This window comes from Herbaspirillum sp. C9C3, assembly GCF_013359625.1.
In the GTDB taxonomy this organism is placed as follows: domain Bacteria; phylum Pseudomonadota; class Gammaproteobacteria; order Burkholderiales; family Burkholderiaceae_D; genus Herbaspirillum.
Genome location: NZ_JABFMQ010000005.1, coordinates 1 through 55,307 on the forward strand (window position 1 = coordinate 1; position 55,307 = coordinate 55,307).

Genomic DNA, 55,307 nt, shown 5'->3' on the forward strand with positions numbered 1-55,307 from the left:
AAGTGAGCGGCTGCCGGGCCGCCCCCGGCGCGTCCTCCCGACCGGAGAAAGATAAGCATTAAGCTAGAGCGCAGGAAGAAATTCCGTGCAGACTACCCAAAACAGCAAAAACAAAAATACACCCAGCCAACACAACATCCACCAACACAAAACGGAAAAGATCACCCCCCGGAAGGATACTGCTCCCGCATCGCCCGCTTGTTGAGTTTCCCCACGCTGGTACGCGCCAGTTCAGACACGAAGCGCACCCGATCCGGCACGCCATAGCGAGAAATCGTCCCTGCTTCAGCGGCCGCCATCACATGCTGCCGGATATCCTCTTCGGAAACATTGGCCGCATCCTTCTTCAGCACGACCAGAGCAACGGGCCGCTCTCCCCACTTGCCATCCTGCACCCCGATGACTGCCGTTTCAGCTACGGCAGGATGTCGTGCGATGATGTCCTCGATCTGTAGAGAAGAGACCCATTCGCCTCCGGTCTTGATGACATCCTTGATCCTGTCGGTCACCTGGAGATAGCCCTCGGCATCCAGATGGCCGATATCTTGCGTATGCAGCCACCCACCGCGCCACAACTCTTCCGATGCGTCCGGTTGATGCAGATAGCCCTGAGTCAGCCAGGGGGCGCGCACCACGACTTCGCCGGTGCTCTTGCCATCCCGAGGACAGTCGTTCATCTCGGCGTCCACCGTGCGCAAGGCCACCAGCGGCAAGGGCCGCCCAGTCTTCACCCGCAGCGTGGCTTCGCGCTCACCGCCCAGCTCCGCAGTCGGCACCTGCGCCAGCGTCAACACCGGACAGGTCTCCGACATCCCGTAGCCGGTAAAGACATCAATCCCCCGATCCCGCGCCATCCGCGCCAGACTCCCGGTCATCGCCGAACCGCCAATGATCATCTTCCACCCCGACAGATCCACCTCGCGCGCCTGCTCGGAAGTCAGCACCATCTGCAGAATGGTCGGCACACAATGCGAGAACGTCACCTTCTCCTCACGGATCAGCTTGCAGATGGTATCGGGTACATAACGCCCCGGATATACCTGCTTGACCCCCGCCATCGTCGCCACATAAGGCAGCCCCCACGCATGTACATGGAACATCGGCGTCAAGGGCATATAGACATCGTCCCGATGCAAACGCCCCTGCTGCGGCGCCAATGCCAGCCCGGCCGTGGTGCCCAGCGTATGCAGTACCAGCTGCCGATGGCTGAAATACACCCCCTTGGGCAAGCCCGTCGTACCGGTGGTGTAGAAGGTGGTCGCGCGCGCGTTCTCGTCAAAGTCAGGGAAGTCATACCGGCTGCCAGCCTCGGCCAGCAAGGCTTCGTACTCCCCCGCAAAGCCCGGTCCCTGCGGACAGGGACTGCCATCGTCGGTGAGCAGAACACAGCGCGTCAGCGTGTTCAGCTCGCCCCGGATCTGCTTCAACACCGGCATGAAATCCGAATTGACCAGCAAGATATCCGCCTGGGCATGATTCAAGGTGTAGGCAATCTGCTCCGGCGACAGACGCACATTCACCGTCTGCAACACGCAACCCATCATCGGCACCGCGAAGAAACATTCCAGATAGCGATTGCTGTCCCAGTCCATCACGGCCACCGTATGGCCGGCCTGCACGCCCATTTCCTTGAGCACATTGGCCAGCCGCTGCACCCGCTCGTAAAAGCCGGTATAGCTCAGGCGACGCGCGCCGTAAATGATTTCCTGCTCGGGGGCGGTGGCCAGGGCGCTGTGCAGCAACTGCTTGATCAACAGCGGATAGCCATAGGCCGACGGGGTTTGCTCGATCGCTTGGGGCATGCCGGAGTCTCCTTTGTTGTGCGGCGGCAGGGCCGCCTCTTATGTCTTATGGACAGGATGGATGAAACGAACCCCGATGATACCGCCAAGTCCCCGACAGCATGGTCGTCGGGACGACGAAATTGCGCATCGTCCCGAGCTCGCCCTGGCAGGGTCAGCGCTTTTCTTCCAGCGAGGTCACGGTCAGGGCACCATCGACCCGGTCGGCAGTAAAGCGGATCTTTTCACCTTCGCGCGCCCGCGCCAGGATCTCGGGCGTGGCCTTGAACACCATCGTCATGCCACCCATCTGCAAATTGGGAATCTCGCCATGACGGATGGTCAGCTTGCCATTGCCGGTGTCGACCTTGCGGATTTCACCCTCCACCTGCGGCGCATCACCCTGTGCGTGAGCCGCCCATGCGTCAAGACAAAGGACTACGGTGATGAGGAGCTTGCGTAACATGATCTTTCCTTTCATGAAGTCATCAGCGAAGCGCATTCGCTGATTCAAAAAACAGTCATTCAACAATGAGATTGCCGGGGCCTTCAACGAGTCGAAAATTCAATGATGCCCCTGATGCCCGCCGGGCTTGATGACCTCCAGCGTGGCCGGTCCGGAGGAGCCCGGTCGGTCCGGTGTCGCCCGCCGTGCCTCGGGCATCTCGCCCTGCCATTCGCGCGCCACCGTGCCGGCAGGGGCGCGATACCAGCCCGGGTCCCGATAGTCATCCCGCGCCAGCGTGCGCCTAACCTTGACGGTGCTGAACATGCCACCCATCTCGATGGGTCCGTACGGTCCGCGTCCGGTCATCATGGGCAGAGTGTTGTCCGGCAGAGGCATCTCCATCTCGCCCATCGAGCCGCCCTTGTCGCCCATGACCATGTAGTCGGGAATGAGCCGGCTGATCTTGTTCACTACCTTGGACTGGTCAACCCCGATCATGGTCGGCACGTCATGGCCCATGGCGTTCATGGTGTGGTGCGCCTTGTGACAGTGCAGGGCCCAGTCGCCTTCTTCGGTGGCGTCAAACTCGATGGCGCGCATCTGGCCCACGGCAATGTCGGTGGTGACCTCAGGCCAGCGTGCCGATGGCGGCACCCAGCCGCCATCAGTGCCGGTGACGCTGAACTCGTGACCATGCAGATGCAGCGGATGATTGGTCATGGTGAGATTGCCCACGCGGATGCGCACCCGGTCGTTCTGTCGTACCACCAGCGGGTCGATGCCGGGGAAGGCACGACTGTTCCAGGTCCACAGGTTGAAGTCCAGCATGGTGCTGACCTTGGGGACGGCCGCCCCCGGCGCAATGTCGTAGGCATTCATCAGGAACACGAAATCGCGGTCCACCCGCATGAAGCCGGGGTCTCTGGGATGCGTCACCCAGAAGCCCATCATGCCCATGGCCATCTGCACCATCTCGTCGGCATGGGGGTGATACATGAAGGTGCCGGCCCGTTTGGCCGTGAATTCGTAGACGTAGGTCTTGCCCGGCGGGATGGCCGGCTGCGTCAGGCCCGATACGCCATCCATGCCGTTGGGCAGGCGCTGGCCGTGCCAGTGCACCGACGTTGCCTCAGGCAGCTTGTTGGTGACGAAGATGCGCACCCGGTCGCCTTCCACCACTTCGATGGTCGGGCCGGGGCTCTGGCCGTTGTAGCCCCACAGCCTGGCCTTCATGCCGGGGGCGATTTCACGTTCCACCGCTTCGGCCACCAGATGGAATTCCTTGACGCCGTTCTTCATGCGCCAGGGCAGGGACCAGCCGTTGAGCGTGACCACCGGCTGATAAGGGCGGCCATTGGCAGGTTGCAGTGGCGGCTGCGTCGCGGCGCTGGTTTGCAGTGCGGCTTCGGGCAGGCTGGCGGCGCCCGCGCGGCTGAGGGCGCCGGCGCTCACCGCCAGGGCCGCGCCTTGCAGGAAGTGGCGGCGTTGTTTGTCGGTCGGGTTCATGGTTGCTTTCCTGGTTGGGGATGGCCGCCCAGCGCCTGTTGCAGGCCGGCGTCGGCGATCCAGAAATCACGCTGGGCTTCGATGGCGGCGTTCACGGTGGCAGCCTGTTCGCGGGCGTCGGCCAGCAGGGCGAAGACGCTGATGAGCATGCCGTTGTAGCGCAGTACGTTTTCCTCGGCGATGCGCTGGCGTAGCGGCACCAGTTGATCCTGGAAACGTCGTGCCAGCGCATAGGCATCCTCCCGCTCGCGCCAGGCCAGGCGCGCCTGGGCGCGGGCATCGAGCACGCTGGCGGCCAGTTTTTGCGCGCCTTGCAGATAGATGGCCTCGGCCTTGGCCACGCGCGCCTGGCCCCAATCGAACAAGGGAATCTCCAGCGAGATTTCGTAACCGTTTTCGGGCGGCTTGCCGCTCTCGGTGGTCCGCACTGCGCCCAGGTCCAGCACGTTGATCAGGCGCGTGCTGCGGGTCAGGCCCAGCGAGGCTTGCAGGCCCTCCAGTTCGGTGCGCGCAGCCTGCACGTCCAGGCGCTGTTGCAGGGCTTGCTGTTCGATGTCGTCCACCGTATCAAGCTGCCGGGGCAGTGCCGGCAATTGCGCGGGCAGGGCGAAATCCGGCGCCAGGCCCAGCAGGCGGGCCAGCGCTTCCTTGTGTTGCGCCGCCTGCCGACGGGCCTGTTGCAGGCTGGCCTGGGCCTGTCCATAGAAGAACTGCTCGCGCGCCGCATCAAGCTGGCTGATATTGCCCAGCCGCGCCATCTGCGCGGCCAGTTCATGCGCGGCCTCGGCAGCGTCGGCTACTTGCTCCTGATACTGCAAGCCCTGCTGCGCGGCGACCGCCCGATAGTAGGCTTGTCGGGTCTGTGCTGCGACCGTCAACACGCGCCCGGCCAGCCACAGACGGACCTGCTCGAAGCGCCGTTGCTCGATGCGCGAGGCAGCCGGCAGGGTGAGCAGGCGCATGAGGCCCAACGACAGGCTGCGTTCGATCTTCAGATCGTCACCGGCATGGGTGCGCTTGAAAGAAAACCCCGGATTGGGCAGCCGCCCGGCTTGCACCAGGTCGGCTTCGGCCACGCCGAGTTGGGCGAACTCGGCCTGCAGGTCCGGATTGTGGATGAGCGCAATCTGTACCGCATCGTCGGCGTTGGCCAGGCGCGCTGCACCGTCGGCAGGATCGTGCAGCAACTGGCGCACGCGCTCCTTGCTGGCCTGGGTTTGTTGCGGGGTGCGGTTCCAGGCAGGGGCCTGGCCGAGACGCGCGCTGCTGCTCTGCGCGAGCTGGTCGAAACCGCCGTCGGGCGACAGCTGCGCGCAGCCGGCCAGCAAGGCGCAGGCGGCCACGGCGGCAGCCCGCCAGGGACGTGAAACGTGGGACATCATGGAATCCTCGTCTGATGATGATCGTCATGCCCCGCACGCGCCGGGTTCGGCACGTGCGGGCTCAGACACACGCGAAGGTGTGCAGGGCGATGTCAGGCGAGGGCAGGGGGACGGTCGGGATTTTCCGGCAGATAGCCGACGAAGCCGGAAGCCGGCAGCGCGATGAATTCGCGCGAGGGAAGATCGGGGGCAGGTGGTGCAGTCAAGGCCAGCGGCAGCAGGCCACCGACGGTGCAGGCGGCGCAGAAGCTGCAGGAGCCGTGAGCCTGTGGCTGTTGATGATGTTGGGTCTGTGTATCATCGGCAGCGGCCACTTGCGCTGCTGCCAGATGATCCGCGTGATGTCCTTGATGCGTCTGATGTGCCTGATGTGCCTGATGTGCATGCGGCATCGCCGACGCGTGATGCTGCAGCGACTGCCGTTGCCCGGGCGCGCAGGCTTGAAGCATCGCAGCCAATCCCTGGACGGGAATGGCCAGCATCAGCAACCAGAGCAGGAGGAGTTTTGCGCGCAGCATCATGGGCGGCAGTATAGACCGCCGCTGCGCCGGCGATCAAGCTGTCGCGCCGGACTCAGGTGCCGGCCTTGCGCTGGCGCAAGCCGCGTACCAGGCGCAGTCCGTTGAAGACCACGATCAGGCTGGCTCCCATGTCGGCAAACACCGCCATCCACAACGAACTCATGCCCAGCAGCGCCAGCGCCAGGAACACCGCCTTGATGCCCAGCGCAATGCTGATGTTCTGCACCAGTACCGTATGGGCCTTGCGGCTCAAGCGGATGAAGTCGGGGATTTTGCGCAGGTCGTCATCCATCAGCGCCACATCGGCCGTCTCCAGCGCCGTGTCGGTACCGGCTGCGCCCATGGCGAAACCGATGTCGGCGCGCGCCAGCGCCGGGGCATCATTGATGCCATCGCCCACCATGCCCACGCTGCGCACGCCGTGGCGCGCAGCGAGTTCCTCGATCACCTTGAGCTTGTCCTCCGGCAGTTGCTCGCCACGGGCATCAGCAATCCCGGTCTGCGCGGCGATGGCCTGGGCCGTATGGCCATTGTCGCCGGTCAGCATGATGACCTCCACGCCCAGCGCCCGCAGCCCGGCCACCGCTTCCTTGCTGCCGGGACGCACGGTGTCGGCCACGGCGATCAACAACTGCGGCTGATCTTCGCGGCATAGCAGGGTAGTGGTCTTGCCCTGTTTTTCGAAGGCTTGCAGACGGGCTTCCAGTTCCGGGCTGCATTGGCCCAGCTCATGCACCAGACGGTGATTGCCCAGGTGCAGCATTTGTCCGCCAATGCGTCCCTGTACGCCGCGTCCGGCCAGCGCGGCAAAGTCGCTGACCTCCAGGGTGACGATCCCTTCCTGATCGGCAATGGCGCGCGAGACTGGATGATCCGAGCGCGCCGCCAGTGACACCGCCAGTTGCAGCAGGGCCTGCTGGTCGGCATCGGCATGCAGCGAAACCACGTCGGTCACACGCGGCTTGCCGAAGGTGAGGGTGCCGGTCTTGTCCAGCGCCAGGGCGCGCAGTTGGCGGCCTTGCTCCAGGTAGACGCCGCCCTTGATCAGGATGCCATGGCGCGCCGCCGAGGCCAGGCCGCTGACGATGGTCACGGGGGTGGAGATGACCAGCGCGCAGGGGCAGGCGATCACCAGCAGCACCAGGGCCTTGTACAGCCAGGGCTGGAAGGGTGCGCCGGCCAGCAGCGGCGGCAGTAGCGCCACCAGCACGGCCATCACGACGACGGCCGGGATGTAGTAGCGCGCAAAATGGTCGACGAAGCGTTGCGTAGGCGCGCGCTGGCCCTGTGCCTGCTGCACGCTCTTGACGATGCGCGCCAGCGTCGAATCACCTTGCACGGCTGTCACGCGCATCTCGAAGGCGCCCTGTTCATTGATGGTGCCGGCGAAGACCGGGTCACCTTCCTGCTTCTGTACCGGTATGCTTTCGCCGGTGATGGCGGCCTGGTTGATGCTGGTGCTACCAGACAGTAGTACACCATCCAGCGGTACACGTTCCCCAGGGGCCACCCGTACAGTGTCGTCCACTGTCACGGTACGGGCCGGTACAGTTGACCAGACACCGTCCTCGCCGCGCCGGGTCGCCATGTCGGGCGTCATCGCCATCAGTCCGGCAATGGCATGGCGGGCGCGGTCCAGTGACAGGGCTTCGATCATCTCGGCCAGGGTGAACAGCACGATCACTACGGCAGCTTCCGGCCACTGGCCGATCGCGGCGGCGCCGATGACGGCCAGCGACATCAGGAAATTCATGTTCAGCGAGACATTGCGCAGCGCGATCCAGCCCTTCTTGAGCGTACCCAGTCCGCCCAGCAGGATGGCGGCGATGGCCAGGGCGATCACGGGCAGCGAGCGTTCATCCCCGCTGGTCCAGGCCAGTACTTCGGCGCCCAGAGCGGCCACGCCGGCCAGACCCAGCAGCGCCCAGCGGCGCGCCGGGATGCGATAGGCGGCGGTCTGGTCGGGGGCGTCACGTCCGGCTTCGGCGTCCAGCGAGTCGGACTTCACGGCAGGCAGCATGTCCAGTGCCTTCAAGGTGTCCACCAGCGGGGCGATGGAAGGCAACTGGTGTTGCACGGTCAGCTCGCGCTGGATCAGGTTGAAGGCCAGCGTACCCACGCCGGGCATCTGCGCGAGACGTTCGCGGATGAGCTTTTCTTCGGTCGGGCAATCCATCTTCTGGATGAAGAAGACCGCCTCTTCGGTCGCCCCCTCCAGCTGCGCCGCCACCACCGGGGCAGAGACCGCCTCGTTGCTGGCGCAGCCATGGCCGGCGCAGCAGCCGTGGGCCTGTGTCCGGGGAGCATGCGCGTGGTCGTGGTCATGCTGGTCATGCGAGTGATGGTGATCGTGCTTGTGCGAGTGGGCAGTCATTGAGCGCTCCTTGTGCAGCCAACAGGTTTCAGGGGTATATTAAAAACCCTGAAGTAACTACAAGGTCAAGCGAGGATCATCATGGATACGCTCAAGATCGGCGACCTGGCCACTCAGGCCGATTGCCCGGTGGAAACCATCCGTTATTACGAGAAGCAGGCGCTGTTACCCGCGCCCACGCGCTCGCAGTCCAACTACCGCCTCTATGGTGTGCGGCATGTGGAGCGCTTGCAGTTCATCCGTCATTGCCGCTCGCTGGACATGACGCTCGACGAGGTGCGCGAGCTGCTGCGCCTGCGCGATGCGCCCGAGCAGAATTGCGGGGAAGTCAACGCGCTGCTGGACAAGCACATCGGCCACGTGGCCCAGCGCATTGCGCAGTTGCAGGCGCTGCAGGCGCAGCTGCAGCAGTTGCGCGCCCAGTGCGAGGGGGAGCAGCCGGCGCGCGATTGCGGCATCCTGCAAGGGCTGGCCAGCCTGCCCGATGACCTCAAGCCGGCCAACCTGGGCAGCCATGGCGGCGGCTGCCATTGAGGCCCGTCTTCAGGCCGGGCGTGCCAGCCAGGCCAGCACTTCCTCGATCACTTCATCGGGCTTTTCACGCTGGGGAAAGTGACCTGCGCCGGCGATGAGCACGCGGCGATAGGCGTTGCCGAAATGCTGTTGCTTGTCTTCGGAGGTGGAGGGATCATTGGCGCCGTCGTCGGTCCCGTGCAACACCAGGGTCGGGACCATGATGCGCGGTGTTTCCTGCAACCGGGCTTCCAGCGCCGCATAGGCCGGATCGCCATCGGCGAAGCCCCAGCGGTGACGATAGGAATGCAGGCAGATATCGGCCCAGTCCGGATTGTCGAAGGAGGCGGCCGTATTGGCGAATTCGCTGTCGGCGAACTTCCATGAAGGCGACCAGGTATTCCACATGAAGCGCGTGAGCGCGCGGCGTTCATTGCGCAGCTCGGCCTCGCCGCGCGAGGTGGCCAAGAACCAGTGGTACCAGTAGTTGCGGGCTTGCGGCAGGGACAGTGTCTGGTCCGGGGTATTGGTTCCCCAGCCCACGGAGAGGGCGATGCAGTGGGTGATGCGTGCGGGCGTCTGCGAGGCCGCAATGTAGGCCGCCCGTGCGCCCCAGTCGTGGCCGATGACGCCATAGCGCTCCAGCCCCAGAGCATCGGCAAAGGCCATCAGGTCGCTGCCCAGTGCGGCCAGCTGGCCGCTGCGGGGCGTCGATCCGGACAGAAAGCAGGTCGGCCCGTAGCCGCGCAGGTAGGGCCGGATCACCCGGTAGCCGGCCGCCCGCAAGGGCCGCAGGAAGGAGTCCCAGGTGCGTACGTCATCCGGCCAGCCATGCAGCAGGATCACGGCAGGCGCCTCGGGCGGGCCGCTGGTCTCAAAGCCGATGCGCAGCCTGTCGGTTTCAACGAAACTCAAGTGATTGCTCTGTGGCATCTCGGACATCCCCCCTTTATCTTTATGCGGGTGATCTTGACCCTACCCGGATAACGTAATTTTGAGTGACATATGAAGGGTAATTATCATCGCAAGTCCGGTTGCGCGCTGCAAGCCTGGCATTTTTTGCTCTGGTGAAGGATTTCACCGTTTTGCCAGGATGGCTTGCCTCATCCACGCGGTGATCGTCGGCGGCCAGGGCGGCGTCGTCATGTGCGCGCCTGCGCATCGGTGCAGCACGGTGCTGCGGCCCCGAGCGCATCGAGGATGGGGCAGTCGGGGCGGTTGTCGCCATGGCAGTCCTGCACCAGCCGTTCCAGCGTGGTCTTCATGCCTTGCAGTTCGCGGATGCGTTGCTCCAGTTCGCCGATGTGGGTCTGCGCCAGTTGCTTGACCTTGCGGCTGGAGCGCGACTGGTCCAGCCACAGTCCGATCAGGTCGCTCACCTGGGCCATGGAAAACCCCAGTTGCCGGGCCTGGCGGATGAAGCGCAGCAGGTGCACCTCGCGCTCGCCGTAGACGCGGTAACCGGCATCGGTGCGCCCGGCCTTGGGGATGAGTCCCGTTTCTTCATAATGGCGGATCATCTTGGCCGAGACACCCGAGGCGCTGGCGGCTTGTCCGATATTCATGTTCACTTCTCCGTTGTAGCGGGCCCATGCGGGCGCCAGCGGCGCAGCAGCAGGGCATTGCTGACCACGCTGACGCTGGAAAAGGCCATCGCCGCGCCCGCCAGCATGGGATTGAGCAGACCGAAGGCGGCCAGCGGAATGCCGACCAGATTGTAGATGAAGGCCCAGAACAGGTTCTGGCGGATCTTGCCGTAGGTGCGGCGGGAGATGTCGATGGCATCGGCCGCCAGACCCGGGTCGCCATACATCAGCGTCACGCCGGCGGCCTGCATGGCCACGTCGGTGCCGCTGGACATGGCCATGCCCACATCGGCGGCGGCCAGCGCGGGCGCATCATTGACGCCATCTCCGACCATGGCCACCACGTGCTTGCCGCCTTCCCGCAAGGCCGCTACCGCCTCGGCCTTGTCGCCCGGCAGCACTTCGGCACGTACCTCCCGGATCCCCAGTGCCGCAGCGACCTGTTGCGCCGCGCCCCGGTTGTCGCCACTGAGCATGGCGGTGCGCATGCCCAGGGCGTGCAGGGTGGCGATGGCTTCCCGTGCGCCCGGCTTGATCTCGTCGCCGAAGGCCAGCAGGCCCAGGATACGGACTTCCCCGGCCTGGCGTTCGGCCAGCCAGGACAGGGTGCGGCCCTGTGCCTGCAGCGCGTCGGCCCGTGCTTGCAGGGCTGGCGCGCTGGCCTGCAACTGCTGCATCCAGCCACTGCTGCCCAGACAGAGCATCCGGCCTGCGACTTCGCCTTCGATACCCAGTCCGGCCACGCTGCGCACCTGGCCGGCCGGGGGCACGGACAAGGACTGGCGGGCCGCTGCCGCCTCCAGTACGGCGCGTGCCAGCGGATGTTCGCTGCGTGCCTGCAGGGCGGCGGCCAGGGCCAGCAAGTGGTCTTGCTGATCCTCTGCGGTGGCGGCTGCGGCGTACAGTTCGGTCAGGCGCGGACGGCCCACGGTGAGCGTACCGGTCTTGTCGAAGGCGATCACATCGACCCGATGCGCAATCTCCAGCGCCTGCGCATCCTTGATGAGGATGCCGTGACGCGCCGCCACGCCGGTCCCGGCCATGATGGCCGTGGGCGTGGCCAGGCCCAGCGCGCAAGGGCAGGCGATGACCATCACCGCCACCGCATTGAGCAGGGCCTGTTGCCAGTGGCCTGTGGCCAGGCCCCAGGCGCAGAAGGTGATGGCCGAGATCAGCAGCACGGCAGGGACGAAGACGGCACTGACCTGGTCCACCAGTCGCTGGATCGGCGCCTTGGCTGCCTGGGCCTGTTCCACCATGCGCACGATGCGCGCCAGCATGGTCTCGGCGCCGATGGCGGTGGCCTCGAAGACCAGCACACCGTCGGTATTGATGGCGCCGGCGGCGAGCTGGTCGCCGGCTTGCTTGGCCTGCGGACGACTCTCGCCGGTCAGCAAGGCTTCGTCCAAATGGCTGCGACCCTCTTTGACGATGCCGTCGACCGGGACCCGCTCGCCCGGGCGCAGCACCACCAGGTCCCCCACGCGCACCTGCGCCAGCGGCACGTCGATGTCCTGTCCGTCACGGCGTACCCGGGCACGGTCCGGCCGCAAGGCGTTGAGCGCCGCGATGGCATCGGCGGTCTGCCGCTTGGCGCGGCCTTCCAGCCATTTGCCCAGCAGCACCAGGGTGATGACCACGGCCGAGCTTTCGAAGTAGAGATGCGGCATGGTCATGGCGTGATCGGTCATGGCCGGCAGGCTCAGCCATTGCCACAGCGACAGTCCGTAGGCCGCACTGGTGCCCAGGGCCACCAGCAGGTCCATGTTGCCCGAGCGGGCGCGCAGCGCACCCCAGCCCGCATGATAGAAACGCCAGCCCAGCCAGAACTGTACCGGCGTGGCCAGCAGCCATTGCCACCGCGGGGGCAGGCTCCAGGTGATGCCCAGCGGGGCCAGCAGCATGGGCAAGACCAGCGGCAGCGACAGCGCGGCCGCGACCGCTACCGGCCACCAGCTGGGCAGGCCTCGTGCGGTGCCGGCCGGTGCGGCAGTCTCTTCGGGAATGTGTTGGCGGGCCTGATAACCGGCCTTTTCGATGGCGGCAATCAGGATGGCCGGGGCCACGGTATCGGCCGTGGCGATGCTGGCGCGTTCGGTGGCCAGGTTGACGCTGACGTCGGTTACGCCAGGGACTTTCTTGAGCGCCTTCTCCACGCGCATCACGCAGGAGGCACAGCTCATGCCTTCGATGTCGAGGCTGATCTCGGCGGCAGCTGGGGTGGAAGTGGACATGGCGACAACTCCGGAAGGATGGATCGAAGCCTGTATCATCATCCTTCCCATGATGGTAAGGTCAAGCCCGATTCTCGCATGGATGCCTGTTCTTGCGCTTGACCTTGCCATGGCAGGAAGGTTTAAGCTTCCGTCACTGACTTCATTTCATGAAAGGAAACGCCATGAGCACCACCTTCACCGTCAACGACATGACCTGCAACCACTGTGCAGGCGTCATCACCAAGGCTGTCAAGGATGTGGATGCCAATGCCAGGGTCGACATTGCAGTGGCCGACAAGCGCGTGGTCATCGACAGCAGCCTGCCGGCGCAGCAGTTTGCCGAGGCCATCGAGGAAGCAGGCTATACCCCGGTCGCGGCCTGAGGACTTACTTGCTGAGCAATCGCATCGCTCCCTCCAGCCCATCCATGGTCAGCGGGAACATGCGGTTGTTCATGAGCTGGCGGATCAGCGCGATCGATTGTCGGTATTGCCACAGGCCTTCCGGCTCGGGATTGAGCCAGACGAAGTGCGGGAAGGTGCTGGTGAAGCGCTGCAGCCATTCGGCGCCCGCTTCCGCATTGTTGTATTCCACCGAGCCGCCCGGCTGCACGATTTCGTAAGGGCTCATGGTGGCATCGCCCACGAAGATGAGCTTGGTATCCGGCGTGTACTTGCGCAGCACATCCCAGGTCGGGAAGCGCTCGGCGTGACGGCGGCGGTTGTTCTTCCACAGATAGTCATACACGCAGTTGTGGAAGTAGAAGAACTCCATGTTCTTGAACTCGGTCCGGGCCGCCGAGAACAGTTCTTCGGTGCGGGCGATGTGGTCATCCATCGATCCGCCCACATCGAAGAGCATCAACACCTTGATCTTGTTCTTGCGCTCGGGCTGCATGCGGATGTCGAGGTAGCCGGCATTGCTGGCAGTGGCGCGGATGGTGTCGTCCAGCGCCAGTTCTTCCTCCAGTCCTTCCCGGGCAAAGCGGCGCAGGCGGCGCAGCGCTACCTTGATGTTGCGCGTGCCCAGTTGGCGTTCGCCATCGTAGTCCTTGTATTCGCGTTCTTCCCATACCTTCACCGCGCTGCGCTGGCCGCCCTTGCCGCCGATGCGGATGCCTTCCGGGTTGAAACCGCCATGGCCGAAGGGCGATACCCCGCCGGTGCCGATCCATTTGCTGCCGCCTTCGTGGCGCTCCTTCTGTTCTTCCAATAATTGCTTCAAGCGATCCATCAGCTTGTCGTAGCCGAACTTCTCGAGGGCGGCCTTCTGCTCGGGCGTGAGATCGCGCTGCAATTGCTTGACCAGCCATTCCAGCGGAATCTCCGGCCGCTTCTCGAAGATCGTTTCTATCCCCTTGAAGTAGGCTCCGAAGGCGCGGTCGAACTTGTCGAAGTGGGCCTCGTCCTTGACCAGCGTCAGGCGCGAGAGAAAATAGAACTCATCCAGCGAAGGTGAAATGACCTGCTTGTCCATCGCCTCCAGCAAGGTGAGGAATTCCTTGATCGAGGCCGGTACGCCAGCCTGTTTCACGGTGTAGAAGAAGTCGATCAGCATGGCACCCGTCTGGCCGCCGTCTCAGCGGCCCAGCTTGAATTGAAGATGACGACGCACCGTCGGCCACTCCGATTCGATGATGGAAAACACTACCGTGTCGCGGTAGGAACCGTCCGGCATGCGCTGGTGATTGCGCAGGATGCCATCCTGCTTTGCCCCCAGTCGCGCGATGGCCGCACGTGATTGCTGGTTCATCCAGTGGGTGCGGAATTCGACGGCGATGCAGTGCATGTCCTCGAAGGCGTGCGTCAACAGCATCAGCTTGCACTCGGTATTGATGCCGGTGCGCTGGGCGCTGGCGGCATACCAGGTGGAGCCGATCTCCACGCGCCGGTTGGCCACGTCGGCGTTCATGTAGGTGGTCATGCCGCACAGCGCGCCGGTGTCATTGCGGCGGATCACGAAGGGCAGCATGCTGCCCTGCTGCTGCAGGTGCAGGCGGCGTTCGATCTCGGCGCGCATGGTTTCCGGCTTGGGGATGGCGGTGTACCAGAGCTTCCACAGCTTGCCGTCCGAGACGGCGGCGATGAGCGCATCGTGATGCTCGGCATGCAGCGGCTCGACAGTGGCAAACTGGCCCTTCAGGGTGATCGGCGAAAGGAATTGCATGACGGCTCCCGAAAATGGAGACAGCTTCAGCGATTGTTGCGCGACATGAAGACCAGCCGCTCGAACAGATGCACGTCCTGCTCGTTCTTGAGCAGGGCCCCATGCAGGGGCGGCACCACGGCCTTGTTGTCGGGATTGTGCAGGGTCTCGGGCGCGATATCCTCGGCCATGAGCAGCTTGAGCCAGTCGATCAGTTCCGAGGTCGAGGGCTTCTTCTTGATGCCCGGTACCTCGCGCACCTGATAGAACGCCTCCAGCGCGCGCGCCAGCAGATCGCGCTTGATGTGCGGGAAGTGCACATCGACAATCTGCTGCATGGTCTGTTTGTCGGGGAACTTGATGTAGTGGAAGAAGCAGCGGCGCAGGAAGGCGTCCGGCAATTCCTTCTCGTTGTTGGAGGTGATGACCACCAGCGGGCGGTGCTTCGCGCGCACCAGTTCACGCGTCTCGTAGACGTAGAACTCCATGCGGTCGATTTCACGCAACAGGTCGTTGGGGAACTCGATATCGGCCTTGTCGATCTCGTCGATCAGCAGCACCACCGGTTCCTCGGCGGTGAAGGCCTGCCACAGCACGCCCTTGACGATGTAATTGTGGATGTCCTTGACGCGCTCGTCGCCCAGTTGCGAATCGCGCAGGCGCGACACGGCATCGTATTCGTAGAGGCCCTGCTGGGCCTTGGTGGTGGACTTGATGTGCCACTGCAGCAGCGGGCGGCCCAGGGCGGCCGCCACTTCCTCGGCCAGCATGGTCTTGCCGGTGCCGGGTTCGCCCTTGATGAGCAGCGGACGTTGCAGGGTGAGGGCAGCATTGACGGCCAGCTTGAGGTCATCAGTGGCGACATAATGCTCGCTGCCGGTGAATTTACCCGGCTTGGCGGAAGCGGTGGAATGATCTGGCATGGATGCTGTCCTTGTCAGGTTGCAGTGGTCGGCGTGCCGACAGGATGCGGCATTGCAGCAGCCGTGCCGGACGTTTCCATGAGTATAAGGGAAAAGCTGCGCACCTCCGCGACCGCTTGAAATTGGTGAAAACGTTCCTATATCAAGGGCTACGCATGCAACAAACTGACAGCGCCCCAGGCGCTCACTGCCCATGAAATTTCTTTTCTTCAAGATGCTGGTGGTGTGGAGACGAATGCGTCACGGCATGCAGGCGCGTTACATGGATCGCCACGATGTCGGCCGGCAACTGGAGGTCTTGATGCGCCGCATCGATCCCGCCGCCAGCTGGCATGAGCGGGCCAACTGGATGATCGACGTGGCCGAATGGCTGCGCCATCGTCCGGCCGTCTCGCTGCTGGATCGCCAGGCCTGGCACCAGGTGCGGCGCCAACGTCTGGCCATCATGCTGGACTGGCTGGACCAGCACCGCGACGTGCGGCGCGCGGTCCAGAACGCGTTGCAAAAGACCCTGCGCGAAGCCACCGGCCCCGAACTGTTTTCCACCACCGGCCTGCCGCACGAGCCCGGCTTCTTCGGCGAACTGAGCGAACGCCTGGCCCGGCTGGTCCTGCCGCGCCACCTCTCGCCGACCGATCTGTCCTCGCTCTTCACGGCCATGTTCCCCGATCCGGACGACGCCGCCTGGTTGCTGGAGCTGGACAATGACCTGCTGCAACGGCTGTGGAAACTGATGGCCGATGATGGCATTTCCCACATGTACTGGCAGCAGATCGAGGAAGCCATCACCTACCTGACCACGACCGTGGTGGCCGACGGTATCAGCCCGGCCTTCCGCCAGCGCCTGGAACCCAAGATGCCGATGCGCGCCACGCCCTTCCTGGCGCTGCGGCGCGAGATGGAAACCTGGTTGCGCGCCCAGCCGGGCGATCTGGGTGCCTTGCGCAGTGTGCGCATGCTGGTGGCGGTATGTCATGCCCAGACCGATCGTATCTATGCGCACCTGGATGAGTACGGGGTCTCGGTCAGCCTGGTGTATCGGGTCGAGCGCATGCGCGCGCACCTGCAGCGCATCGGGCGGCTCATCGACGTGCGTTCCGGCGTGCCCGGCCCGGTCATCAGCCCGGCCATCCCCGGCATGGTGGCCAGGCCGACTGCATTGGCCGGGGCAGGGCGCATGCAGTTGCTGCTGTGCGACCTGATCTCCGCCCATCACCATCGCGATTCGGTACGCGGCCTGATGCGACGCAGCTTTGCCCTGCTGGCGCGCAAGATGGTGGAGCGCAATGCCGATCATCGCGAGCAGGCCATTGCCCGTGACGGTGCCGGTTACCGCCGCGTGATGCGCGCGGGCCTGCTGGGCGGGGCGGTCATCGCCGCCACCGCGCTGCTCAAGCAGAGCCTGTCCACGCTGGGCGTGGTGCACTTCGTCGATGGCGCTCTGGCTTCACTCAACTACGCCGCCAGCTTCCTGCTCATTGCCGCGCTGGGCGGTGTGCTGGCCACCCGCCAGCCGGCCGTGACGGCCCCCGCGCTGGCCTCCCGGATGGGGGACCTCGATAGCGAGGGCATGCGCGATCTCATCGCCGAATCCGGCCAGCTGCTGCGCTCGCAGTCGGCGGGCATCTTCGGCAACCTGCTGGCCGTGATTCCGGTGACGGCCGCCTTGTGCGCGCTGGGCTGGTTTGCGCTGGGCGCCAGGCCCATGCCGCTTGACCAGGCGCGCCAGGCCATCAGCGCGCTTTCGCTGGTGGGGCCTACCCCGTTGTATGCCGCATTGACCGGTGTGTTGCTCTGGCTGGCCAGCCTGGCGGCGGGGTTTGCCGACAACTGGTTCGCCCTGCGCCGGGTACGCGAGGTGGTGTCCAACCATCGCCGCCTGGTGCACGCACTGGGTGCCTTGCGTGCCCAGCGCTGCGCCGCCTGGCTGGAGCGCAATGTCGCCACCATCGCCGGTAGCCTGGCGTTGGCCCTGCTGCTGGGGATGGCGCCGGTCGTGGCCGCTTTCTTCAGTCTGCCGCTGGATATCCGCCATGTGACGCTGGCCGCCGGTACGCTGACGGCGGCGGTCTTCAGCCTGGGCTGGGATGCGCTGATGACGCCGGCCTTCTGGTTGGCGGCCGGTGGCGTGGTTGTCACGGCCTTGTTGTCGGTGGCGGTCGCCTTCGCCTGTGCCCTGGCGCTGGCGCTGCGCTCGCGCGATCTGCCGCGTCGGGCCCGCAACATCGCCATGCGGGCGGTGTTGCGCCGATTCGTCGCGCGGCCCTTGTTCTTCATCCTTCCGCAAAAGACCGATGCGGCAGTGCAGGATGACTCCGCAGACGACGAGGAAGGCGACGATGACGGCGAGGGCGGGTCCGCCGAGGATGAGCCGCAGCCGCGCCTGGCTTCACTTGAGCACAAGCAAGATATGCAGGTTCAGACCACACAACATGTCGCCTAGGCTTGGCATCAGCCAGATGCCATAGCGTTAATATTGCAGCGCATATAATCCGTGAATCGCCCGCCCGGCCTTGCCTGGCGGGCGATTGCGTCTGATGGTGCGGGTTTGCAGGCAGGGATGACGCTGCCGGTTTTATTGGTTAGAATCGGAAGCGTTTTTTGCGCAAGGCAGGGGGAGTGGAGAGACAAGCTTGATCCGAAACATCGGTTCAGCCATAGCAGAACAGCCAAACCTGCAGTACCAGGGCAATCGAACAAGCACGATAAAGTTTGCCGCTGGCAGCAAAAAAGATGCGTTTCGTCGGGTGTCCGTCGCGCCGTCGTTGAGGCGGGGCGGATGGCAAGTTCACTCACTTACCCTGCTCACATGAAAAAACACCTCGTGTTTCTTGCCCTGGCCGGCATGCTTGGCAGTGCGTCTGCGGCCGACATTGTCGGCAATGCCAAGGCTGCTGAAAACAAAGTCTCCATGTGCATCGGTTGCCATGGCATCCCCGGCTACAAAGCCAGCTATCCCGAGGTCTACCAGGTGCCGATGCTGGGCGGGCAGTCTGCCAAGTACCTCGAGAATGCGCTGCGCGCCTACCAGAAGGGGGAGCGCAAGCATCCGACCATGATGGGCGTGGCCGCCAGCCTGTCGGACCAGGACATTGCCGACCTGGCCGCCTACTATTCGCAGCAGAAGTGAGGGGGAGCCACGAGATGAAGAACAATCTGATTGCCCTGATGCTGCTGGCCGCCACGGCCCTGCTGTCGCAAGCGGCCAGCGCTGCCGACGTGGCCCATGGCCGCGCGCTGGTGGAGAAGTACAATTGCGCCTCCTGCCACGGCAAGGACTACAACTCGCCCATCGACCCGGGCTATCCCAAGCTGGCCGGCCAGCATGCGGACTACCTCAAGCATGCGCTGACGGCCTACCGCCGTGGCGACACCGCCATGAACGGTCGCACCAACGCCATCATGTCGGCCCAGGCCAAGCCGCTGACCGACCGAGACATCAACGACATCGCCGCGTATCTGCACAGCCTGCCTGGGAGCCTGGTGCTGCGCAAATAAGAAGGGCCCGTTCTGCAGGGAAAAAAACCACGCCGGCAGGGTGTTGCAGCGTGGTTTTTTGTTGTCTTGCGCGCTTCTATCCCTGTGCTCGCCGTTTGATATTGTCGATATAAGCCGCCCCGTCCGGCGGCAAGCCGCTGCGCTGGGCGTTCCAGATCATCTCGCCCAGGGCTTCCATGATCTCGTGATGGGCCTCATGCTCCGAGCCGCGGCGCTGCGCCAGCAACTGAAAGGCGCCGCGGATGCCGGGGGGCTGGTCGATGGAAATCTGCTCGGTGATCGACAGGTGCATTGACAGATGCAGGAAGGGATTGCTGTGGCCGCGCTCGATGGAATAGTCGGCCGCCAGTGCTTCGTCCACGTCGCGCAGGGCTTCATGGTATTCCGGATGCTGGACGATCCAGTCGCGGGCGATGGCTTCCAGGGGCGTGAGCACCTGATTGCCCTGGTGCTTGCGGTAGGCTTCGCAGAAGAAGCGGCGGACATCGTGCTGGGACGGCGTGAACATGGCGGTGCATCAATCGGAGATAAAGCGCTATTCTACGCCGGTCTGTCCGCCGCATCAGGAGCCGCCTCCGGAGCGGCGACATGGCAGGCGGATATGAAGTAATATTCTTTCCCTAAGACAAGCATCAAAATAATCCATCCAAGGCAGTACCCGGCCGCATCGCCGTGACGCGATGGGGGGAAACGCAAGGCCGGGCAGCGAGAAGGGATAAGGCATGCGTTTTGGTGAAGGCCGGATTCGGCCTGTGCGCCGTTCAATGTCGTGGTCATGGACAAGACCGTTGTTGTGCGTGGCGCTGGTTGCCGCGGGCTGGTTGGCGCAGGGTGCGCTGGCGGCGCCTTCGGCCGCCGGCAAGGCGGCCATGACCAGCGACGAGCCGTCGGGCGATGAAGCAACGCTGGCCATCGGCTTTGCCGGCCCCCTGAGCGGGCCGTCGCTGGGCGTTGGTCGCAGCATGCGCAATGGCGTGCAACTGGCGCTGGACGAGGCCAACCGGCGCGGTGTGGTCATCGGTGGCACGCGCTACCGTCTCAAGCTGATCGCGCAGGACGATCGCGCCGACCCCGGTACGGCGCAATATGTGGCGCGCTATCTGGTGAGCCAGCACGTCATCGGTGTGGTCGGCCACTGGACCAGCGGCACCAGCCTGGCCGCTGCTCCGGTCTACCATGCGGCAGGCGTGATCCAGGTCACGCCCTCGGCGATGAGCCGCACGCTCACGGCGCTGTCCTATCCGCGCATCTTCCGTACCATTCCCAACAACGAGAGCATCGGCCGCTGGTCGGCCCGCTACGCGGTCGAGAAGCTCGGTGTGCGCACCGTGGTCACCCTGGACGACCGCACGCCCTTCGGCCAGGGCCTGGCCGAACAGTTCGCCCGCGAAGTACAGGCGCAGGGCGGCAAGGTGCTGGCCCGGTACGACGTCAGTGACAAGACCTCCGACTTCAACGCCCCGCTGCTGCAGGCCCGCAGCCTGAAGCCGGACCTGATTTTCTTCGGCGGACTGGACTGGCAGGCAGGCGTGCTGGCCAAATCCATCCGTCGATTGAAACTGGAGGCGCGCCTGATGACCTCGCCCGGTACGCTGGGCTTGCCCTTCCTCATGCGCGCCGGACCCGATGCCAACGGGGCGCTGGTGCTGGAACCCGGTCCGCCGCAGGACAAGATGCCGGGCTGGCGGCATTTCCGCCAGCGCTACATCGATGCCTTCGATTCGGAAATCGACCTCTATGCGGTCTTTGCCTATGAGGCGGCGCAATCCATCATCCTCGGTCTGCGCCATGCCGGCAGCACCGATCCGGAGGTGATTGCCCGCGCCATGCACCGCCTGCGCTTTGAGGGCGTGAGCGGACCGGTCGCCTTCAACGAGGAAGGCGACCTGCTCAACCCGACTTTTACCCTCTATGAAGTTCAGGACCAGCGCTGGGTGCCCATCGCCCGTCTGAACGGGCTTCCTCGCTAGGGCCCGTTCACACGCCCTTGGCTGGAAGTGGCGTTTTCTGCTTGAATTCGCACAGGTCGGCGATCAGACAATTCCAGCACTGGGGCTTGCGCGCGATGCAGGTGTAGCGGCCATGCAGGATCAACCAGTGGTGCGCATCCTGGCGGAATTCGGGCGCGACGAACTTGATGAGCTTGCGTTCGACTTCGTCCACGTCCTTGCCTGGTGCAATGCCGGTACGGTTGGAGACCCGGAAGATGTGCGTGTCCACCGCGATGGTGGGATGGCCGAAGGCCGTGTTCAGGACCACGTTGGCGGTCTTGCGGCCCACGCCGGGCAAGGCTTCCAGTGCCTCGCGCGACTCCGGTACCGCGCCGCCGTGCTGCTCGATCAGGATGCGGCAGGTCTCGATGACGTTCTTGGCCTTGGTGCGGTACAGCCCGATGGTCTGGATGTAGGGCATGAGCTGCTCCACCCCCAGGCGGTAGATCGCCTCGGGCGTGTTGGCCACCGGATAGAGCTTGCGCGTGGCCTTGTTGACCGAGACGTCGGTGGCCTGGGCCGAGAGCAGCACGGCGATCAGCAGTTCGAACGGGGTGGTGTATTCCAGTTCGGTGGTGGGGGTGGGATTGGCCTGGCGCAGGCGCTCGAAGATCTCGCGGCGTTTGGTCGGGTTCATGGCTGTTCGCGTCCGGTCGGGGGGCTGGCTTGTTCGGCTTGCAGTTTCTTCAGGCGCGCGCGCTCCATGGCGGCCTGAATGATGGCTTTCTTGCGGGCCAGTTCGGCTTGTTCCTCGGGCGTGCCGGCCGCGGCCGCTTCCACTTCCTTCAACTTGGCGGCGGCCTTGGCAGCCAGGCGGGCGTCGTTTTCTTCCTTCTCGCGCTTCAGGCGCAAGGTGCGCCAGTCGTGGCGCGCACGGGCGGCGTCGGCTTGCTCCTGGCTCCATGCCTGCCAGCCGGTGCGACCGGGCGTGGCCTCGACCATGTTGATGCAGTCGACCGGGCAGGGCGCCACGCACAGATCACAGCCGGTGCACAGCGATTCGATGACGGTGTGCATCTGCTTGGCCGCACCGGCAATCGCATCGACCGGGCAGGCCTGGATGCAGAGCGTGCAGCCGATGCAGATGGCTTCATCGATCACCGCGACACGGCGTGGCTGCTCGCTGCCGTGGGCGGGATTCAAGGGGATCACCGGCTGGCCCAGCAATTGCGCCAGCCGCGCTACGCCTTCGGCACCGCCCGGCGGGCACTGGTTGTACGCAGCGCGGCCTTCGGCCATGGCTTCGGCATAGGGACGGCAAGCCGGATAACCGCACTTGGTGCATTGGGTTTGCGGCAGCAGGTCTTCGAGGCGGTCGGCCAGGGTGGCGGACGCGGTGGTGGCGGATGGCGGCACGGCGGTCAGGCAGTTCAACGGAATAAGGGCGCTATTATCCGGCCAAACCGCCGCCAAGTCATGCCGGCAGCTCAAAGCAAAACGGCGCCACCGTCGGGACGGGGCGCCGTTCTTGCCGTGATGGCGGTACTTACGCGTTGGCGCGGATGAATTCGCCGATCTTGGGGCAGACGATCTCGCGCCAGCGACGGCCCGAGAAGATCCCGTAGTGGCCGGCCTTGGGCACGGTGAAGTGCTGCTTGCGCGACTTCGGGATGCTGCTGCACAGTTCCTGGGCCGCCTGGGTCTGGCCGGAGCCGGAGATGTCGTCCAACTCGCCTTCGATGGTGAACAGGGCGACCGACTTGATGTCCTGCGGACGTACCAGCTGGCCTTCGATTTCCCAGGTGCCACGGGCCAGATTGAAGTCCTGGAACACTACCTTGATGGTTTCCAGGTAGAACTCGGCCGGCATGTCCAGCACGGCGTTGTACTCATCGTAGAACTTGCGGTGTTCCTCGGCCGAGGCATCGTCGCCATCGCGCAGGTGCATGTAGAAATCCCAGTGGCTCTGGGCGTGACGGCGCGGGTTCATGGCCACGAAGCCGGCATGTTGCAGGAAGCCGGGGTAGACCTTGCGGCCAAAGCCGGGGTAGTTGGCCGGTACGCTGTAGATCACCGTGTTTTCGAACCAGGAGAAGGGCTTTTCGGTGGCCAGGTCGTTGACCGCCGTGGGCGACTTGCGGGCATCGATGGGGCCGCCCATCATGGTCATGCTCTTGGGCAGCTTGGGATCGTTGGCGCTGGCCATGAGCGAAATGGCCGCCAGTACCGGTACGGTGGGCTGGCAGACCGAGATCACGTGCACGTCCGGACCGAGGGTGCGGATGAAGTCCTGCACGTAATAAACATAATCGTGCAGGTGGAAGTCACCCTGTTCGACCGGAACCATGCGCGCATCGGTCCAGTCGGTGATGAAGACGTCATGTTCCTGCAGCAGCGCCCTGACGGTCTCGCGCAGCAGGGTGGAATGGTGGCCGGACAGGGGCGCTACCACCAGCACGGTGGGCTGTTTCAACGCGGCGCTCTGGCGGGCCGACAGGTCCTTCTTGAAGTGGATCAGGCGGCAGAAGGGTTTGGTTTCGACCACTTCCTCGGTGATGCCGACCGGCTTGTCATCGACAGCGACTTCGCCGATGTTGAATTGCGGCTTTTCGTATTCCTTGGACAGGCGATACAACAGCTCATAGCCGGCGGCAATGCGTTGCGAGAAGGGGGTGTGAGCGAGCGGGGAAACCGGGTCCGAGAACAGTTTGGCCGAGGTTTCGGCCCATTGCATCATGGGGTTCAGGAACGCGCGATTGAGTTCATGCAGTTGATAAAGCATAGCTGACCTTTATACAAGCACCGGCTGGCTTTCCCGTCCGGGCGGATAACCCGGACCAGGTGCGCAGCAAGCATGTGCCACAAACGTTTGGCGACGATCATCGGCTGACAAAGTTCATATTGTGTTTAACTTGTCAACTTCTTCCTTGTTGCGACGCAGTAGCATAGCATGCTTTGCCTTACGCCCCGCTTGCTGGTCAGACCAGTGGTGCCAGTCCCACAGGTTTCTGCAAAAACCTTCATAAATGAAAAGCCCCCGTACCGGACGGGGGCTCTGCAAGCCGCTTGCAGCGGCGCTGATGATGTTACGACCAATAAATCAGTCGAACACCGGGCTTTCCACGCCCAGGATCTTGTGCAGCTTGGGCGAGGTGGTGGTGTACTGCATGTGGATCTTCTTTTCCGGGAAGATGTAGGGCGCAGCGCCGAAGGCAGCCAGCGCGGCTTCGTGGAAGCCCGACAGGATCAGCTTCTTCTTGCCCGGATAGGTGTTGATGTCGCCCACGGCGAAGATGCCCGGGACGTTGGTCTCGAACTTCTCGGTATCCATCACCTTGAGCTGCTTGCGCTCGATTTCCAGGCCCCACTCGGCGATCGGGCCCAGCTTGGGCGACAGGCCGAAGAAGACCAGCAGCATGTCCAGCGGCAGACGGCGGGTGACGCCGTCGGCGCCGGTGACCTTGACTTCGGCCAGCTTGCCATCCTTGATCTCGGTGCCGGTGACCTGGCCGATCAGGAGCTGCATTTCATACTGTTCGCACAGTTCCTTCATCTTGGCCACCGAAGCCGGGGCGGCGCGGAATTCTTCACGACGGTGCAGCAGGATCACCGATTCAGCCTTGCCCACGAAGTTCAGCGCCCAGTCCAGCGCGGAGTCGCCGCCGCCGCAGATGACGATGTTCTTGCCTTCGAACAGGGCCGGGTCCTTGACGCGGTAGAACACCTGCGAACCTTCGAACTGTTCGATGCCTTCGACCTTCAGGGTGCGCGGCTGGAACGAGCCCACGCCGGCGGCGATGAAGATGGTCTTGGTGATGAACTTGGTACCGGTGGAGGTTTCGACGTCGAAACGGCCATCTTCGCGCTTGTTCACCAGGGTCACTTCCTGGCCCAGGTGGAAGGTCGGCGAGAAGGGCTCGATCTGTTTCAACAGGTTGTCGGTCAGTTCCTGGCCGGTGCAGACGGGCACGGCCGGGATGTCATAGATGGGCTTGTCCGGATACAGCTCCACGCACTGGCCGCCGACCACGGGCAGCGAATCGATCACGTGCGCCTTGATTTCCAGCAGGCCGAGTTCGAATACCTGGAACAGGCCCACCGGGCCGGCGCCGATGATGACGGCATCGGCATCGATGACACCGTTGACTGCCGCAGTCTGGACATTGTTTTCCATGATTTCTTGATATTCCTGTTTCAGTAGATCAGATCAGTAGGGCGGCTTTTCCCCGAAGCGCTGCGCGCGGGCTGGCGGCGGAGCCGCTGGCAGGGGGAGAGGCCAGGTAAAGAGATGCTGCAAGCTGCCGCAAGGTGCTGAACCGAGCGCAACGGGTCGACCAAGCGTGGGGCAGGCCCGACCATGCGGCTCTCAGGGTTGTTGCCGGCGGCCAAATGCAAACGGCTGCGCATCTGGCGTGGGCGATGAAGCTGCCGGGCTGGATGCGCAACCGCCATTGTGGACCGGGTCAGGCCCGGTCCGCTTGATTCTCCGCAGGAATCAGCGCTGCAGGTATTGCAGCTTGTCGGTCTTGTCCTTCCACTCCTCGGCTTCCGGCAGCGGTGCCTTGGTCTTGGTGATGGAGGGCCAGTTGCGGGACAGATCGGCGTTCAGGGCGATGTACTGCTGCTGGTCAGCCGGCACGTCTTCTTCCGCGTAGATCGCATTGACCGGGCACTCGGCCACGCAGACGGCGCAGTCGATGCACTCATCGGGGTCAATCGCGAGGAAATTGGGGCCTTCGCGGAAACAATCCACCGGGCAAACATCCACACAATCCGTATAGCGGCAACGGACGCAGGAATCGGTGACAACGTGGGTCATAACTGTCCTATCTGTAAAATTTCTTCAAACCGATGGCTAACTGCGCCGCAATTGATGGCAATATGGCACGGTTAAAATCATGTTGCGGCTGGTCAACCTTTGTTGAGGTGCTTTTGCCGGTATCTGGCGTCTTGTGGACGCCTGGAGGAGGCCCTTGAAGGCTTTCGAGATGCCGCTGCGCAACCCGCCGCAAAGCCTTGTATTTTAAGGTAATTCGATTTTTCCCACAAATGAGGCTTATACAGATTACGTATAAGTAAATAAACAAGCGCGCGATAAGCCCAGCCGTCGCCAGGGTCCCGTGGCCTGCCGCTCCAGCCCATGGAGCAGGTCCGCCGACAGGACGCGGCTTACCGCACATCAATACAAGGAAGTTCCGGCGTGAACGCTGCAGGCCCCCAGTCCTCCCCCCGATTCCGTCTTTCCCTGCTGCCGGCCCTGCTGGGCAGGCTGGCGGTGACCGTTGCGCTGGCGCTGCCACTGGCCGCCGGTGCTGCCGAGCCTATCCTCATCGGCGAGATCAACAGCCAGGCACACGCCGCGGCTGCCGCACAAGCCTACCGCAACGGCCTGGCACTGGCGCTGGAGCAGATCAACGAGTCCGGCGGCATCCACGGTCATCCCTTGCAGATGATCAGCCGTGACGATGAGGGCGATGCCGACCAGGCTGCCCGCAATGCACGCGAACTGGTCAGCAAGGAGCATGTGCAAGTGCTGACCGGCACCATGCCCTCGGACGTGGCCCTGGCGGTGGCGCGCCAGGCCGCCCGCAGCAAGACCGTGCTGGTGGTGGGTGATGCACTCTCCGATGCCGTGACCCTGGACAAGGGCAATCGCTACACCTTCCGCGTACGTCCCTCCACCTACATGCTGGCCGCGATGCTGGCCGAACAAGCCGCGCGCATGCCGGGCCGACGCTGGGCCATGGTGGCGCCCAACTATGAATACGGCCAGAGCGCGGTGGCCAGTTTCAAGATGCTGTTGAAGCAGGCGCGTCCGGATGTGGAATTCGTCAGCGACCAGTGGCCGGCGCTGGGCAAGATCAAGGCCGATGACGTCGTACGGGCGATCCGTCAATCGCGTCCGGATGGCATCTTCAACGCCACCTTCGGCGAAGACCTGCAAAAATTCGTGCAGGCAGGTAATGACCAGCAGTTGTTCAAGGGCGTGCAGGTCGTGTCGATGACCTCGCCCGTTGGGCAAATCGTGGAGCCCGGGCAGAGTGAAGCGATCCACGACTGGGTCGCCGTCGGCTACCCCTGGGACCAGATCAATACGCCCGAGCACCAGCGCTTCCTGGATGCCTATCTGAAGAAATTCAGCGAGCCGCCGCAATTGTCGGCGCTCATTGGCTACAGCACCATGATGGCCATTGCAGGCGGTCTGAAGAAAAGCGAGGGCGCGCCAGGAGACGCGCTGCTGGACGCGTTGCGCGGCCTGCGCTGGTCTTCGCCGCTGGGTGAGCTGAGCTTGCGCGCACTGGACCAGCAAGCCTCGATGGGGGCCTTCATCGGTCTGGTCTCGCAGAAGGACGGTCGCAGCACGATGCGCCAATGGCGCTACCTGGACGGTACGCCCTACCTGCCGCCACCGACCTACGTACGCACACGGCGTCCGGCTTCGGCGGGCAGGTAAGTCGCGCTTTCGCACCGCATCCACACCGCAAAGCCCCCTCAGGGCAGGGGGCTTTGCCTTGGCGATCTCGGTTAAGATAGCGGTCGCGACGCTTCAGGGCGTGGCCAACGCATCGTGCGGACCGCTCCGGGGCGGCCCGCCATGCACGTGGACCATCAACATGGCAGCATGCGGCCTGTCCGCATCCGGACTTCATGATCATCACATCCCTACTCGACACCGACCTGTACAAATTCACGATGATGCAGGTGGTTCTGCATCACTTCCCCGGCGCCCAGGTCGAATACAAGTTCAAATGCCGCAACGAGCACATCGATCTGACCCCTTACGTCGACGAGATCCGTGCGGAGATCGCCGCACTCTGCCGGCTGCGCTTCAAGGAAGAGGAACTGAACTATCTGCGCGGCCTGCGCTTCATCAAGAGCGACTTCGTCGATTTCCTCGACCTGTTCCACCTGAACGAAAAGTACATCACCGTCCAGCCTGATCCGGCCGGCAATGGCGAGATCGACATCCAGGTCAAGGGGCCGTGGCTGCACACCATCATGTTCGAGGTGCCGGTGCTGGCCATCGTCAATGAAGTGTATTTCCGCGCCACCCAGCGTTCGCCGGACCTGGAAGAGGGCAGGGCGCGCCTGCGCAAGAAGATGTCGGTCATCACCGATGACCCCGAGCTGGCCGGCTGCAAGATTGCCGACTATGGCACCCGCCGCCGTTTCTCGCGCAGCTGGCATGCCGAAGTCATCGACGAGATGAAGCAGCACATGGGGAGCCACTTCGCTGGCACCTCCAACGTGATGTACGCCATGCAGCACGACCTGACCCCGCTGGGCACCATGGCCCACGAATACCTGCAGGCCTGCCAGGCGCTGGGGCCGCGCCTGCGCGATTCGCAGACCTTCGCCTTCGAGATGTGGGCGCGCGAGTATCGCGGCGACCTCGGCATTACGCTCTCGGACGTTTATGGCATGGATGCCTTCCTGCGCGACTACGACATGTACTTTTGCAAGCTCTTCGATGGTGCGCGCCATGATTCGGGCGATCCCTTCGAGTGGGGCGAGCGCCTGATCCAGCACTATCGCGACAATCGCGTCGACCCTTCCAGCAAGGTGCTGGTGTTCTCTGACAGCCTGGATTTCGACAAGGTGCGCGCGCTCTACCTGCGCTTCAAGGATCGCGCCAAGGTGGCCTTCGGCGTGGGGACCAATCTGACCAATGACCTCGGTTATACGCCCTTGCAGGTCGTCATGAAGATGGTTCGCTGCAACGGTCAGCCGGTGGCCAAGTTGTCCGATACGCCGTCCAAGAACATGTGTGACGACCCGGCCTATGTGAATTATCTGCGCCAGGTGTTCCAGATCAAGGCTTGACCGGATTTGAACGATACCTGAAAGTTTTTCCACTCGGGCGTTTTTGCGTGCGCGCGGCAGGTCGGCTGCTATAGTGTGACCCCTCGGGATGGCCTGCGCCGGCAGCTGTCCCGAAGAGTTTATTCATCTGCATCCCATCAGGACCACATTTGCTGACACGACCGACTGCCCCCGCCCTCTTTGCCATCGTGGCTGCGCTGCTTCCCCTGCCGGGATGGAGTGCCGAGCTGGATGGTGCCGTTCTCTCGCTGGCCTGGGCCTTGCCCTTTGCCGGTGTCCTGCTGTCCATTGCCGTGCTGCCGCTGCTGGCACCGCGTTTGTGGCATCACCATTTCGGCAAGGTCGCCGCAGCCTGGGCGCTGGCCTTCCTGCTGCCCTTTGCCGCCGCGCACGGTGCGCATGCGGCGCTGGCCATCAGCGTGCATGCACTGGTGGCGGAATATCTGCCCTTCATCATCCTGTTGACGGCGCTGTTCACCGTGGCCGGTGGCATCTGCGTGCGCGGCAACCTGCATGGCACGCCCGCCTTGAATACGGGATTGCTGGCGCTGGGCACGCTGCTGGCCAGCATCATGGGGACCACGGGCGCGGCCATGCTGCTCATCCGCCCGCTCATCCGCGCCAATGACGATCGCAAGCACACGGTCCACGTGGTGGTGTTCTTCATCTTCCTGGTCGCCAATGCCGGCGGCTCGCTCACGCCGCTGGGTGATCCGCCGTTGTTCCTGGGCTTCCTCAAGGGGGTCGATTTCTTCTGGACCGCGCGCCACCTGCTGGGGCCGATGGCCTTCCTGTGCGGCGCGCTGCTGCTGGTGTTCTACCTGCTGGACCGCCATTTCTACCTCAACCGCGAAGAGCGTCGCCCGTTCGATCCCACGCCCGACTCGGCGCTGCAGCTGGAGGGCAAGCTCAATTTCCTGCTGCTGGGGGCCGTGGTCGGCCTGGTGCTCATGAGCGGCCTGTGGAAACCGGGCGTGGCCACCGAATTGCTGGGCACGCCGCTGGAATGGCAGAACCTGCTGCGCGATGGCGCCTTGCTGGTGGTGATTCTGCTTTCGCTATGGCTGACGCCGAAGACGGCACGCAGCGGCAATGAATTCGGCTGGGGACCGATGCTGGAAGTGGGCAAGCTCTTTGCCGCCATCTTTCTGACCATCGCCCCGGTGATCGCCATGCTGCGCGCAGGCGAGCACGGCGCCTTTGCCGCCGTGGTACGCGCCGTCACGGGGCCTGATGGCAAGCCGGACGATGTGATGTACTTCTGGATGACAGGCTTGCTGTCGTCTTTCCTGGACAATGCGCCGACCTACCTGGTGTTCTTCAACACTGCCTCCGGCGATGCACGGGAACTGATGGGGCCGCTGGCCTCGACGCTGGCGGCCATCTCCGCCGGCGCGGTCTTCATGGGGGCCAACAGCTACATCGGCAATGCGCCCAACATGATGGTCAAGGCCATCGCCGAGGAGCGCGGCATCCGCATGCCCAGCTTCTTCGGCTACATGGCGTGGTCGGCGGGCATCCTGGTGCCGCTGTTCATCGTCATGAGCTTCCTGTTCTTCTGAGTGTTTCACCCCTTCCGATAACGAAAACCAGACCACGAGACCCCGCATGAAACCCAAGATCTTCGTCGCCCGCGCCGTCTTCCCTGAAGTCCTGGCCCGCCTGGAACAGCACTTCGAGGTCGAATCCAACCAGGATGACCGCATCTACACTGCCGATGAGCTGCTGGCCAAGGCCCGCGGCAAGGATGGCCTCTTCACCACTCCCAGCGAACCGGTGACGGCTGCGCTCTTCGCTGCCAATCCACAACTCAAGGCGGTCTGCAACATGGCCGTGGGTTACAACAATATCGATGTGGCTGCCGCCACCCAGGCCGGCGTCATGGCCACCAATACGCCCGATGTATTGAATGAAACCACTGCCGACTTCGGCTGGGCGCTGATGATGGCGGCGGCGCGCCGCATCACCGAATCCGAGCACTTCCTGCGCGCCGGCCAGTGGAAGAAGTGGAGCTATGACAGCTTCGTCGGCCCCGACATCCACGGCGCCACGCTGGGCATCATCGGCATGGGCCGTATCGGCCAGGCCATCGCCCGCCGTTCGCTGGGCTTCGACATGCAGGTGTTGTACCACAACCGTTCCCGCCTGACCCCCGAGCTGGAAGCGCGCGCCAACAACGCCCGCTACGTCAGCAAGGAAGAATTGCTGCAACAGGCGGACCACGTGGTGCTGGTGCTGCCCTACTCGAAGCAGACGCATCACACCATCGCCGCCCCCGAGCTGGCCTTGATGAAACCGACCGCCACGCTCACCAACATCGCGCGCGGCGGCATCGTCGATGACGCGGCACTGATCGCCGCCCTGCGCGAAGGCCGCATCGCGGCGGCCGGGGTGGATGTGTTCGAGAATGAACCGGCGTTCAAGCCCGAATTCCTCACCCTGAGCAACGTCGTGCTGACTCCCCACATTGCCAGCGCCTCCACGCCCACGCGCCTGGCCATGGCCAATTGTGCGGCCGATAACCTGATTGCGGCGCTGTCGGGCCAGCGTCCGCCCAATCTGCTCAATCCCGACGTGGCTGCGCGCTGATGCGGCCAGCAAGCCCGGCCCTGAAGCAAAACGGGCGCACCTGATCCCAGGTGCGCCCGTTTCTTCTTCGGCAGACGGAGCCTCTGGATGAGGCCGCCGTCGTGGCCGCATCAACCCTTCAGTTCATTGAAGATGTCGATGTATTCCTGCTGCGCCTGGGCCTGTGGCTTGCCCTTGAGCGCGGCCCAGGCGTCGAACTTGGCGCGGGCCACAAAGTCGGTCATGCCGGGGCGTTCGCCCTGGACGTCGCCATTGCTGCCCTGCTTGTAGAGACCGTACATCTTCAGCAGGGTCATGTTGTCGGGACGCTCGGGCAGGGTCTTGGATTCTGCGACGGCGGCTTCGAACTGTTCTTGCAGGGTGCTCATGTCTCTCCTCCCTCAGGCTCAGACGGCCAGCAGTTCGACTTCGAAGATCAGGGTAGCATTCGGGGGAATCACGCCACCTGCGCCACGGGCGCCATAGCCCAGGCCGGCCGGAATGATGAGCTTGCGGATACCGCCAACCTTCATGCCCTGAACGCCTTCATCCCAGCCCTTGATGACGTGGCCGGCACCCAGCGGGAACGCGAACGGGTCATTGCGGTCCTTGCTGGAGTCAAACTTGCTGCCGGCACTGCCGTCTGCATTTTGCAGCCAGCCGGTGTAGTGCACGCTGACGTGGCTGCCGGCCTTGGCTTCATCGCCAGCGCCAACGTTGATTTCTTCATATTGCAGCCCGGAAGCTGTCGTGATCGTGGACATCGGTTTCCTTTCGGTGAGGGGATGGGTTGGCAGCCGGATCGTCCGTATCCTGACCGAAGCTGAGGACGCAGGATGTCCACCGGAAACATCTTGCGCACCAGCTCGTGCATCAGGTGCCGCAGGCGTGCTGCGACTGGCTTTCAGGCCGCCCCGGCGCGTCATGCGACCGGATCGGCAGGCAGTGTAAACCAAAAATCTAGAAATTTTTCATATTGCCTCAGTGGGCTGTCAGCGGGAACGTGTCAGCCAGCGTTAAGAGCCGAGGACGTGCCCTGTGGCCTGTTCACACTTGATCTGCGAGATGTGCAGATCAAGTGTGAACAGGCCCTATCACGATAGATCAGGCATTTTTGAGTAAAGTTCGTCATGTTGCGTCGATTCAGCCAACTTTTATCCCTTTCCTTCCGCGCAGCATGCGTCTCGGCGATCTTGGCCGTGTCGGCCCATGCCAACGTGGTGGTGGTGCTCAATTCCGGTGACGCATCGGTGTCGCTGCTGGACGAAACCGGCGAGAAGGAGTTGTCGACCTTCTCTGTGGGCAAGGAACCGCACCACTTGATGGCCACCCCGGACAACAAGTCGCTGATCGTGGCCAGCGCCACCGGCAACCAGCTCTTGTTCCTCGATCCCAGGACCGGTGCCGTGCAGCGCAAGCTGCGCGACATCATCGATCCCTACCAGATCGGCTTCAGCCCCGACCAGAAGTGGTTCGTCGCCACCGGCCTGCGCCTGGACCGTGTCGATGTCTACAGCTATGACGGCCACGACCTGAAGCTGTCCAGGCGCATCCCGCTGGCCCGGACCCCCAGCCACATCGCCTTTGACAATGCCAGCACTACCGCCTTCGTGACCCAGCAGGGCAGCGACCAGATCAGCGCCATCGACCTGGCCACCCAGCAGGTCAAGTGGACCATGCCGGTAGGCAAGCTACCGGCCGGCATCATCATGACCCCCGACAACAAGTACCTGATGGTGGGCATCATGGGCAGCGACTATGTCGAGGTGATCGACTGGCGCACCCAGAAGATGGTCAAGAAGATCAAGACCGGCGTCGGCGCCCACAACTTCCGTGGCCAGGGTGACAAGCGCTACGTCTATGTTTCCAACCGCGTGGCCAATACCATCAGCGTGGTCGACATGACGACGCTGGAAAACGTCGGCACCATCAAGGTCCCCGGGGGGCCGGACTGCATGGAAGTGACCGCCGATGGCAAGACCATGTGGACCACCCTGCGCTGGAGCAAGAAGGTCGCCGTGATCGACCTGGCCAGCCGCTCGGTGACCAAGGTGATTCCGGTGGGCCGCTCGCCGCATGGCATCTACCTCTACAACCGCGCCCCGGACCTGTAATGCCTTGCTCAGCCAGGAGGACCGACCGATGACGCTGCGTCCTGTCAATCCCTCCCTGCGCGGCCTGTTCCTCTTCGCCATCCTGGCGGCAGGGCAGGCCGTTGCGCAACCGGCAAGCCCGCAAGTGCCCGCCTGCAAGGGCAGGATCTATCTCACCTTCGATACCGGCAGCCAGTCCCAGGCCGAGCTGATCGAGCAGACCCTGCTGCGCCACCATATCAAGGCCACCTTCTTCCTCGCCAACGAGAAGACCATCCACGGCGACTATTCCCTCGACCCTGCCTGGGCGCCCTTGTGGAAGCGGTTGGTGGCCGAGGGAAACGCTTTCGGTACACATACCTTCGACCATGTCTACGTGCTGCGCGACCTGCCCGAAGGCCGCATCGAGGTGCGGCCGCAATTCGGTGCCCAGGCCGGCAAGAAGCTACAGTGGACGCCGGCCCAGTATTGCGAGGAAATGAAGCGCGTCGACCAGCGTTTCCAGCAACTGACCGGCCACAAGCTCGATCCGCTCTGGCGGGCGCCCGGGGGACGGCTGACGCCCAACCTGCTCAAGGCCGGACAGGCCTGCGGCTATGCCCACGTGGCCTGGGCCCCGGCCGGTTTTTCGGGCGATGAACTGCCCAGCGACAGGTTTCCCAACGAGATGCTGTTGAAGAAAGCGCTCGCCGGACTCAAGGATGGTGATATCTTCCTGGCCCATATGGGCATCTGGTCGCGCCAGGATCCGTGGGCGCCAGCCGTGCTGGAGCCGCTCATCAGCGGGCTGGAGCAGAAGGGGTTCTGCTTTGCCACCCTGCGCGATCATCCGTCCTACCGACACCTGTTTGCCGCCGCCAAGGAACACTGAGCCCGCACGTCAGTCCAAGCCGGCGCCGGCCCAGGGGAGGGGAGCTGCTGCCGGCACCGTCTTACCGAATCCATGCTATCCATGATCCAGACCATTTCCGACCTCTTTGCCACCGTCCAGGGCTGGCTCTTCGAGACCCTGGTACAACCGCTGGTGTTCTTCACCGGCATGGGCGAATTCGTCGAGGAAGCCTTCACCGGCACCGAATTCGTCCTGGTGGGCCTCTGTGAACTGGTGATCCTGTTCCTGATTCTGCGCCCGCTGGAGTCCATGATCCCGGTCCATCCCATCACCGACCCGCGCGCGCGCTGGAACGATTTCATCTACACCGTGCTGCAGCGCCTGGGCATCATTCCCATCCTCGCCTTCCTGCTGCTGGATCCGACGCTGTCCTATCTTCAGGACGCCCTGCACCTGGAAGGCTGGGGCACTTTCAATCTCGACCAGATCTGGCCTGGCGTAACCGATCGCGCCCTGGTCAGCTTCCTGCTCTACATGGTGGTGCTGGACCTGTTTGAATACCTCTACCACCGGGCCCAGCACAATGTGCGCTGGATGTGGGCGCTGCATAGCCTGCACCACAGCCAGCAGAACATGAACCTGTGGAGCGACGACCGCAACCATATGCTGGACAACCTGGTGCACGACATCATCTTCGGTCTCATCGCCCTGGTGATTGGTGTGGAACCCTCGCAGTACATCCTGCTCATCTCGCTCTCGCGCATGCTGCAAAGCCTGCAGCATGCCAACGTGCGCATCCACTTCGGCCGCCTGGGCGAATACCTGCTGGTGTCGCCGCGCTTCCATCGCACCCATCACGCCATCGGTGTGGGGCATGAAAGCCGGGGCCGCAACTCCTTGGGCGGACACAACTTCGGGGTGCTGCTATCGATCTGGGACCTGCTCTTCCGTACCGCCCATTTCAGCCAGAGCTTCGCCATGACCGGCGTGCGCGACCAGCTGCCGCCACCGGCCGGCAAGGGCCGCGACTACGGACGCGGCTTCTGGGCACAGCAGTGGCTGGGCTTGAAACGCCTGGTCGAACTGACCCGCAGGAAGCCCCGCTGATGCGTCTTTTCATCGCCTCCTTCGGGCGCGCCCTGCTGGCGCAGCTGCATATCCGCATGCTCTGGCTGACGGCGCTCCCCTTCGTGGTTTCGCTGGGTCTGTGGGCGGTGTGCCTGTGGCTGGGGCTGCAACCCATCATCGACTGGCTGCAGGGCTACTTCGTCTCGCATGGCATGTTCGGCGAGATCGGCGGCATGCTGGCCTGGTTCGGCATGGGGGCGCTCAAGACGGTGCTGGTGCCATTGCTTGCCATGTGGACGCTGCTGCCCCTGATGATCCTTACCGCCCTGGTATTCGTGGGCCTGTTCACCATCCCGGCCATCGCCCGCCATATCGGTACCCGCCACTATCCCATGCTGGACAAGCGCCATGGCGGCAGCGTAGCCGGCAGTCTCTGGACTTCGCTGTGGTGCTTCGCCGTCTTCACGGTGCTGTGGCTGGCCACGATCTGGGTATTCCTGATCCCGCCGCTGGCCTTCGTGATCCATTCCCTGCTGTGGGGCTGGCTGACCTATCGGGTGATGGCCTATGACACCCTGGCCGACTACGCCAGCACCGAAGAACGGCGTGCCGTGCTGCACCTGCATCGCTGGCCGCTGCTGGCCGTGGGCACCATCGCCGGTGCGCTCGGCGCGGCGCCCACGCTACTGTGGCTGGGCGGGGTGCTGTCGGTGATTTTGCTGCCCGCGCTGGCGGCGGTGGCGATCTGGCTGTATGTGGTGGTGTTCGTCTTCACCGGCTTGTGGTTCCAGTTCTACTGCCTGGAAGCGCTGCTGCGCTACCGCAGCGGCCAGGCGCCCGATGCTCCAGCGCAGGTGGACGTCATCGATGTGACGCCACGTTGACGCCACCTTGACCCTGGTTTGATGGCGTCTGCCTGAGACGAAGGCGGGGCAGGGCGATCCGTCCGCGGCCTGAATCGGGCATAATCGCCGCAGTGTTTCATCAACCTTTCGGGCAGACAGACTCATGGCATTCGGACTCATCATCATCGGCGACGAGATCCTCTCGGGCCGCCGTATTGACAAGCATTTTCCCAAGGTCCTGGAGTTGCTCGGCCAGCGCGGACTGCAACTGTCCTGGGCCGAGTACCTCGGCGACGACCCCGAGCGCATCACCGCCACCTTGAAGCGCACCCTGGCCAGTGGCGATGTGGTGTTCTGCACCGGCGGCATCGGTGCCACGCCCGACGACCATACCCGCCAGTGTGCCGCGGCGGCGCTGGGCGTACCGGTGGTCCTGCACCCCGAGGCCAGGGAGAAGATCCAGGAGCGCATCGCCGACATGGGCCGCGAAGCCGGCACCACGCCCGACTTCAATGCCCCCGACAACCTGCATCGTCTCAAGATGGGTGAATTCCCGCAGGGCGCCTCCATCATTCCCAACCCCTACAACAAGATCCCCGGTTTCTGGCTCAACAACACCAGCGGCACCGGCGCGCACTATTTTGCACCGGGCTTCCCGGTGATGGCCTGGCCGATGTTCGAATGGGTACTGGAAACCTATTACGCCGACCAGTTCCACCGCCAGGCCTGGGCCGAGCGCTCCATGCTGGTGTTCGAGGCGATGGAGTCGACCCTGACGCCACTGATGGAAGCCATCGAGGCGCAATTCCCGCTGGTGAAGGTGTTCAGCCTGCCGCACGTGGGCGACAACCAGACCCGCCGCCACATCGACCTGGGCGTCAAGGGGGACCCGTCCCAGGTGGAGCCGGCTTTCGAGACGATGCAGGAAGGCTTGCGCGCGCTGCGTGCCGAATTCCAGATCAGCAACTGAGGCGACGGCAAGCGCGGGTGAAGACGCAGGTCAAAAAAATGCCCCGGCCAGACCGGGGCATTGCTTTCTGCGGGCGAACCCGAAGATTACTTCTTGGCAGCGCGGGTCACCTTGGCACCGGCCTGGGACATCTGTTCCACGGCATTGGTGACGTTGGCTTCCATCACTTCGGCTGCCTGCTTGGCGTTCTTGGTGAACTGTTCGTAGCCGGCGCTCATGTTGCCGATGGCCGACTTGAACATGGAGATGGCCTGCTCGGAACCAGCCGGGGCGTTCTTGGCCACTTCGTCGATCATCGCCACGACCTTGCGGTTGACTTCGGCGATCTGGGCTTCGGCAGCCTTGGTCAGTTCAGCCTGGGTGCTGGAGAAGATACCGCTGAGGTGACGGCCATAGGCGACCGACTTTTCCAGCGTCGGCTGGGCGTGCGAGCTGGTCAGAGTGAAAAATTCCTGCGGATCCTTGGCCGAAAACAGCTTCTGGGCTGCGGCCTGGCTTTCTTCGAGCGAGGACTTGGCCGCCTTCAGGTTCAGGTCCACCAGTTTTTCCATGCCTTCAAAGGTCTTGCTTGCCAGCTGGCTGAACAAAGCGATTTGAGCTTCAGCGTTGGCTTTGGCAGCAGCGGAAAATTGCTCGGTGTAGGTCGTCATGTTGAAACATCCTTCTCGTTGATGGGTTGATGACAAGGCAGCGGCAGTGATTGCTTACGGACCGATCAGTGTTGAAAGGTGGATCTCCGATGTAATTTCTTGTTTGAATATGATGCGATGCACAAACGGATTCTAGTTCAATCGTGCATAAAGTCAAACGTTTCATCGCGCGGGAATCACGAAAAGCGCTTCAAAATTGATCCAAGTCTAATCAAGGACTTAGCGCATTTTTGAGGATTTTCTGAAAAGAGATGCCATTCCGGACTACCTTTTGCGTTGCAGCATCAAAAGCGGTTATCGTTCCGCGTCGCGCAATCGTTTGCGCTGCGCAGCAAGCGTTCTTGTTGCGGTGCGGCAAGCATGAAAACAAGATGGGAAAAAATTGTGAAGGCTTACTACAGTGATCACTTCGTTTTGCCCTTGCCACCGGGGCACCGCTTCCCGATGGTGAAGTATCGGATGATCCGTGAGGGCGCGGCGGCAGCCGTACCGGATCTGGATTTTCACGAAGCCCAGCCTGCCAGTGATGGCGAACTGGCGTTGGCGCACCATCCTGACTATATCGCCCGTGCCAGTGCTGGCCAACTCACATCTGCCGAGCAGCGCGAGATTGGCTTCCCCTGGTCACCGCAGATGGTGGAACGCTCGCGCCGGTCTTCCGGCGCCACCATCGCCGCCTGCCGCGCCGCCTTCAGCGAGGGCCTGGCCGTCAACCTGGCTGGCGGCACCCATCATGCCTATGCCGATCATGGCGCCGGTTTCTGCGTCTTCAACGACGCTGCCATCGCGGCCCGACTGATGCAGGCTGAACGTCGTGCCGCGCGCGTAGCCATTGTCGATCTGGACGTGCACCAGGGTAATGGCACCGCCTCGATACTCGCGCGCGATGAATCCGTATTCACCTTGTCGCTGCACGGACAGAACAATTATCCATTCGAGAAAGAGCAGAGCGATCTCGACGTGGCCCTGCCCGATGGCGTGGGCGACGCCGATTACCTGCAAGCCCTGCGCCTGGCCCTGCATACGCTGCAACAGCGCTTCGCGCCGCAGTTGCTGATCTACCTGGCCGGCGCGGACCCGCACGAGGGGGATCGTCTGGGCAAGATGAAACTGAGCCTGGCGGGCCTGGCGGCGCGGGACGAAACTGTCTTCGGCTACGCCCACGAGCACAAAATCCCGGTTGCGGTTACGATGGCGGGCGGTTACGGAAGAGATATCGAACAGACCGTGGCTGTCCATATACAAACGATAAGACTCGCCAGCCTCCATGCCGCCCGCTGGAGCGAACGATGAGATGACCCGGGCGCACCGGCGTGCGCCCGCTGATGGAAAAGAAATGATGCAATCCGCCGCCGGTGCCCGCCGGCCTCGCCAGCTCCTGATGAGCCTGGTGCCCTTGTTGTTCGTGCTGATCTGGAGTACCGGCTTCATCGTGGCCAAGTTCGGCCTGCCGTATGCGCCACCGCTGACCTTCCTGCTGCTGCGCTTTACCGGTGTGCTGGTCGTGCTGTTGCCGCTGGTACTGCTGTTTCGCGCCCCCTGGCCGCATGGTCGTATCCGCCATGTCGCCGTGGCCGGCGTGCTGCTGCAGGCCGGTTACCTGGCCGGTGTCTGGTGTGCCATCAAGATCGGCATGCCGGCCGGCCTGTCGGCTCTGATCGTCGGCCTGCAACCCATCCTGACCGCGTTCGCCGCCCCCTTGCTGGGTGAATCGGTGCGCGGTCGGCAGTGGGTCGGCCTGGCCCTCGGGCTGTGCGGGGTGGGGCTGGTGGTGGCCAACAAGATTTCCCTGATCGGCCTGTCCACCGCCAGCATTGCGCTGTGCGTGTTCGCCTTGCTGTGCATCACCGCCGGTACGCTGTACCAGAAACGCTATTGCTCGCACTTCGATCTGCGCACCGGCACCGTGATCCAGTTCATGGCCTCCATCGTGGTGGTGCTGCCCTTTGCCGTGGCCATCGAAGGGTTGGACTGGCACCTCGGCAACGTCCACTGGACCCCGCAATTCATCGGCGCACTGCTGTGGTCGATCCTGGCGCTGTCCATTGGCGCCATCTTCCTGCTGTTCGCGTTGATCCGTCGCAGTGCCGCCACCAGCGTCACCAGCCTGCTGTACCTGACGCCGCCGACCACGGCCATCATGGCCTGGCTGATGTTTGGCGAAGCCTTCAGCCTCATCGGTGCGCTGGGCATGCTGGTGGGCGTGATCGGCGTGGCCTTCGTGGTCCGCAAGTAGGCAGCTCGGGCCTGCTTCAGTCGGCGCTGGCCGGCATCAGCGTCACCAGCTTCAACTCCGGTCGGTTGGCGACGCGGAAATTGACCTGGTGATAGCGTAGCTCCCCCAGTTGCGGATGCTGGAAGTGGCGCTCGCCGCCTTCGCGCTCGACCACATCCTGCAGATGCCAGGCCCGCTGGAAGAGCGGGCTGGTCGCCGACAACTCCGTCACCAGCGCCAGCAGTTCCGGATCATCCAGCAGGCTGGCGCTGTCGGCCCGAAATTCCGCCACCAGGCGTCGCGCCCGCTGTTCCCATTGCACCGTCAAGCTACGTGCGGCCGGGCTTGAGAACATGAAGCGCAGCAGATTGGGCGGCTTTTCCCGGCCATCCAGCCAGCCCGTGAAGAGCTTGCGGGCGGCCGGATTCCAGGCCACCGCATTGCAGTAGCGATCCAGCAGATAGGCGGGGGTGCGGAACTGGCTGACCACCTCCAGGATTTCCGGCGCTACCACCGTGGCCGCCTGCTGCTCCGGCAAGGCCGGATCTTTCTTGCCCGCCAGTTCAAACAGATAGGCACGCTTGGCGCGTGGCAGGTGCAGTGCATCGGCGATGCGCGCCAGTGCCTGGGGCGAGACCGAATCGGTGCGTCCCTGCTCGATCCAGGTGTACCAGGTCACGCTGATGCCGCACAGTTGCGCCACTTCCTCGCGCCGCAGACCCGGTGTGCGGCGGCGGCCATGGGCCAGGTGCGGCAGGCCGGCCTGGGCCGGAGCGGTCTGTTCGCGCTGGGATTTGAGAAAGTCGCCGAGGGCGCGGCGGGCGAGATCGGGTTCCATGAGGCGGATAGGGTGGTGGTCGGGGTAATAGTATAAATGCTTCACTTGTAACAGGATAAGAAATCGCTAGACTGGCGATTCCTCCACAGCACAGCTGTGTTTTCCTTCATATCGCCCCGGAGCCCCGCCATGCGCAGCCATCAGCAAGTCGTCACCGAACAGTTCGGCACTACCGCCGCCGCCTATCTCACCAGCAGCGTCCACGCCCAGGGCGCGGACCTGCAGGAACTGGCGCAGATCGCCGCTTCCCTGCCGGGCGCACGGGTGCTGGATTTGGGTTGCGGTGGCGGCCACGCCAGTTTTGCCGTGGCGCCGGTGGTGGAGAAGGTGATTGCCTATGACCTGTCCGAAGAGATGCTGGCCGTCGTCGCCACCGCGGCCGCCGAGCGCGGCCTGGACAATCTGGCGGTACGCCAGGGCAGCGCCGACCGCCTGGATTTTCCCGATGCCAGTTTCGACCTGGTTTGCACCCGCTTCTCGGCCCACCATTGGCGTCAGTTGCCGCAGGCCCTGGATGAAGTGCTGCGCGTGCTCAAGCCGGGCGGACGCTTCATCGTCATCGATACCGCCGCCCCGGCCGATGTCCTGGCCGATACCTATGTGCAGGCCATCGAGCTGCTGCGCGATACCTCCCACGTCCGCAATATCAGCCTCCACTCCTGGCGCAAGCTGCTGGTGGCCGCCGGTTTTGCCGTCACCAGCGACAAGACCTGGAAGCTGCGCCTGGAATTCGACTCCTGGGTGGCCCGCATGCGCACTCCGCAAGACCATATCACCGCCATCCGCGCGCTCTGGCAGGCCGCTCCGGCTGAAGTGAAGGACTATTTCGCGCTGGACCAGGCCTGTTCCTTCTCCATCGACGTGGCCATGCTGGATGTGCGCAAGCCCTGATCAACCGACCTCTGCCGACGCTCCACCCGGCCCCTGGCCGATGCAGGCGGGGCGTCAACGTCAGGTGACATTCCCCCGTTATCCGTTCACTCCAGAACATCGTAAAGCGAATATCTGGGACAGCTATTGCCGTCTGTTATCGCGATTGTGACAAGCAGCTGACAGCTACACTGGCGGCCAATTCGTTTCGTTGGCCTGGGAATTGCTTGATAAAAATCGAAAAATATCGAGCACCAACCCGGCAAAATTGCAGGAAAATCCCGAAAAAGTGTGGGGCACCGTATCGGTCGCGGAGATAGAAACGCGTTTAAAAAAACGCGCTAACGTCTTAATTCTCTTGCGAAAAATCTGCATTTTGCTACACTGCCAACGTTTCTCTTGTGTACTTTCAGGGTAAATTGGGGGGAGTTCCACCTATGATCAAATCAGCGCTGGCCATTTTCACATCACTACTGTTCATCCACGCTGGTTTGGCACCTGCCGCCGCCCAGACGGTCAACAATGCCGCCCGGAAAGCGCCGGCCAAGAAAGTCGTCGCCAAGCGCCCGGCCCAGGCCGTCAGCAAGACGGTGGCCAAGGGCTCCCTGAACAGCCGCGAAAAACTGGTTCGCAAGGTCAGTGTGGTCAAGGGCAAGCGTCATATCAGCTACCAGCGTGTCTCGGCCGCGCCTTCGGTGCCGGTGGTGCCGCCGGTGATGACGGCGGGCGACCTGGCCGGGCTGAACCTCACCCCTGATCCCTTGGCCCTGCGCTCCAATGTCGCTCTGGTGATCGACGAGGCGAGTTCGCAAGTCCTGTTCGAGAAGAATTCTTCAGTCGCCCTGCCTATCGCCTCGGTCACCAAGCTGATGACGGCACTGGTGGTGGTGGAAGCGCGCCAGAACATGGAAGAAGTGCTCACCGTCACCGATGACGATGTCGACCGTGAGAAGCACAGCAGCTCGCGCCTGCGCGTGGGGGCTACCCTCAGCCGCGACGACATGCTGCACATTGCCCTGATGAGTTCCGAAAACCGTGCCGCCTCGGCCCTGGGACGCAACTATCCGGGCGGCCTGCCGGCCTTCGTGGCGGCGATGAACGCCAAGGCCCGTTCGCTGGGCATGATGGATACCCATTACGTCGATTCGACCGGCCTGTCCAGCCAGAACGTGGCCAGCGCCCGCGACCTGGCCAAGCTGGTGGTGGCGGCGTATCACTATCCGATCATCCGCCAGTACTCCACCGATCCCAGGTACATGGTCGAGCCCAGCGGTCATGCCATGCAGTACAACAGCTCCAACCGCCTGACCTCCAACAAGGAGTGGGACATCGGCCTGCAAAAGACCGGTTTCATCAACGAAGCCGGTCACTGCCTGGTGATGTACACCCGTATCGAGGGACGTCCCATCGTGATGGTATTCCTGGACTCCAAGGGCCGCCTGTCTCACGTGGGCGATGCCACGCGCATGCGCAAGTGGCTGGTGGAAGACCAGCCCAACCTGACCCGCGTAAAAATGGTACGGGCCGACGAGGGTTAATTTCTGCTTCCGTTTTCCCAATAAAAAAGCGAACCCGCGGGTTCGCTTTTTTTATACTCTTTCATTCTCTTCATTCTCTTCCATTAGCTGCAGCATGAAGCTTCAGTCGCGCTCCTGGCGATACCCCAGCGCCGACGAAATCTGGCTGGCCGTGCTCACCAGGTCATCCACCCATTCATCCTGCAGGCGGTCGGCCGGTGCCGAGATCGACAGGCCCGCCACCAGCTTGCCGCTGTCGTCACAGATGCCGGCGGCCATGCAGCGCACGCCCAGCTCCAGTTCCTCGTTGTCACGTGCGTAGCCGAGCGCGCGCACCATCGACAGTTCGCGCTCCAGCTTGCTCAGATCGGTGATGGAATTCTTGTTGTGCCCGGCCAGCCCGGTACGGGTGGCATAGGCGCGCACGTTCTTGGGATCATCCACCGATAGAAACAGCTTGCCGGTCGAGGTCAGGTGCAGCGGCGCCCGGCCGCCGATGGCGCGCACCACCTGCATGCCGGAACGTTCAGAAAAGGAGCGATCGATATATACGATTTCGTCCGCCTGGCGCACCGACAGGTTGATCGTCTGGTGCGTCTTGCGATGCAGCGCGCGCATGAAGTCCAGCGCCGCCTCGCGCACCGACAGCCTGCTCTTGACGATATTGCCCAGCTCCAGCAGACGCATGCCCAGCCGATAGGTACCCGGCTCGACGCGATCAACGAAACGCTTGACCACCAGATCGTTGAGGATGCGGTGCGCCGTCGACGGATGCAGATCGGTCGCCGCCGACAATTCCTTCAGACTGACCGGGTCGGGATACTCCGCCAGCGCGTCGAGCAGCGAGACCATGCGCTCGATGACCTGGATGGAAATGTGTTCTGTCTCGCCTGCAGCTTCTTTTTTCATGGCGCGGCCTGGTGCGTTGCAATATGACGGTTATACCACAATGTGAAAAGAACAAAAAGTCCGAGCGTGCTTTTCTTGAATGACGGGAGCTTCACCCGGAACATCGATCCCCCCGCAAAGTGGCGCCGGACGGGGAGGGTGGGATGGTGGTATTTCCGCACGCTCGTCCCGGTACGCAAGGCTTGGGCGAGATGGATCGGTGGTCTTGTTGCTGCGCCCTGATCTTTCATATCTGTTTTGTGCATATCGAGAGAAGAAAGTATTCGTTCTTTTTGGTCAGCCGGCTCATTAACCTGTGTTCTCCAAAACAACAGAACATGCGGGAACGGATATGCTCAAGAAGATCATCAAATCGGTCGCCGCCGCCTTGGTGCTGGCACAAGCCGCACACGTGGCACAGGCGGCCGATATTTCGCTGCTCAATGTCTCCTACGACCCGACGCGCGAACTCTATGCCGACTACAACAAGGCTTTCGCCAAGTACTGGAAGCAAAAGACCGGTGACAACGTCACCATCAAGGCTTCCCACGGGGGCTCGGGCAAGCAGGGCCGTTCGGTGATCGACGGCATCGATGCCGACGTGGTGACGCTGGCGCTGGCCTACGACATCGACGAAATCTCGGAAAAGGCCAAGCTGCTGCCGGCCGACTGGCAAAAGCGCCTGCCGCACAACAGCTCGCCCTATACCTCCACCATCGTGTTCCTGGTGCGCAAGGGCAACCCCAAGGGCATCAAGGACTGGGACGACCTGATCAAGCCAGGTGTGTCCGTCATCACCCCCAACCCCAAGACCTCGGGCGGCGCCCGCTGGAATTATCTGGCGGCCTGGGCCTATGCCAAGCGCAAGGGCGGTAGCGACGACGCTGCCCGCGACTACATCGCCAAGCTCTTCAAGAATGTGCCGGTGCTGGATTCGGGCGCTCGCGGCGCCACCATCACCTTTGTCGAACGCGGCATCGGCGACGTGCTGCTGGCCTGGGAAAACGAAGCCCTGATCTCCCTGAAGCAATGGGGGCCCGACAAGTTCGATATCGTCGCGCCCTCCCTTTCCATCCTGACCGAGCCGCCGGTGGCGGTGGTGGACAAGGTGGCCGACCGGCGCGGTACCCGCAAGGTAGCCGAAGAATACCTGAAGTACCTGTACTCGGACGCGGGCCAGGAGATCATCGCCCGGAACTACTACCGTCCCATCGATCCCAAGATCGCTGCCAAGTACGCTGCGCAATTCCCGAAGCTGAATCTGGTGACCATCGACAAGGAGTTCGGCGGCTGGCAGAAGGCGCAGAAGACGCACTTCGCCGATGGCGGCACCTTCGACCAGCTCTACGCGCCCAACAAGAAGTGACCTGAACCTGCAAGAGGGACCGGCCTGGCCGGTTCCATCTACCCCTCAGCACAAGCACACGACATGAGCATCCTGTTACTGGCCGGCAGCCCCTCGGCCCCCTCCCGTTCCACCCGTCTGCTGCACCACGTCGGCGACAAGCTGGCCCGGCGCGGCCACCGCTACGCCCGCCTGGACGTGCGCGATCTGCCGGGGCAGGCCATCCTGCGCGCCGACTGGAACGATGCCGATATCCAGGCCGCGCTGGCCACTGTCGAAGAAGCTTCCGCCGTCGTGGTGGCCACCCCGGTCTACAAGGCGGCCTACAGCGGCATCCTGAAAGCCTTCCTGGATTTGCTGCCGCAGTTCGGGCTGACCAACAAGCTGGTATTGCCCCTGGCCACCGGCGGCAGCCAGTCGCACATGCTGGCGCTGGATTATGCGCTGCGCCCGGTGCTGTCGTCGCTGAACCCCCGGCACGTGCTGCCCAGCATCTACGCTACCGAGGCGCAACTGAGCTGGAGTGAAGAAAAAGGTCTGGTGCTGGACGCTCCCATCGAAGCCCGCGTCAATGAGGGCGTGGAGCAGTTGTCGGCCAGCCTGTCGGCCCTGGACGCCAGCCCGCTCAAGGTCAGTGATGCCGTCCTCAAATGATCAGCAGTTTTAAATTATTTAAATAATGTAAATAATTTAAATAATTAAAATAATTTTTATCACACCGGTTGAATTGTCGAAGCACAGGAGTCTTCCATGAACGTTTTCTGGTTTATCCCCACCCACGGCGACAGCCGCTATCTTGGTACTGCCGAAGGGGCGCGCCCGGTTACCCATGACTACATGAAACAGGTCGCCGTGGCCGCCGACACGCTGGGCTACGACGGCGTGCTGCTGCCCACCGGCCGCTCCTGCGAAGACGCCTGGGTGGCCGCGGCCAGCCTGATCGATGCCACCCGGCGCCTGAAATTCCTGGTGGCGGTGCGCCCCGGCCTGACTGCACCTGCGCTGTCGGCGCGCATGGCCGCCACCTTCGACCGCCTCTCCAATGGCCGCCTGTTGATCAACGTGGTCACCGGCGGCGATCCGGTGGAGCAGGAGAGTGATGGTGTCTTCGGTAGCCACGCCGAGCGTTATGAAATCTCCGATGAATTTCTCAAGATCTGGCGTGAGGTCCTGAGCAAGACCCATACCGGCGAAGAGACCCATTTCACGGGCAAGCACCTCAGCGTCAAGGGCGCCAAGGCGCTCTATCCGCCGGTGCAGCAACCCTATCCGCCACTGTACTTTGGTGGCTCCTCGGAAGAGGCCATCGACCTGGCCGCCGAGCAGGTTGATGTCTACCTGACCTGGGGCGAACCGCCCGCCGCGGTGGCCGAGAAGATCGCCCGCCTGCGCGAACGCGCCGCCCGGGCAGGGCGCACGCTGCGTTTCGGCATCCGCCTGCACGTCATCGTGCGCGACACCAATGAAGCCGCCTGGCGCGCCGCCGATGAACTCATCAGCCGTCTCGATGACGAGACCATCGCCAAGGCCCAGGCCAACTTTGCCCGCATGGATTCGGAAGGGCAGCGGCGCATGACCGCTCTGCACGGCGGCAGACGCGACAAGCTGGAAGTGAGCCCCAACCTGTGGGCTGGCGTCGGCCTGGTACGCGGCGGTGCCGGCACGGCACTGGTGGGAGACGGCCCGACGGTGGCTGCACGCATGAAGGAATATGCGGATCTCGGTATCGATACCTTCATCCTGTCCGGTTATCCGCACCTGGAAGAATCCTACCGTTTCGCCGAACTGGTGTTCCCGCTGTTGCCGCGTGCCCGGCGCGGGACCCCGACCGGCTACAACCTGACCGGTCCCTTCGGCGAGATCGTCGGCAATACCGAACTGCCCAAGGCCGCGCCGGTGCGCGTGTCGGCCAGCTGAGGTCAGCATGACGAGTGCCTCCGATACCGTACTGCCGGGCGCTGCCAGCGCCGCGCAGCCATCGGCCAAGACCAAGGCCGTCGCCAAGAAATCGCGCCCGCAGCGCGATGCCTGGATTGGCTGGATCCTGCCGCTGCTCTTGCTGGTGGGGTGGGAAATCGCCGCCCAGGGCGGCTGGCTCTCCAGCCGCATCCTGCCCGAACCGTTCGCGGTGCTCAAGGCTGCCTGGCAGCTCTCGGCCACCGGTGAACTGTGGCACCACCTGGCCGTCTCCAGCGCGCGTGCAGCCTCCGGCTTTGCCGTCGGTGCCGGGCTGGGGCTGATCCTGGGACTGCTCTCGGGCAGCCTGCGTTGGGCGCAATTGCTGCTCGATACCACCTTGCAGATGGTGCGCAACATCCCGGCGCTGGCCTTGATTCCGCTGGTGATCCTGTGGTTCGGCATCGATGAAACGGCCAAGCTGTTCCTGGTCGCCGTGGGCGTGTTCTTCCCGGTCTATCTCAATACCTTCCACGGCATCCGCGCGGTGGACCGGGGGTTGATCGAGATGGCGCGCAGCTATGGTCTGTCGGGCTGGCCGCTGTACCGCGACGTGATCCTGCCGGGCGCCTTGCCCTCCATTCTGGTGGGCCTGCGCTTTGCGCTGGGGCTGGTGTGGGTGCTGCTGATCGTGGCCGAGACCATTTCGGCGCAGGCCGGCATCGGCTACATGACCATGAATGCCCGCGAATTCCTGCAGACCGATGTGGTGCTGGTGGGCATCCTGTTGTACGCCCTGCTGGGCAAGCTGGCCGATACCGCGGCGCGGGTGCTGGAGCGCTACTGGCTGCGCTGGCATCCCGGCTACCAATGACATCCCCCATGAACGCATCAGGAACCCATCATGCGCAATGACCTCCAGGAACACCAGCAGTTGAGCCGCACCGCCGCCCGGGGCGTGGGCCTGAGACTGCGCGCCGTGTCCAAGGTATTCAGCGGCCGCAGCGTGCTGCACGACATCGATCTGGATATCGAACCCGGCGAATTCGTCGCCATCGTCGGTCGCAGCGGCTGCGGCAAGAGCACCTTGCTGCGCCTGGTGTCCCGGCTCGATGGCGCCAGCGGCGGCGAAGTCCGCTATGAACACGCCGGCAGCGGCCCGGCCGAGGTTCGCATCATGTTCCAGGATGCGCGCCTGCTGCCGTGGAAGCGGGTCCAGGCCAACGTGGCGCTGGGCCTGCCGGCGCAGGCGGCGCCACAAGCGCTCAAGGCGCTGCGCCAGGTCGGCCTGGAGCAACGCGCCGGCGAATGGCCGGCGGTGCTTTCCGGTGGCCAGCGTCAGCGTGTGGCGCTGGCGCGCGCGCTGGTGCACGACCCGCAATTGCTGCTGCTGGATGAACCGCTGGGCGCCCTCGATGCGCTCACCCGCATCGAGATGCAGACCCTGATCGAATCGCTCTGGCGCGAACGTGGTTTCACCGCCTTGCTGGTGACCCACGACGTACAGGAAGCCATCGCCCTGGCCGACCGCGTGCTGCTGATCGAGGACGGACGCGTGGCGCTGGACCAGCGCATCGACCTGGCGCGCCCGCGTTCACGCGGTCAGGCCCAGTTTGCCGCGCTGGAAGAAGCCATCCTGGCGCGGGTGCTGCGGCACCCCGGTAGCGAGGCGGTGACAGAGCCATCTGAAGCTTTCTTCACGCCACGTGGCGTACAGCAGGTGCAGTGGGCGGTGTGAATTTGAGCGCATGAAGGTTTGACCCGATTTTCGGTTTTGTAGTCGTATCCCATTTCAACCCCTGCGGCGCGGCAGGTACCGACGCCGTTTCATCAAGGAGCAAAGCATGACCATTCAAGCAATCAACGTCCGTAACCAGTTCAAGGGCAAGGTCAAGGCCATCATCGAAGGCTCGGTGGTATCCGAAGTGGATGTAGAAACCCCGGCCGGCATCGTGACCTCGGTCATCACCACCCGCTCCGTGAAGGACCTGGGCCTGACCATCGGCAGCGAAGTGGTGGCGCTGGTCAAGGCCACCGAGGTGTCGATCGCCAAGTTGTGATCGCATGAGCTCCCCGCCGGTGCGCATCGTCAGCGGCGCGGGATCTTTGCCCGCAGCCCCATGGCCTCAGGCATACTGCATGAATCATCACTCGCTGTGGAGCCTGCATGAGTCTGACCTCTCCTTCTTCCTCCATCACGCCGGCGCGGCTGGCGGATTTTCGTGTGCTGGTGGCACCGGGCCTCTCCGACAGCGGCCCGGAACACTGGCAGTCGCGCTGGCAGCGGCTGTATCCCGCCTTCGAACGGGTGCAGCAGGAGGATTGGGAAACCCCCGACCTGCCGCGCTGGTCGGCCCGCCTGGGCGAAGTGCTGGCGCGCGATGGCCGACCTACGGTGATCGTGGCGCACAGCTTCGGCTGCCTGACCACCGTGCATCGCACGGCGGCCCTGCAAGCGGCCTCCGAGGGCTCTGCGCATCCTATCGTGGCGGCCTTGCTGGTGGCGCCCGCTGACCCGGTCAAATTCAGCCTGAGCGCAGCGGTGCGGCACAAGCTGCCGTATCCCGCCTTGGTGGTGAGCAGCGAGAACGACCCGTGGATGAGCGCCGAGCGCGCCCGCCACTGGGCTGAGGCCTGGGGCGCGCAGTTCCGCTCGGTGGGCGCACGCGGCCACATCAATTCCGAATCCGGACTGGGCGACTGGACCGAAGGGCAACAGTGGCTGCTGGAGTTGCTCGAACGCATCAATTGAGCGTTTGCTGTCGCCGTTCTCAAGCGCATCAGGCCCGGTGAAGACCGCGGTTTATGCGCTTTTCTTCTAAAGACATGCAAAAAGCTTCGTTCTCTTTATAACCAGCGGGTGCGAATATCGCGCATCCATAGTCGCATTGGTAATAACAAGAGAACGACATGTCTTCTTCCCCTGTATCCCTTGCCGCCCCCGGGGCGGTGCCGGCCAAGGCCGCTGCCGGCACCAGTGGACGTGTGCTGCCCGGTTTCCGGCTGTCGCTGGGCTTCACCATCTTCTACCTGGCGCTGATCGTATTGATCCCGCTGTCGGCCTTGTTCCTGAAGACCTTCACCCTGACCTGGAGCGGCTTCATCGACGCGGTGACCTCGCCGCGCGTGATGGCTTCCTATCGCTTGAGCTTCGGCGCTTCGCTGATCGGCGCCTTCCTCAACGTGATCTTCGGCGGCATCGTGGCCTGGGTGCTGGTGCGTTATCGCTTCCCCGGCAAGCGCATCATCGATGCCCTGGTGGACCTGCCTTTCGCCTTGCCCACTGCGGTGGCCGGCATCGCCCTGACCACGCTGTATTCGCAGAACGGCTGGCTGGGCAAGCTGCTGGTGCCGCTGGGCATCAAGGTCGCTTTCACGCCGCTGGGCGTGCTGGTGGCGCTGACCTTCATCGGTCTGCCCTTCGTGGTGCGCACCGTGCAACCGGTGCTGGAAGAAGCCGAGCGCGAGCTGGAAGAAGCTGCCGCCAGCCTCGGTGCCAGCCGCTGGCAAACCTTTGTCCGGGTGATCTTCCCGACCATTCTGCCGGCGCTCTTGACCGGGTTTGCACTGGCGTTTGCGCGCGCCTCCGGTGAATACGGCTCGGTGGTCTTCATCGCCGGCAACATGCCGATGGTGTCGGAAATCACGCCCCTGTTCATCGTCACCAAGCTGGAACAATACGACTACGCCGGTGCCACGGCCATCGCCATGGTGATGCTGGTGGTGTCCTTCCTGCTGCTGTTGACCATCAATCTGCTGCAAGCCTGGACCCGCAAGCGCGGCCAGTCGGAAAGGAACTGAGATGAGCGCCACCCCCGGTTCCGCCCTCCACCAGGCCCAGGCGATTGCGCGTGGCGAACCGCCCTTGACGCCGGCTGCCACCACCGAACCGTTTTGGGTCCGGGCGCTGCTGATCGGCATCGCGCTGGTGTTCCTGACCCTGTTCCTGTTCGTGCCACTGGTGGCCGTGTTCTACGAAGCCCTGCGCAAGGGATGGGATGTCTATGTTGCGTCCATCACCGAAGCCGATGCCTGGTCTGCCATCAAGCTGACCCTCATCACCGCCGCCATCGCGGTACCGCTGAACCTGGTCTTCGGGGTGGCTGCCGCCTGGGCCATCGCCAAGTTCGAGTTCCGTGGCAAGAACGTGCTGCTGACGCTGATCGATTTGCCGTTCTCGGTCTCGCCGGTGATCTCGGGCCTGATCTACGTGCTGCTGTTCGGCCTGCAAGGTTATCTCGGCCCCTGGCTGCGCGAGCATGACATCAAGATCCTCTTCGCCGTGCCGGGCATCGTGCTGGCCACGCTCTTCGTGACCTTCCCGTTCGTGGCGCGCGAGCTGATCCCGCTGATGCAGTCGCAGGGCAGCGAGGAAGAAGAAGCCGCGCTGGTGCTGGGCGCCTCCGGCTGGCGCACCTTCTGGCACGTCACGCTGCCCAACATCAAGTGGGGCCTGCTGTATGGCGTGATCCTCTGCAATGCCCGCGCCATGGGCGAGTTCGGCGCCGTCTCGGTGGTCTCCGGTCATATTCGCGGCGAGACCAATACCATCCCGCTGCAGGTCGAGATCCTCTACAACGAATTCAACATCACCGGCGCCTTCGCCGTGGCGTCCCTGCTGGCCTTCCTGGCCCTGGTCACGCTGGTGATCAAGAGTGTCATCGAGTGGCGGCTGCACCAGCAGCATAGCGCCAGCGAACAAGTCTAAGGAGTCACCATGAGCATCGCAGTCCATCACATCCAGAAGCGTTTCGGCAGCTTCACCGCGCTCAACGACGTCTCGCTCGATTTTCCGACGGGCGAACTGACGGCCCTGCTGGGGCCGTCCGGCTGCGGCAAGACCACGCTCTTGCGCATCATCGCCGGTCTCGAATCGCCCGATTCCGGCCAGGTGCTGCTCGATGGCGAAGACGCCTCGGCACGCCACGTGCGTGAGCGCCAGGTCGGGTTCGTGTTCCAGCACTATGCGCTGTTCAAGCACATGACCGTGTTCGAGAACATCGCCTTCGGCCTGCGCGTCAAGCCGCGTGCGCAACGTCCCTCGGAGGCCATCATCGGCGAGAAGGTCAAGCGTCTGCTGGAACTGGTGCAACTGGACTGGCTGGCCGAGCGCTATCCGCCGCAGCTTTCGGGCGGCCAGCGCCAGCGCATTGCCTTGGCCCGTGCACTGGCGGTGGAGCCGCGCGTGCTGCTGCTGGACGAACCCTTTGGTGCCCTCGATGCCAAGGTGCGCAAGGAACTGCGCCGCTGGCTGCGGCGCCTGCATGATGAACTGCACGTCACCAGCATCTTCGTCACCCACGACCAGGAAGAAGCGCTGGAAGTGGCCGACCAGGTAGTGCTGATGAACAAGGGGCAGGTCGAGCAGATCGGCACGCCCGAGACGGTCTACAACCATCCGGCCTCACCCTTCGTCTACGGCTTTCTGGGCAATGTGAACCTGTTCCATGGCCGCCTGCATGAAGGCGTGCTTGACGCCGGTGGTGCGCGCTTCGAGGCCCCCGGCCACGACGATATCCGCGATGCGGCCGGGGTCGGTTTCGTGCGTCCGCATGACCTCGATGTGGAGCGCTACTCACCCGGCGCCGAAGGCATCGTGGTGCAACTGCGCCGCGCGCATGCCATCGGTCCGCTGGCGCAGCTGGAACTGGAACGCGACGACAATGCCGAGCTGATCGAAGCGGTCATCCCCAATGAACGTTTCGCCCAACTGGGCTTGAAGAACGGCGAGACGCTGGTGGTGCGTCCGCGCCGCCTGCAGGTCTTTGCACAGCAGGAAGGAGGGCAGGCACGATGAATTTCCAGCAGCTGCGTTCCATCCGCGAAGCCGCGCGTTGCGGCTTCAACCTGACCGAAGTGGCCAATGTGCTCTTCACCTCGCAACCCGGCGTGAGCCGCCAGATCCGTGAGCTGGAGGAAGAGCTGGGCGTGGAGATCTTCGAGCGCAACGGCAAGCGCCTGACCGGCCTGACCGAACCCGGCAAGGGCATCCTCGGCATCGTCGAGCGGCTCCTGCTGGAAGCCGAGAACCTGCGCCGTGCCAGCAAGGAATACGCCGGTGAGCAGAGCGGTACGCTCTCCATTGCCACCACCCACACCCAGGCGCGCTACGTGCTGCCGCGCGTGGTGCAGGCTTTTCGCGATGCCTTCCCGCAGGTGCGCATCGCCCTGCAGCAGAGCGCGCCGGAACACATCGCCGAATGGGTCATCTCGGGCAAGGCCGACATCGGCATCGCCACCGAAGGCCTGTCGCAGTTCAAGGAACTGGTGTCCTTCCCCTGCTATACCTGGAGCCACGTGATCGTGGTGCCGCAAGGCCATCCTTTGCTGGGGCTGGAGCAGGTCACGCTGGACGATCTCGGCACCTGGCCGCTCATCACCTACGACGTCGGCTTTACGGGCCGGGGCCACATCGATGAAGCCTTCCGCCAGGCCGGCATCGAACCGGACATCGTGCTCACGGCCATGGATTCCGACGTGATTCAGCAATACGTCTCGCTGGGCATGGGTGTGGGGCTGGTGGCCTCGATGGCGGTGGATCAGGGCAAGCATCAGGAGATGGTGGCCATCCATGCCTCGCACCTGTTCAAGGCCAATATCGCGCGGCTCGCAGTGCGGCGGGGAGCGTATCTGCGCGGCTATGCCTTCGATTTCATCCAGCAGTTCGCGCCGGAGCTCAAGCGCGCCGACATCGTCAATGCGCTCAATGAGGCCAATGCGCAATCCTGAAGGGACGGCCGGGCAGGGGAGACTGGCCAGATGGTGTGGCATGTCGCGGGGGAGTGGAACTGTACCGGGCCACTTCCCCGAAGTGACAGAACAAAGGCCGGGCAGTGTTTGCGCACTGTCCGGCCTTTGTCATTGCGGGCGGGGTGGTGCCGCTTACACCGTGCGGGTCGGTGTCGTGGTGAAGGTGCTGGTATCCGTACTGCTGGGCTGGGCGGTAGTGGACTGGGCCACTTGGGTGGACTGTCCGGTGGCTTTCAGGATGTCGTTGAAATTGATGGCTGGCTTCTTCTGCGCCTGCTGGCCGCCGGCTGGTGCGTTGCCGTGATAAATGGCGGAAATGGAATTGATCGACATGCGTACACTCCTCAAGTAAGGCTGTCCCCCGGGCAGCGCCCAGACCGGTATTGCCGGGGCAGTATAGGGGGGGACTTGGTGTCTGCTGCGGCGGTTTACCGAAACTTGCGCATCTTTACCTGTCCTGCATGGACGGCGTGCGCTGCTTACTTGCGCAGGCGCGCGGCGCACTGATCGCGCAGGCGGGTATCTTCGGGTGCATCGTCATCGGCCTGTGCCCCGTCCGGATGTGCGCACCGCCGGTAGCGGGCGACGTAGCGTTCAAACTCGGCGCGTGCCTGGGCCTTGGGCAGGCTGGCCAGTTTCAGGATGAAGCTGCGGCTGCCGATCTCGAAGTGCTGGTAATCGATGGGTTGTTTCCACTGGCCGCCCCAGACCAGGAATCCGTGTTCATAAAAGACGCTCACCACCTCCTCGGCCATGCCCGGTTGCAGCGGCATGCGTTGCAGATAGGCTGCGCCCTTCGGCGGCAGGACCTCCTGTTCGGTGCTGCCCGCCTTGCTGACATACGGGTTTTGCAGCGGGTTGATGTCGATGGCCGCGCCATAGGCATGCTTGGACCAGCCACCACCGCCCGTCATGGGCCGGCCATTGAAGGCCGAACTGTTGTTGGCGGCCATGGAGCGCTGGTCGTCGCCTTCATAGGCTTCCAGCGGCTGGGCACCGGCCAGCGGGAAGGAGCGCAGCAGCAGCTCGCCGAACAGCGCTTCCACCTGGGGCGCCAGGGCATCGAGTACCACCACGCTGCCGTGGCGGGTGGCGCCGTCGAAATCGGTGTAGTCGAAGCTGACCGTGGCCAGTTGCGTGCAGCGCACCGGATTGCCCGAGGTGATGACCTTGTTGTTGCGCATCTGGGCGCATTGGGCGGGCGAGACCGGCGTGATGTCGGCATGGGCGGCCAGCGGCAGGCACGTGGCCAGGACGCTGGCGGCAAGGGCCAGCAAGCGGCAGACAGGCAAGCGGGCGAGGGCAGGGAAGCGG

Annotated in this window: 55 protein-coding genes (1 of these 55 running past the window's edge); 30 read left to right on the forward strand and 25 right to left on the reverse strand. The window is 63.6% G+C overall.

The features are described from left to right. Window positions 1–161 precede the first annotated feature (161 nt). From HNO82_RS06540 to HNO82_RS06565, 6 genes are all read right to left on the reverse strand, one after another. Window positions 162–1,802, reverse strand: coding sequence for a fatty acid--CoA ligase (locus HNO82_RS06540; RefSeq protein ID WP_175343147.1), 1,641 nt, complete (start codon window positions 1,800–1,802; stop codon window positions 162–164). A gap of 154 nt (window positions 1,803–1,956) precedes the next feature. After that, a complete protein-coding gene (locus HNO82_RS06545; RefSeq protein ID WP_034350108.1) occupies window positions 1,957–2,247 on the reverse strand; it encodes a copper-binding protein in 291 nt (96 codons plus the stop codon). A gap of 99 nt (window positions 2,248–2,346) precedes the next feature. Next, entirely contained in the window at window positions 2,347–3,735 is a 1,389-nt protein-coding gene (locus tag HNO82_RS06550; RefSeq protein ID WP_175343148.1) for a multicopper oxidase family protein, read from the reverse strand. Then, entirely contained in the window at window positions 3,732–5,117 is a 1,386-nt protein-coding gene (locus HNO82_RS06555) for a TolC family protein (RefSeq protein ID WP_175343149.1), read from the reverse strand. The genes HNO82_RS06550 and HNO82_RS06555 overlap by 4 nt, the downstream gene beginning before the upstream one ends. 92 nt (window positions 5,118–5,209) lie before the next feature. Next, window positions 5,210–5,638 carry a hypothetical protein gene (locus tag HNO82_RS06560; RefSeq protein WP_175343150.1) on the reverse strand — a complete coding sequence of 143 codons (429 nt, stop codon included), beginning with the start codon at window positions 5,636–5,638 and terminating at the stop codon, window positions 5,210–5,212. A 52-nt stretch (window positions 5,639–5,690) separates the two neighbouring features. Then, a complete protein-coding gene (locus HNO82_RS06565) occupies window positions 5,691–8,012 on the reverse strand; it encodes a heavy metal translocating P-type ATPase (protein WP_175343151.1) in 2,322 nt (773 codons plus the stop codon). An 81-nt stretch (window positions 8,013–8,093) separates the two neighbouring features. Between HNO82_RS06565 and cadR the strand changes: the two genes are divergently transcribed. After that, window positions 8,094–8,546, forward strand: coding sequence for a Cd(II)/Pb(II)-responsive transcriptional regulator (cadR, locus tag HNO82_RS06570; protein ID WP_175343152.1), 453 nt, complete (start codon window positions 8,094–8,096; stop codon window positions 8,544–8,546). 9 nt (window positions 8,547–8,555) lie between these two features. Here the strand turns inward: cadR and HNO82_RS06575 are convergent, their stop codons facing one another. The 3 genes from HNO82_RS06575 to HNO82_RS06585 all read right to left on the reverse strand — a co-directional run bounded on the left by HNO82_RS06575 (window position 8,556) and on the right by HNO82_RS06585 (window position 12,345). Then, window positions 8,556–9,458, reverse strand: coding sequence for an alpha/beta fold hydrolase (locus HNO82_RS06575; protein ID WP_175343282.1), 903 nt, complete (start codon window positions 9,456–9,458; stop codon window positions 8,556–8,558). Window positions 9,459–9,667: 209 nt separating this feature from the next. After that, window positions 9,668–10,090 (reverse strand): Cu(I)-responsive transcriptional regulator, encoded by a 423-nt coding sequence (gene cueR, locus HNO82_RS06580; RefSeq protein ID WP_175343153.1) that lies wholly within the window; start codon window positions 10,088–10,090, stop codon window positions 9,668–9,670. A 2-nt stretch (window positions 10,091–10,092) separates the two neighbouring features. Then, complete coding sequence (locus HNO82_RS06585; RefSeq protein WP_175343154.1) at window positions 10,093–12,345, reverse strand: heavy metal translocating P-type ATPase; 2,253 nt, start codon at window positions 12,343–12,345, stop codon at window positions 10,093–10,095. Between the two features lie 164 nt (window positions 12,346–12,509). On the opposite strand from HNO82_RS06585, the gene HNO82_RS06590 reads away from it, so the two are divergent. Further along, the gene (locus HNO82_RS06590) at window positions 12,510–12,710 is read left to right on the forward strand and encodes a heavy-metal-associated domain-containing protein (RefSeq protein WP_088754062.1); all 201 of its coding nucleotides are present in this window, start codon (window positions 12,510–12,512) and stop codon (window positions 12,708–12,710) included. Window positions 12,711–12,714: 4 nt separating this feature from the next. Here the strand turns inward: HNO82_RS06590 and HNO82_RS06595 are convergent, their stop codons facing one another. The 3 genes from HNO82_RS06595 to HNO82_RS06605 are packed head-to-tail and all read right to left on the reverse strand — an operon-like array spanning window position 12,715 to window position 15,395. Next, the gene (locus tag HNO82_RS06595; RefSeq protein WP_175343155.1) at window positions 12,715–13,884 is read right to left on the reverse strand and encodes a vWA domain-containing protein; all 1,170 of its coding nucleotides are present in this window, start codon (window positions 13,882–13,884) and stop codon (window positions 12,715–12,717) included. Window positions 13,885–13,905: 21 nt separating this feature from the next. Continuing rightward, window positions 13,906–14,493, reverse strand: coding sequence for a GNAT family N-acetyltransferase (locus HNO82_RS06600; RefSeq protein ID WP_008327394.1), 588 nt, complete (start codon window positions 14,491–14,493; stop codon window positions 13,906–13,908). Window positions 14,494–14,519: 26 nt separating this feature from the next. Then, a complete protein-coding gene (locus tag HNO82_RS06605) occupies window positions 14,520–15,395 on the reverse strand; it encodes an AAA family ATPase (RefSeq protein WP_008327395.1) in 876 nt (291 codons plus the stop codon). 193 nt (window positions 15,396–15,588) lie between these two features. Between HNO82_RS06605 and HNO82_RS06610 the strand changes: the two genes are divergently transcribed. The 3 genes from HNO82_RS06610 (at window position 15,589) to HNO82_RS06620 (ending at window position 18,893) form a co-directional block, all read left to right on the forward strand. After that, entirely contained in the window at window positions 15,589–17,838 is a 2,250-nt protein-coding gene (locus HNO82_RS06610; RefSeq protein ID WP_175343156.1) for a site-specific recombinase, read from the forward strand. A 366-nt stretch (window positions 17,839–18,204) separates the two neighbouring features. Beyond that, a complete protein-coding gene (locus HNO82_RS06615; protein ID WP_034350112.1) occupies window positions 18,205–18,525 on the forward strand; it encodes a c-type cytochrome in 321 nt (106 codons plus the stop codon). Window positions 18,526–18,539: 14 nt separating this feature from the next. Beyond that, window positions 18,540–18,893 (forward strand): c-type cytochrome, encoded by a 354-nt coding sequence (locus HNO82_RS06620; RefSeq protein ID WP_175343157.1) that lies wholly within the window; start codon window positions 18,540–18,542, stop codon window positions 18,891–18,893. 76 nt (window positions 18,894–18,969) lie between these two features. Here the strand turns inward: HNO82_RS06620 and HNO82_RS06625 are convergent, their stop codons facing one another. Then, entirely contained in the window at window positions 18,970–19,401 is a 432-nt protein-coding gene (locus tag HNO82_RS06625) for a DUF1841 family protein (RefSeq protein WP_008327399.1), read from the reverse strand. A gap of 280 nt (window positions 19,402–19,681) precedes the next feature. Here HNO82_RS06625 and HNO82_RS06630 point away from each other — a divergent pair, with 280 nt between their 5' ends. Then, complete coding sequence (locus HNO82_RS06630; RefSeq protein ID WP_502709268.1) at window positions 19,682–20,863, forward strand: branched-chain amino acid ABC transporter substrate-binding protein; 1,182 nt, start codon at window positions 19,682–19,684, stop codon at window positions 20,861–20,863. Between the two features lie 7 nt (window positions 20,864–20,870). Here the strand turns inward: HNO82_RS06630 and nth are convergent, their stop codons facing one another. The 5 genes from nth to fdxA form a co-directional block, all read right to left on the reverse strand. Beyond that, the gene (gene nth, locus HNO82_RS06635) at window positions 20,871–21,521 is read right to left on the reverse strand and encodes an endonuclease III (protein WP_175343159.1); all 651 of its coding nucleotides are present in this window, start codon (window positions 21,519–21,521) and stop codon (window positions 20,871–20,873) included. Further along, on the reverse strand, window positions 21,518–22,240 hold the full coding sequence (gene rsxB, locus HNO82_RS06640) for an electron transport complex subunit RsxB (RefSeq protein WP_175343160.1): 723 nt from the start codon (window positions 22,238–22,240) through the stop codon (window positions 21,518–21,520). The genes nth and rsxB overlap by 4 nt, the downstream gene beginning before the upstream one ends. A gap of 130 nt (window positions 22,241–22,370) precedes the next feature. Beyond that, window positions 22,371–23,606, reverse strand: coding sequence for a polyhydroxyalkanoate depolymerase (locus HNO82_RS06645; RefSeq protein WP_008327412.1), 1,236 nt, complete (start codon window positions 23,604–23,606; stop codon window positions 22,371–22,373). Between the two features lie 318 nt (window positions 23,607–23,924). Beyond that, window positions 23,925–24,998, reverse strand: coding sequence for an NAD(P)/FAD-dependent oxidoreductase (locus tag HNO82_RS06650; RefSeq protein WP_008327414.1), 1,074 nt, complete (start codon window positions 24,996–24,998; stop codon window positions 23,925–23,927). Window positions 24,999–25,319: 321 nt separating this feature from the next. Continuing rightward, on the reverse strand, window positions 25,320–25,643 hold the full coding sequence (gene fdxA / locus HNO82_RS06655) for a ferredoxin FdxA (RefSeq protein ID WP_034350114.1): 324 nt from the start codon (window positions 25,641–25,643) through the stop codon (window positions 25,320–25,322). A 381-nt stretch (window positions 25,644–26,024) separates the two neighbouring features. On the opposite strand from fdxA, the gene HNO82_RS06660 reads away from it, so the two are divergent. The 4 genes from HNO82_RS06660 (at window position 26,025) to HNO82_RS06675 (ending at window position 31,237) form a co-directional block, all read left to right on the forward strand. Beyond that, window positions 26,025–27,278 (forward strand): ABC transporter substrate-binding protein, encoded by a 1,254-nt coding sequence (locus tag HNO82_RS06660; protein ID WP_175343161.1) that lies wholly within the window; start codon window positions 26,025–26,027, stop codon window positions 27,276–27,278. 194 nt (window positions 27,279–27,472) lie between these two features. Continuing rightward, the gene (gene pncB, locus HNO82_RS06665; protein WP_008327420.1) at window positions 27,473–28,648 is read left to right on the forward strand and encodes a nicotinate phosphoribosyltransferase; all 1,176 of its coding nucleotides are present in this window, start codon (window positions 27,473–27,475) and stop codon (window positions 28,646–28,648) included. A gap of 149 nt (window positions 28,649–28,797) precedes the next feature. Continuing rightward, a complete protein-coding gene (locus HNO82_RS06670) occupies window positions 28,798–30,210 on the forward strand; it encodes a sodium:proton antiporter (protein WP_488928440.1) in 1,413 nt (470 codons plus the stop codon). Window positions 30,211–30,256: 46 nt separating this feature from the next. Beyond that, window positions 30,257–31,237, forward strand: a complete 981-nt coding sequence (locus HNO82_RS06675) for a 2-hydroxyacid dehydrogenase (protein ID WP_175343162.1) — start codon at window positions 30,257–30,259, stop codon at window positions 31,235–31,237. A gap of 110 nt (window positions 31,238–31,347) precedes the next feature. Here HNO82_RS06675 and HNO82_RS06680 read toward each other — a convergent pair whose 3' ends face one another. Together HNO82_RS06680 and HNO82_RS06685 are read right to left on the reverse strand one after the other, a co-directional pair. Continuing rightward, window positions 31,348–31,605, reverse strand: a complete 258-nt coding sequence (locus tag HNO82_RS06680) for an acyl-CoA-binding protein (protein ID WP_008327426.1) — start codon at window positions 31,603–31,605, stop codon at window positions 31,348–31,350. 18 nt (window positions 31,606–31,623) lie between these two features. Further along, entirely contained in the window at window positions 31,624–31,980 is a 357-nt protein-coding gene (locus tag HNO82_RS06685; RefSeq protein WP_008327428.1) for an FKBP-type peptidyl-prolyl cis-trans isomerase, read from the reverse strand. A gap of 366 nt (window positions 31,981–32,346) precedes the next feature. Between HNO82_RS06685 and HNO82_RS06690 the strand changes: the two genes are divergently transcribed. The 5 genes from HNO82_RS06690 (at window position 32,347) to HNO82_RS06710 (ending at window position 37,024) form a co-directional block, all read left to right on the forward strand. Beyond that, window positions 32,347–33,330 carry a YVTN family beta-propeller repeat protein gene (locus HNO82_RS06690; protein ID WP_034350116.1) on the forward strand — a complete coding sequence of 328 codons (984 nt, stop codon included), beginning with the start codon at window positions 32,347–32,349 and terminating at the stop codon, window positions 33,328–33,330. Window positions 33,331–33,358: 28 nt separating this feature from the next. Then, the gene (locus HNO82_RS06695; protein ID WP_008327430.1) at window positions 33,359–34,180 is read left to right on the forward strand and encodes a polysaccharide deacetylase family protein; all 822 of its coding nucleotides are present in this window, start codon (window positions 33,359–33,361) and stop codon (window positions 34,178–34,180) included. 81 nt (window positions 34,181–34,261) lie between these two features. Beyond that, window positions 34,262–35,248, forward strand: coding sequence for a sterol desaturase family protein (locus HNO82_RS06700; protein ID WP_008327431.1), 987 nt, complete (start codon window positions 34,262–34,264; stop codon window positions 35,246–35,248). Further along, window positions 35,248–36,093 carry an EI24 domain-containing protein gene (locus tag HNO82_RS06705; protein ID WP_008327432.1) on the forward strand — a complete coding sequence of 282 codons (846 nt, stop codon included), beginning with the start codon at window positions 35,248–35,250 and terminating at the stop codon, window positions 36,091–36,093. Before HNO82_RS06700 ends, HNO82_RS06705 begins: the two co-directional genes overlap by 1 nt. A 124-nt stretch (window positions 36,094–36,217) precedes the next feature. Then, on the forward strand, window positions 36,218–37,024 hold the full coding sequence (locus tag HNO82_RS06710) for a competence/damage-inducible protein A (protein ID WP_008327433.1): 807 nt from the start codon (window positions 36,218–36,220) through the stop codon (window positions 37,022–37,024). A gap of 86 nt (window positions 37,025–37,110) precedes the next feature. On the opposite strand, the gene HNO82_RS06715 is transcribed toward HNO82_RS06710, so the two are convergent. After that, window positions 37,111–37,674, reverse strand: coding sequence for a phasin family protein (locus HNO82_RS06715; RefSeq protein ID WP_008327434.1), 564 nt, complete (start codon window positions 37,672–37,674; stop codon window positions 37,111–37,113). Window positions 37,675–38,034: 360 nt separating this feature from the next. On the opposite strand from HNO82_RS06715, the gene HNO82_RS06720 reads away from it, so the two are divergent. Both HNO82_RS06720 and HNO82_RS06725 read left to right on the forward strand, forming a co-directional pair. Continuing rightward, window positions 38,035–38,967 (forward strand): histone deacetylase family protein, encoded by a 933-nt coding sequence (locus HNO82_RS06720; protein ID WP_175343163.1) that lies wholly within the window; start codon window positions 38,035–38,037, stop codon window positions 38,965–38,967. Window positions 38,968–39,010: 43 nt separating this feature from the next. Continuing rightward, window positions 39,011–39,910 (forward strand): DMT family transporter, encoded by a 900-nt coding sequence (locus tag HNO82_RS06725; protein ID WP_034350122.1) that lies wholly within the window; start codon window positions 39,011–39,013, stop codon window positions 39,908–39,910. Window positions 39,911–39,926: 16 nt separating this feature from the next. Here the strand turns inward: HNO82_RS06725 and HNO82_RS06730 are convergent, their stop codons facing one another. Beyond that, window positions 39,927–40,727, reverse strand: coding sequence for a helix-turn-helix transcriptional regulator (locus HNO82_RS06730; RefSeq protein ID WP_008327439.1), 801 nt, complete (start codon window positions 40,725–40,727; stop codon window positions 39,927–39,929). A 129-nt stretch (window positions 40,728–40,856) separates the two neighbouring features. Between HNO82_RS06730 and HNO82_RS06735 the strand changes: the two genes are divergently transcribed. Together HNO82_RS06735 and pbpG are read left to right on the forward strand one after the other, a co-directional pair. Then, complete coding sequence (locus HNO82_RS06735; RefSeq protein ID WP_008327440.1) at window positions 40,857–41,618, forward strand: class I SAM-dependent methyltransferase; 762 nt, start codon at window positions 40,857–40,859, stop codon at window positions 41,616–41,618. A 416-nt stretch (window positions 41,619–42,034) separates the two neighbouring features. Then, entirely contained in the window at window positions 42,035–43,135 is a 1,101-nt protein-coding gene (gene pbpG / locus HNO82_RS06740; RefSeq protein WP_175343164.1) for a D-alanyl-D-alanine endopeptidase, read from the forward strand. A 102-nt stretch (window positions 43,136–43,237) separates the two neighbouring features. Here the strand turns inward: pbpG and HNO82_RS06745 are convergent, their stop codons facing one another. Next, complete coding sequence (locus HNO82_RS06745; RefSeq protein WP_008327443.1) at window positions 43,238–44,023, reverse strand: IclR family transcriptional regulator; 786 nt, start codon at window positions 44,021–44,023, stop codon at window positions 43,238–43,240. A 331-nt stretch (window positions 44,024–44,354) separates the two neighbouring features. Between HNO82_RS06745 and HNO82_RS06750 the strand changes: the two genes are divergently transcribed. From HNO82_RS06750 to HNO82_RS06800, 11 genes are all read left to right on the forward strand, one after another. Beyond that, on the forward strand, window positions 44,355–45,368 hold the full coding sequence (locus HNO82_RS06750; protein ID WP_175343165.1) for a sulfate ABC transporter substrate-binding protein: 1,014 nt from the start codon (window positions 44,355–44,357) through the stop codon (window positions 45,366–45,368). Window positions 45,369–45,431: 63 nt separating this feature from the next. Further along, the gene (ssuE, locus tag HNO82_RS06755; RefSeq protein ID WP_175343166.1) at window positions 45,432–46,001 is read left to right on the forward strand and encodes an NADPH-dependent FMN reductase; all 570 of its coding nucleotides are present in this window, start codon (window positions 45,432–45,434) and stop codon (window positions 45,999–46,001) included. Window positions 46,002–46,097: 96 nt separating this feature from the next. Further along, the gene (gene ssuD / locus HNO82_RS06760; RefSeq protein ID WP_175343167.1) at window positions 46,098–47,264 is read left to right on the forward strand and encodes an FMNH2-dependent alkanesulfonate monooxygenase; all 1,167 of its coding nucleotides are present in this window, start codon (window positions 46,098–46,100) and stop codon (window positions 47,262–47,264) included. Window positions 47,265–47,271: 7 nt separating this feature from the next. After that, window positions 47,272–48,117, forward strand: a complete 846-nt coding sequence (gene ssuC, locus HNO82_RS06765) for an aliphatic sulfonate ABC transporter permease SsuC (RefSeq protein ID WP_175343168.1) — start codon at window positions 47,272–47,274, stop codon at window positions 48,115–48,117. Window positions 48,118–48,147: 30 nt separating this feature from the next. Next, window positions 48,148–48,981, forward strand: coding sequence for an ATP-binding cassette domain-containing protein (locus HNO82_RS06770; protein WP_175343169.1), 834 nt, complete (start codon window positions 48,148–48,150; stop codon window positions 48,979–48,981). Between the two features lie 106 nt (window positions 48,982–49,087). After that, window positions 49,088–49,303: a TOBE domain-containing protein gene (locus HNO82_RS06775; RefSeq protein WP_006464491.1), complete on the forward strand. Its 216-nt coding sequence runs from the start codon at window positions 49,088–49,090 to the stop codon at window positions 49,301–49,303. Between the two features lie 107 nt (window positions 49,304–49,410). Further along, window positions 49,411–49,995: an RBBP9/YdeN family alpha/beta hydrolase gene (locus tag HNO82_RS06780; protein WP_175343170.1), complete on the forward strand. Its 585-nt coding sequence runs from the start codon at window positions 49,411–49,413 to the stop codon at window positions 49,993–49,995. Window positions 49,996–50,153: 158 nt separating this feature from the next. Beyond that, the gene (gene cysT, locus HNO82_RS06785) at window positions 50,154–51,044 is read left to right on the forward strand and encodes a sulfate ABC transporter permease subunit CysT (RefSeq protein WP_008327465.1); all 891 of its coding nucleotides are present in this window, start codon (window positions 50,154–50,156) and stop codon (window positions 51,042–51,044) included. A 1-nt stretch (window position 51,045) separates the two neighbouring features. Next, window positions 51,046–51,951, forward strand: coding sequence for a sulfate ABC transporter permease subunit CysW (gene cysW, locus HNO82_RS06790; protein WP_175343171.1), 906 nt, complete (start codon window positions 51,046–51,048; stop codon window positions 51,949–51,951). Window positions 51,952–51,960: 9 nt separating this feature from the next. After that, window positions 51,961–53,040, forward strand: a complete 1,080-nt coding sequence (locus HNO82_RS06795) for a sulfate/molybdate ABC transporter ATP-binding protein (RefSeq protein ID WP_175343172.1) — start codon at window positions 51,961–51,963, stop codon at window positions 53,038–53,040. Continuing rightward, complete coding sequence (locus HNO82_RS06800; protein ID WP_175343173.1) at window positions 53,037–53,972, forward strand: CysB family HTH-type transcriptional regulator; 936 nt, start codon at window positions 53,037–53,039, stop codon at window positions 53,970–53,972. The genes HNO82_RS06795 and HNO82_RS06800 overlap by 4 nt, the downstream gene beginning before the upstream one ends. Window positions 53,973–54,125: 153 nt before the next feature. On the opposite strand, the gene HNO82_RS06805 is transcribed toward HNO82_RS06800, so the two are convergent. Together HNO82_RS06805 and HNO82_RS06810 are read right to left on the reverse strand one after the other, a co-directional pair. After that, entirely contained in the window at window positions 54,126–54,326 is a 201-nt protein-coding gene (locus tag HNO82_RS06805; protein ID WP_008327471.1) for a hypothetical protein, read from the reverse strand. Between the two features lie 146 nt (window positions 54,327–54,472). Further along, on the reverse strand, window positions 54,473–55,307 hold the 3' portion of the coding sequence (locus HNO82_RS06810) for a M15 family metallopeptidase (RefSeq protein ID WP_175343174.1). It continues 17 nt past the right edge of the window; only the last 835 of its 852 coding nucleotides appear in the window; the start codon falls outside the window, past its right edge; the stop codon is at window positions 54,473–54,475.

Coding starts and splice junctions, on each gene's coding strand:
- HNO82_RS06555 (WP_175343149.1), bottom strand. CDS start 5,117: ATGATGTCCCACGTTTCACGTCCCTGGCGGGCTGCCGCCGTGGCCGCC.
- HNO82_RS06745 (WP_008327443.1), bottom strand. CDS start 44,023: ATGAAAAAAGAAGCTGCAGGCGAGACAGAACACATTTCCATCCAGGTC.
- HNO82_RS06795 (WP_175343172.1), top strand. CDS start 51,961: ATGAGCATCGCAGTCCATCACATCCAGAAGCGTTTCGGCAGCTTCACC.
- HNO82_RS06730 (WP_008327439.1), bottom strand. CDS start 40,727: ATGGAACCCGATCTCGCCCGCCGCGCCCTCGGCGACTTTCTCAAATCC.
- fdxA (WP_034350114.1), bottom strand. CDS start 25,643: ATGACCCACGTTGTCACCGATTCCTGCGTCCGTTGCCGCTATACGGAT.
- HNO82_RS06710 (WP_008327433.1), top strand. CDS start 36,218: ATGGCATTCGGACTCATCATCATCGGCGACGAGATCCTCTCGGGCCGC.
- HNO82_RS06780 (WP_175343170.1), top strand. CDS start 49,411: ATGAGTCTGACCTCTCCTTCTTCCTCCATCACGCCGGCGCGGCTGGCG.
- HNO82_RS06610 (WP_175343156.1), top strand. CDS start 15,589: ATGAAATTTCTTTTCTTCAAGATGCTGGTGGTGTGGAGACGAATGCGT.
- HNO82_RS06590 (WP_088754062.1), top strand. CDS start 12,510: ATGAGCACCACCTTCACCGTCAACGACATGACCTGCAACCACTGTGCA.
- HNO82_RS06720 (WP_175343163.1), top strand. CDS start 38,035: ATGAAAACAAGATGGGAAAAAATTGTGAAGGCTTACTACAGTGATCAC.
- pncB (WP_008327420.1), top strand. CDS start 27,473: ATGATCATCACATCCCTACTCGACACCGACCTGTACAAATTCACGATG.
- HNO82_RS06575 (WP_175343282.1), bottom strand. CDS start 9,458: ATGCCACAGAGCAATCACTTGAGTTTCGTTGAAACCGACAGGCTGCGC.
- HNO82_RS06550 (WP_175343148.1), bottom strand. CDS start 3,735: ATGAACCCGACCGACAAACAACGCCGCCACTTCCTGCAAGGCGCGGCC.
- nth (WP_175343159.1), bottom strand. CDS start 21,521: ATGAACCCGACCAAACGCCGCGAGATCTTCGAGCGCCTGCGCCAGGCC.
- HNO82_RS06645 (WP_008327412.1), bottom strand. CDS start 23,606: ATGCTTTATCAACTGCATGAACTCAATCGCGCGTTCCTGAACCCCATG.
- HNO82_RS06540 (WP_175343147.1), bottom strand. CDS start 1,802: ATGCCCCAAGCGATCGAGCAAACCCCGTCGGCCTATGGCTATCCGCTG.
- pbpG (WP_175343164.1), top strand. CDS start 42,035: ATGATCAAATCAGCGCTGGCCATTTTCACATCACTACTGTTCATCCAC.
- HNO82_RS06695 (WP_008327430.1), top strand. CDS start 33,359: ATGACGCTGCGTCCTGTCAATCCCTCCCTGCGCGGCCTGTTCCTCTTC.
- HNO82_RS06700 (WP_008327431.1), top strand. CDS start 34,262: ATGATCCAGACCATTTCCGACCTCTTTGCCACCGTCCAGGGCTGGCTC.
- HNO82_RS06600 (WP_008327394.1), bottom strand. CDS start 14,493: ATGCAATTCCTTTCGCCGATCACCCTGAAGGGCCAGTTTGCCACTGTC.
- cueR (WP_175343153.1), bottom strand. CDS start 10,090: ATGAATATCGGACAAGCCGCCAGCGCCTCGGGTGTCTCGGCCAAGATG.
- HNO82_RS06605 (WP_008327395.1), bottom strand. CDS start 15,395: ATGCCAGATCATTCCACCGCTTCCGCCAAGCCGGGTAAATTCACCGGC.
- HNO82_RS06750 (WP_175343165.1), top strand. CDS start 44,355: ATGCTCAAGAAGATCATCAAATCGGTCGCCGCCGCCTTGGTGCTGGCA.
- HNO82_RS06705 (WP_008327432.1), top strand. CDS start 35,248: ATGCGTCTTTTCATCGCCTCCTTCGGGCGCGCCCTGCTGGCGCAGCTG.
- HNO82_RS06545 (WP_034350108.1), bottom strand. CDS start 2,247: ATGTTACGCAAGCTCCTCATCACCGTAGTCCTTTGTCTTGACGCATGG.
- HNO82_RS06735 (WP_008327440.1), top strand. CDS start 40,857: ATGCGCAGCCATCAGCAAGTCGTCACCGAACAGTTCGGCACTACCGCC.
- cysT (WP_008327465.1), top strand. CDS start 50,154: ATGTCTTCTTCCCCTGTATCCCTTGCCGCCCCCGGGGCGGTGCCGGCC.
- HNO82_RS06585 (WP_175343154.1), bottom strand. CDS start 12,345: ATGTCCACTTCCACCCCAGCTGCCGCCGAGATCAGCCTCGACATCGAA.
- cadR (WP_175343152.1), top strand. CDS start 8,094: ATGGATACGCTCAAGATCGGCGACCTGGCCACTCAGGCCGATTGCCCG.
- HNO82_RS06625 (WP_008327399.1), bottom strand. CDS start 19,401: ATGTTCACGCCGTCCCAGCACGATGTCCGCCGCTTCTTCTGCGAAGCC.
- ssuC (WP_175343168.1), top strand. CDS start 47,272: ATGACGAGTGCCTCCGATACCGTACTGCCGGGCGCTGCCAGCGCCGCG.
- HNO82_RS06675 (WP_175343162.1), top strand. CDS start 30,257: ATGAAACCCAAGATCTTCGTCGCCCGCGCCGTCTTCCCTGAAGTCCTG.
- HNO82_RS06680 (WP_008327426.1), bottom strand. CDS start 31,605: ATGAGCACCCTGCAAGAACAGTTCGAAGCCGCCGTCGCAGAATCCAAG.
- HNO82_RS06650 (WP_008327414.1), bottom strand. CDS start 24,998: ATGGAAAACAATGTCCAGACTGCGGCAGTCAACGGTGTCATCGATGCC.
- HNO82_RS06725 (WP_034350122.1), top strand. CDS start 39,011: ATGATGCAATCCGCCGCCGGTGCCCGCCGGCCTCGCCAGCTCCTGATG.
- HNO82_RS06775 (WP_006464491.1), top strand. CDS start 49,088: ATGACCATTCAAGCAATCAACGTCCGTAACCAGTTCAAGGGCAAGGTC.
- HNO82_RS06620 (WP_175343157.1), top strand. CDS start 18,540: ATGAAGAACAATCTGATTGCCCTGATGCTGCTGGCCGCCACGGCCCTG.
- HNO82_RS06770 (WP_175343169.1), top strand. CDS start 48,148: ATGCGCAATGACCTCCAGGAACACCAGCAGTTGAGCCGCACCGCCGCC.
- ssuE (WP_175343166.1), top strand. CDS start 45,432: ATGAGCATCCTGTTACTGGCCGGCAGCCCCTCGGCCCCCTCCCGTTCC.
- HNO82_RS06805 (WP_008327471.1), bottom strand. CDS start 54,326: ATGTCGATCAATTCCATTTCCGCCATTTATCACGGCAACGCACCAGCC.
- cysW (WP_175343171.1), top strand. CDS start 51,046: ATGAGCGCCACCCCCGGTTCCGCCCTCCACCAGGCCCAGGCGATTGCG.
- ssuD (WP_175343167.1), top strand. CDS start 46,098: ATGAACGTTTTCTGGTTTATCCCCACCCACGGCGACAGCCGCTATCTT.
- HNO82_RS06800 (WP_175343173.1), top strand. CDS start 53,037: ATGAATTTCCAGCAGCTGCGTTCCATCCGCGAAGCCGCGCGTTGCGGC.
- HNO82_RS06560 (WP_175343150.1), bottom strand. CDS start 5,638: ATGATGCTGCGCGCAAAACTCCTCCTGCTCTGGTTGCTGATGCTGGCC.
- HNO82_RS06565 (WP_175343151.1), bottom strand. CDS start 8,012: ATGACTGCCCACTCGCACAAGCACGATCACCATCACTCGCATGACCAG.
- HNO82_RS06615 (WP_034350112.1), top strand. CDS start 18,205: ATGAAAAAACACCTCGTGTTTCTTGCCCTGGCCGGCATGCTTGGCAGT.
- HNO82_RS06685 (WP_008327428.1), bottom strand. CDS start 31,980: ATGTCCACGATCACGACAGCTTCCGGGCTGCAATATGAAGAAATCAAC.
- HNO82_RS06715 (WP_008327434.1), bottom strand. CDS start 37,674: ATGACGACCTACACCGAGCAATTTTCCGCTGCTGCCAAAGCCAACGCT.
- HNO82_RS06595 (WP_175343155.1), bottom strand. CDS start 13,884: ATGCTGATCGACTTCTTCTACACCGTGAAACAGGCTGGCGTACCGGCC.
- HNO82_RS06690 (WP_034350116.1), top strand. CDS start 32,347: ATGTTGCGTCGATTCAGCCAACTTTTATCCCTTTCCTTCCGCGCAGCA.